Below are 57671 nucleotides of genomic sequence, written 5' to 3' on the forward strand. Positions count from 1 at the left end.
AACTTAACAATAGCGCGCAGACAGAAATTTTGCAACAGGGATTCACGAGCAGCAATAAAGCTCTCGCTTTCCTTGTTTAGAATACTACTGGGCAGAATCACAGCCGCTACCCCTTGGGGCTTTAACAGCTGGGCAATGCGCTCCACAAAAAGCGTTTCTATCTCCGAACCATTGTTGCTTATCTTGGCCAGAATGGTAAAATCATTGTCCTTCAATTTCAAATGCGGCTTAAAAGCCGCCACCGAATAGGGTGGATTGGCCACTAAAATATCGAAACTATGCGGACGGATATTTTTATCCACGTAATTTTCCAAACCATCGCCAAATACAATGTTGCCAGCGCCAGCCCCATGCATAAAGAGGGAGATTTTGGACACTCTAGCCAAACGGTAATCTTTCTCTACACCATACAATTTTTCGCTCACCCAAGCATGTTCATCTTTTTGCACTAGGGCATTTACCGCCTCATACCCCTGGGTAAGAAAGTGCCCAGCTCCACAGGCATAATCAATGATTTTGGGATATTCCTGCTCTTTTTTCCGCAATATCTCGCTTAAAGGCAAACTGTCCCATACAAAACGAGTAATTGGCATAGGTGTAAAAAACTGCCCCTCATTTTGCTTGAAACCCTTGCTCAAAAGTTGCTCAAAAAGATCCCCCAGTGTCTGCAGGTCACGAGAACCTATAATACGATATTCTTCAAAGAGTTGTACCACTTCCACCAGTATTTTACCGTTCTGATAAAACAGCTCTTCATTATGCACATCTTTGAAGGCAAAATCATTGTTGGTATAAAATTTCAAACTACGCAAAGTCTTCTTCAGTTCCGCTATCAGCTTGTTTCTTTTCTGCCCCGTATATTGCTGGATTAAATTTTCAGCATAGTCATCTGCTACATAGAAAATCTGTTCCCGCATGAATTTCTCCATGCCGTCACGATGCAAGCGCTGTAACCTGTCCTGGAGATTTTCATAGGTGTCCGTACCTACCTTGTACTGAAATTCCACCTCATCATCTTCATCTTTTTGAATTTCATCCACCAGCTTGCAGATAAAGAGGGCAATCAGACGATTAAAAGCATTTTCCTTATCCGACACATTGTTGTGACGCAAGATTTCCTCAAAGCGGTTTACAATTTTGTCATTTTCGCTGAAATCCCGCAAATCTTTCTTCCGCAAGGGTTTGGCCCCAATCTCATAGGCCACAGTATCATCACGGAAGACCACATCGCCAAACAAGCGTTTCTCATAAGTTTCATCCCAAACAGCAAAAAGCTCCTCCACAGTATGTGCATCGTCATAAAGTTTTATGGAACTGTCCTGTTTTTGCGCAATCCGCATATTACTATCGTCATTACAAGAGATGCTGTCTGTTCGATAGGTAATCCGATTATCTTCCCAATCAGAAGCATACAGCAAAAGCCATTGACAGGCATCTTCCTGCTTCCAGTATGAGATAAGCTGACCTCCATCAATCTGTGTTTGGCGCAGTTCGTTATCATACTCCCGGCCCGCTGTCTTGCACTCAATGATAAAGAGCATCTTTCCGTCAGCTCCGGTCACACATATATCAGCTCGGCCGCTTTTAGCGTCATGCCCTAAGTGCCATTCCTTTTCCAGCTCGATGTGCTCTGGGCGATACCCCTTATCCAACAAACGATTCACACACTCGAAGACCACCATATTTTCCTTATGGGCCTCATCAAAATAAGCGTTACGTTCCCGCCCCTTTATCTTCTCCGGGTAAATCAGCTTTCTATTTTCCCAATCCACTTTCAGATAATCGTCATACTCCGGGAAATATTTTGCATACCCGCCATCGCTTTCTATAAATTGCATATATTTTAATGCCGCCACAAAATTTTTAACAGTTATCATTGATCCTCCAATGCCTTTTTGCAAAAATGTCCCTTTAATTATACCGCAAACAGGAAAATTAACCAAACAAAACAGACTGACCAATCAAAAAGTGACTGGTCAGCCCTAGATATCGTTAAAACCGGAAATCCCGTTTATCTGAATGTTTGATAGCCTCGATATGTTCAGCGGCAATCTCTCTTACTTTTTCTTTCGGTATTTTCTTCAGCTCTTCATCTATGAGCTTATAGCCCAATGCTTTCGTTTCCTCACTGGCATAATCCGTGAGATATTCCGTCAGCGTCATCAGAGCGTTAGGCGTGCAGCAGTTGACGATCTGGCCGCTCTTGCAAAGGCTCATGAACCGGTCACCGGTACGTCCCTCCCGATAGCAGGCTGTGCAGAAGGAAGGGATATGCCCCGTTTCCATCAGCCATTTGATGACCTCATCCAAGGTTCTCTGGTCCGATACATTGAACTGTTCTGTATCGGTGGGGCGTTCTTCTTCCGTATAACCGCCCACACTGGTACGGCTGGCACCGCTGACCTGGCTGATGCCCACCTGCAGCATCTTCTCCCGCACCTGTTCAGACTCTCTGGTCGAGATGATCATGCCGGTATAAGGCACCGCCAGACGGATGCAGGCCGCAATCTTGGTGAATATCTCATCACTGATGGAATTATCAAAGGCCTCGGGATCGATATCATCCGCCTTTTTCACCCGCGGCACGGAAATCGTATGCGGGCCGACACCATGCACAGCTTCGAGATGTTCGGCGTGCATCAGCATGCCTGCGAATTCATATTTATAACCATCAAGGCCAAAGAGCACACCAATGCCCACATCATCAATGCCGCCTTCCATGGCGCGGTCCATCGCTTCGGTATGATAGGCGTAATCATGCTTCGGCCCCGTAGGATGCAGGCGGCCATAGCTTTCCTTGTTATAGGTTTCCTGAAAGAGGATATAGGTGCCGATACCCGCTTCCTTGAGCTTGCGGTAGTTCTCCACCGTGGTCGCAGCGATATTGACATTGACGCGGCGGATGGCGCCGTTCTTATGCTTGATGCTGTAGATGGTATGAATACAATCCAGGATATACTCGATGGGATTGTTGACGGGATCCTCCCCGGCCTCAATCGCCAAGCGCTTATGCCCCATATCCTGCAGGGCGATAACCTCAGCCTTCACTTCCTCCTGCGTGAGCTTCTTGCGCGGGATATGCTTGTTCTGCCCATGATAAGGACAGTAGACACAGCCATTCACGCAGTAATTGGACAGATAAAGCGGTGCAAACAGTACAATGCGATTACCATAGAAGGCCTGTTTGATTTCCTCGGCAATCTCATACATCCGGGCAACCTTCTCCGGATTCTCACAGGCCAGCAGTACCGAAGCCTCCCTGTGACTGAGGCCACGGCACACATAGCCGTTGCCCTTCTTCACTGGGCGGGCCTTCTCCATGATCTCATCAATCAGTTCATAATTTTCTTTATTCGCCTCTGCGTAAGCCAGTGTCTCCTGGATCTCCGCATCATTGATAAACTCTTCTGCACGTAAAGAACGGGGATTGTATTCATACATAGTGGTCATCTTCCTTTCAGAATAGCTCTCCACTTATTATTATAGCACAATCTCCGCCCATTTATAATTATTTATTTTTTTTGTTTATTAATTATATCGTCTGCCAAAATACCTGATCAATACACACGCACCGTAAGTGTATTATAACTGATTTCCACCAATTCCAGGTTAGCATCCGTAGCTCGCTGCATCTCATTCCAAAGCGTTTGCGGACTGCCACTATACATCACATTGAATATAGCCTTGCCACCGCTGTAACTGGCCAGATTCAGATTCCTTACGCCGTGCACCCCCTCCACAGCCGTCTGCACCTGATTTATCTTGCTGAAATCAGCACCATATGCCACAACTTTCAGGTCCTGCCGATTCGTATACAATCCCGTGATCTGCCCGACAAAATATTCACCAATCTGTTTGCCAGCCTTGGCCAATGCCTTTTTGGCCGCTATGTTTTCCAAATTATCCACACCGGAACCATATTTCCCATCAGCAGCTATGATCTGCCCGGTTTTCGCAATGAACATCTTGGCCTCCACACGGGCACGGCAAGCCTGCAAACGGGAGCTTTTATTCCCTGGCAGCAACTGCGCCGGATCACCCGCCGATTCGCTGAAAGCCTCGCCCACGATCATGATATCCACGCCAAATTCCTGCGCAGCCTGACGCAAAGCCACCGCTGACATATTGTACGGATTGCCATTGGGAATATCCACAGCTACTACATTGGAAAATCCAGATTCCACCAACGCCTTCACCACTGCCGTTTCCCCTGCAGGGTCAGGTATATTATGACTGATATGCGTTTCCGGAATGCACACAGCAATACGTGGATTGCGTAACGTTACATCAATGATGCCCAAGCGGGCCAATTCCGTCATCAAAGCCGAATTGGGCTGATCATCCACTACGGCATCAATGGTCACCTGCCAGCCGCTCACCGTCTGTGCACGCTGCCTGACTGTATAATCCCGGACAAAGCCACGCGCCTGGGTATAGATATTATCCCGGATAACGGTACTTTTATCTACCAGGGTCTGTGAATCCACCAAAACTCCCAGAGATTTTTCCACCGCCATGCGCAAAGCTTCGTTCTCCGCCTGCGAAGCCGTTACTCCGATGCCGGTGACGGTAACACTTTTGGCTGCTGCCGGCAGGCTCATCATCAACAGCAAAAGTCCCATGATCAGTATGATTCGTTTCATTTATTTTCCCCTCTTGACAATATCACCCTTTTGAATGGAACCGCCGCCTTCTGTTATCCGGCAAATGGCATAATCAGCCAACACCTCGGTCACTCTGGCTTTGCCCAGATTGATCTGCGTCATCCCAATGATCTTGCCATTGGCTTCCAAAGGCGTATCCTCCCGGGCAATCAGTAAGACATCCCCCTTGTGCAAGCCACTGCTCTGTCCCTGATCAATATAGATCTCACTGCCTTTTACTTCAATGATCCTGCCCGTAAAGGGATGCTGCGCCTGAATATCACGCATGAAATGCTCTGCTACTTCCTTGCAGGCATTATACAGCGAATCATTCGCATCCTTGCCGCCACGGTCTGCCTCTACTGTCTTTGCCAGGACGACCTCACTGGTCTGGCAGTCAACCATGCGCAATTCCACAGCGATACTGGTACGGTACGCTGCATCAAACTTGGCCGTAATGCGTTTCATGAAATTGGATTTATCCGCGGCCCTGGTCTTGACCATCGTTATTTTTCCTACCAGAATATACTGCCCGCCAAATATTTTCCCCATCTCTGCTACATATTCCGGATCGGCATATAAATTCTGAAAGCCCTGCTCCTGCATCGCCTTATCGAATTGTGTACGCTCCACCACCGTATAATTACCGCTTTCCTGCACAGCTACCACCAGCTGATCAGACATGACATTCGCCACCGTCTCTTCACTTTCTGCAGAATCGGATAACACGAAGGTCTTTTCCAGCGGCATGATCGCCACTCGCTTCTTAGCCGCTTCTGTGGTCATCATCCCCGCCCCCCATACGGCTGCAGCCAGGATTGCTATCCCTAAACATCTAAACAACGATCTCCACATAATACACTCCTGTCATTTCACCAAACGCTTCACCACATCATTTACCTTGATGTCCTCTGTACGAGACAATACAACGCATACCGCATATTCTGACAAAACTTCCACCACTTTGGCTTTGCCAATCTTCAATTCCTTCTTGCCTACCACTTTGCCGTTGATTGTCACATCCCCGCTGATGCGGAAGACCTCGAGTACCTCACCGACCTTGAGTCCGCTGGCACTGCCTTGATCAATATACAGGTTATCGCCGCCAATATCTCCTATAATCCCCCGGAAATTTCCTTTGGATTCCGCAGCCACCGGCTGTTGTGCCTCTTCCGGAGTTTCTGACTTTGGCGTATCGGATGGTGCTTCCTCCGGAACTGCTGCCGTTTCCATAGCCTGCAGGATATTTTTGGCCATGTTCTGGCAAACATTGTATACAGCCTTCTCGCTGCTTGTCCCCACCTTGTCACTGGTAAAATTTTTCGTCAGGACGTTATGATTCGCAGATGCATCAAATAACCGGGCCTCTACAACCAGTTTCACCCCATTGGTACTCGCAGAAATATCCTTCAACTCTTGTTTGGCTGCTTCCCGTTCTTCCGGAGGAACCGGTGTTCCATCGGGATTGTTCTCATGTCCCAGCCCCTTCCGGATCAGCGCTGTCACCTTCTCCCGATTGCTCTTGGGATCGTACAGGGCCACATCCGTAATGGTACAGCTCAGTTTATACGCCGGCTTGCTGCTATCATCTTTCTCAACCGGGGTATAGATGCTGCTTTCCCGCAAAGCTGCAATCAGCTGTTCCTGCAGTTCCTTGACGGCTGCCGTTGCCTGTTCCCCCGCCACATTTTTTATGGGCTCCACTTCCGTGCTCTTCTTCGCCGCATAGCAGGGCAACGTGAGACACATAAGCAGCAAACATAAACAGAATACGATCTTCTTCAATTTACATCCCCCCATTTTCTCAATCGATTCTAATCTTTCTTTAATTTCGCTCTTATGTGCCGGTTCTCCTTCAAAAAAATGCTGTTTCCATCAGGAAACAGCATTCTCAGCATCTTATTTCATTAATAATACTATGATAACCCCTGGCACTCCCAGGACACCAGCAATCAACGCTTTGAGAAAGGTGATTTGCACACCTGCCCCAAAAAGGTTGACAATCCACAACAGCACCGCACCGACTATACTGTTGGTGATCATCTTCCACAAAAGCTTCATCGGCAAGGCAACAATCTTACCGATCAGGCACAGGGCAATCAAGCCCACCGCAAAGGCGGCGATAATTTCCATTAGATTTCCCTCCGGTTTTCCATCGCCTTGGAAAGTGTCACTTCATCCGCATATTCCAAATCACCGCCAATGGGCAGACCATGAGCAATGCGGGTGACCTTGACCCCCATAGGCTTCAACAATTTGGCTAAGTACATAGCCGTGGCCTCCCCTTCCACATTGGGATTGGTGGCCATAATGACTTCCTTCACTTCATCATCCGTGAGTCTGGTTAAGAGTTCCTTGATGCGGATCTGATCGGGGCCAACCCCTTCCAGCGGTGACAGTGCACCATGAAGCACATGATAGACACCGCGATAGTCACGCATACGTTCCATAGCAGCTACGTCCTGAGGCTGCTCTACCACACAGATAACCGAATGATCACGTTCTTCCGCCGCACAGATGGCACAGGGATTCTGATCGCTGAGATTGAAGCAGGTATTGCAATAGCCGATTTTCTCCTTGGCCTCGATAATGGCTGTTGCCAGCTTCTTCGCCTGCTCGGCGTCCATATCCAGCACATGATAAGCAAGACGCACTGCCGTTTTGTTACCTATCCCCGGCAGTGCGCGAAAATGCTCTATTAACTTTGCCAGCGGGGCAATGTATTGCATGCCTGTCCCTTAGAACAATCCCGGCGGCAGGCCAAGACCGCTCGTGAGCTTGCCCATTTCCGAGGCCATCATATCATCCACTTTCTTCGTGGCATTATTGAACGCAGAGGTGATGAGGTCCTGCAGCATTTCCACATCTTCCGGATCCACAGCTGCCGGATCGATCGTGAGGCTCTGCACCTGCTTCTCACCATTCATGACGATTTTCACAGCGCCGCCGCCCGTCGTCACATCAACAGTCTTACGCTTGAGCTCATCCTGCATCTTCTTCATGTCATTCTGCATTTTCTGGACTTTTTTCATCATACCGGCCATATTGCCCATATTGCCCATTCCACCAAACATATCGTTAACTCCTCTCAAAGGTAATTCTTACATTTCAACACCTCTTAGACTACCAAAATATAATAGTTCCGTCAAGGAAAAAAGGCTCTGTACCGATATAATGCCTACGTTGCCTTTATAGCCAATCATAACGAAAGCAAAAAGTATGCTGAACGAGTAAATATATGGATCTCATGACCGTCACAAAATGACGGGACAGCCATGAAGGCCCCTTGCAAAAAGACCTGCGAATATCATCGCAGGTCTTTTCACAAGGGTTATTTGGTTATAGAAGGGAATTCCCGGGTTAGCTTGAGATCTTTAGCCGTGACGTTCACAGGCTTGGCGAACCATGCCAGAGCATAAGCTGCCGTACCGGTGTAGTCAATGGCGTATTCATTGGTGGACCAGGAGCTCAGCACATCGATGTAGGACTTGGCCACAGGGACCTTGTTCTCTTCAAGGTACTTGGTCTGGTCAGGGTCGCCGCCCTTTACATGGTTCGGGCCGCCCACGAGGAGACCGGGCACATAAGCACCGGTGCTTTCATGGATACGGTTATGCGGATGTTCCGGCGGGTTGGAGCCCATGCCGGTCAGGAAGCTCCGATCCAGAGAGTTGCGACCGAGCATATAGTGGATCTGCGCCAGAGCGCCTTCTTCATACTCTGCCTTGGGCTGGAGCTGGTACGCCATCAGCAGCATATCGCCCTGCGTCATGGCATTCTTCGTGGAAGCCCATGTGTATTCTTCCTTGGACAGCGCACAACCAAAGCCATCATTCTTGATCTTACCGGCGATCATATCCGCATAATCGAGGTAAACCTTCTTGACTTCAGCCTGGAAGCCGGCATCAGCCTTGGGTGCGATAGCATAGGCAAACTGGGCCAGAGCCAGCGTGTTGTCCCAAGTGAAGAAGCCCGGTGCTTTCAGCAGTTCAGCCTTGTTGTCTTTGAGATAAGCCTCATATTTCTTGTCGCCGGTGGTGCGGAACATTTCCGCTGCCATCCAGAGGCGTTCCTGGATATCGTTCGTGTCGTTGTAGGGGCCGGAACCGCTTTCCTGTCCTTCGTCCACCCGATAGATGGATTCCTTCGTCTTGGACAGATAGTCCCAGACCTTGTCGGCATCCTTCTGCAAGGACTTGGCATAAGAAGCGTCGAGCCCCTTATAGACGCGAGCACCGATGGCGAGGCTCGCACCATACATGGCCGTGCTGGCGGTGCAGGTGCTGTAGAGGAAACGATCCTGCGTGTCAGTATCCGGGCTCTTGTCAAAGCCAGGCCACTGGGCACCGGACACCTTATGGAATGTGCTGCCATCCTTGCGCATCATCTTTTTGAGGAAGTCGAACTCATACTTCACTTCGCTGAGTGCATCAGGAAGATTCTTGTCACTGGAAACACCTGCCGGGAAGAGCAGCTGTCCCTTCGTGAAATGATCCGGATGGGCTTCATAGGCCAGCAGCAGTTCAGCGGCGGCAATCGCACCCGTCGTGGTGTACTTGCCATAGTCACCGGCATCATACCAGCCGCCGGAAACATCCACCTTATCGCCTTTTTGGTTGAGCGCATCGGTGAAATAAACCTGTGCTTCTTTGTCCTGCGGATGGCCCATCTTGACCTTGAGCCCGGTCACGTCCTTATCGTCAATGGGCGTGCTGCAGCGGGACAAGGTGAAGGAACGCCAGGTCTGCACACTGGGAACCGCATAGACATTGTCCCCGATGGCAAATTCATAGGACTCGCGCTTGCCCACTTTCAGCTTATAAGTACCAGGCGTGTTGAAACTGGTGAAATCAGCCGTACGCAGATTCTCTTCCGACATGGCATCGGCTTTGGCTGCCGATAGTTTGCCGGTATATACCACTTTATTGGTCTTGGCATCTACGAGACTGAAATCCGTTTCATTCGAGTCCGTTACCATCGCCGTCTTATCACGGCCAGTGAGATAACCAACCTGATCCACATGCATGCCTGCATCTGCGGCTTCTACCAAAGTAGCTGCACCGCAGGTACCAAGCATGGCAATTCCAGCCAGTACGATCTTGCAAAGCTTATTATTCTGACGCATTATATCATCTCCTATATACTGATGGGATAACTCTTCACCAGTCAGTTCAAACTAACCAGTAAAAAGCTCCCCCTTCGAGTCCTGCGGACTCATTTCCCCCTGAAGGGGGCAGCTTTTGTGCTTTGCTTATTCTGTGAACGGAGTGTATTTGATGGATTTGTATTCAGCTGTTACGGGCAACTGGGAATCATCGAATGGTTTGAGCCATTCGTCAACGCCCTTGCCGTTCCAGGCATTCATCATGATTTTCTGCTTGGTCACCGGCAGGTCCTCATTTTCGCGGCGGAAAACTTCCTTGCCATCGACAAACCAGATGATGGAGTTCTTGTGCCATTCAAAGGCATAGGTATGGAAATCTTCGGAAGCATCGAAGCCCAGGTCAATCATCTTTTCATGGCCGCCCTTGCCGTTGCGGAAGTAGTTGAGCTGTACCTTCGTGGTGTCTTTGCCTAGCACCTCGAAGTCGATCTCATCCCAGGGATCGCCCTCGGACGGACCCGTGTAGGTGAAGAAGGAGGAAACAACGCCGTCATTCTTGATGGCCTTCATCACGACTTCATAACGGCCATAGCCATAGGTGGCCTTGCTGCGGTATTCGCCGCCGGAGTACGGAACCTTATCGGCAGCCGGATTCGGGGATTCATCCACCGTCAGCTGCAGCGTGCCATCTTCAAAGGTGACATTTTCCTTGTGCCAGAAGCAGTTGAACGGCATGCCATTCGTCCAGCCATTGGACGCTTCAAACAGGCTGTTCTCACCCTTGGTCAGATCTACTTCAAAAGCATCGCTGGCCTTGGTCTCTGTAGCGGGTGCTGCAGAAACCACCGCCGGCGTAAAGAGGTCCATGGAAACAGATACAGGTGCAGACAGAGCCATCAGGACGGCTGCGGCCACTGCTTTTTTGCGGATATCCATCATTTTTATTTCCTCCTCATCAATAGCTTAAATCTTCGCCATTGCTTTCAATAACCTTCTGATACCAGTAGAAGGATTTCTTCGGGCTGCGTTTCAAAGTTCCCTCGCCCTTGTTGTTCTTGTCCACATAGATGAAAACGTAACGCTTTTCCATTTCGCCGGTACTTGCGGAAACAAGGTCGATGGGGCCCCAGGGGCAATAGCCCATCAGGGTTACGCCATCTTCTTCGATGGCTTTCTTCATCTGAGCGATATGCTCAGCAAAATACTTGATGCGTTCATCATCCTGCACGACGCCGGATGCATCCGGTTCCTCGTGGAGGCCGATGCCGTTTTCCACAATCATCATGGGCAATTCATAACGTTCAGCCAGCACGTTGAGCATATAGCGCAGACCAACCGGATCGATCTGCCAGCCCCAGTCGGAGGCCTTGACATACTGATTGGGGATTTCCTTGGACAGGTGACGGCTTGTTTCATCATACTCGCTGACAAAACTCATGTAGTAGGACAGAGCAAAATAGTCCACCTTACCTTCTTCCAGAGCGGCCAGATCACCGTCTTCCATCTTGATATCATAACCATGAAGTTCCCATTCCTTCAGCATGTACTGCGGATAGTGACCGCGGCACTGCACATCACTGTAGTAGAAGGTACGATCCATTTCCTTCAACGCTGCTATCTGATCGAGGGGTTTGCAGGTTGCCGGATAAGAGGGAGACATGGCCAGCATGCAGCCGATCTGGAAATCCGGGTTGATCTTGTGCCCTTCGATAACGGCCTTGGCTGAAGCCACCAGTTCATGATGAGCTACCTGATAAAGAACGGCGTAACGATCTTCACCTTCCTTGTAGATGACACCGGAATTCGTGAAGGGAGCAAAGGTCTCCTTGACATTGCGCTGGTTGTTGATTTCGTTGAAGGTCATCCAGTATTTGACCTTGTTCTTGTAACGCTCGAAGCAAACAGTCGCAAAGCGGACGAAGAAATCCACGAGCTTGCGGTTGCGCCAGCCGCCGTATTCCGTTACCAGATGATAGGGCATCTCGAAGTGAGACAAGGTGATGACCGGTTCCATGCCGTATTTGTGCATTTCATCAAAAAGGTCATCATAGAACTTCAAGCCCTCTTCATTGGGTTCCAGCTCGTCCCCTTTCGGGAAAATACGCGTCCAGGCAATGCTGGTGCGGAAGCATTTGAACCCCAACTTGGCTAAGAGTGCGATATCCTCTTTGTAGTGGGAATAGAACTCAATAGCCTCATGGTTCGGGTAAATCTTGCCCGGCAGCACGCCGTCGGTGATTTCCCGGGGCTTGCCCGGGCCACCGACGGTCATGACATCAGCTACGCTGATTCCCTTGCCGCCTTCTTTCCAGCCGCCTTCCAGCTGATGGGCGGCAACTGCGCCGCCCCAAAGGAAACCTTTTGGGAAACTCATGCTCAGGCCTCCTTCTTCTCTGCGTCAAAGCGTTTATACACATCAATGAATTCCAAAGCGATGGTCTTGAAACCCTCGGCACTCATGAGCTGATCTTCCGCATGGAGAATCAGCAGGCCGATATGCTCGCCTTCCCCGGCGGCTTCCTTCTGCAGGAGTCCGGAGTGCGCATCGTGACCTTCCACGAAAGCCTCGTCCCCATCTTTGATTAACTGTTCTGCCGCTTCATAGTTGCCTTTCTTGGCTTCCTGAATGGCTTCTATATAGCAGCTGCGAGCCGTGCCCACAGCAGAAATGATCTGAAATGCAGTAAGTTCTAAACCTTCCATAACCTTATAACCTCAATCGTTCATCAATTTACGAGCAAATTCCAAAGCAGCCTTGCCGTCCATACGGCCATACATGCGCATATCGATAGCATCTACAGGCACACCGGGCACCTGTTCTGCAATCTTGTTCTTCTGGAAACGAATCTGGGGACCAAGCAGGATGCAGTCCGCATCATTGGCCTTAGTAGCTGCATCCGTTGCGGAGAAGGCATCGATGGAGCATTCATAATCTGCAGCAGCAGCAGCTTCCTGCATCTTCTTGACCAGCATACTGGTGGACATGCCAGAGGCACAGAGCAAAACAATCTTTTTCATGATCATACTTCCTTTTCAATACGTTATTTTCATCATGGTTTAAGCCTATCAGAAGAACAAGTCAACCTGTGCACGATAGAGGTTTCGATGTCCTTTCGACATATACCAGCTCTCATACTGGTTGCGCAGGGAGGCACGGCTATAAAGCAATTCAACCTGGACATTCTTCACAGGTACATAACTGCAGCCCACGGTCCAACCCTTCGTATTCTTCAACAGGGAACCCCAGTTATCATCATTCCAGATGGTACTGTTGCGCTGGATGTCATGATAGCGCGTGAAAGCACTGAAGGAATGGGGAACATCCGGATTCGTCCACTTGTAGTCGAGACGTACCATATATGCCTTATTGGCATTGCTCTTATCCACATAGGAAACGGTCTGTCCCGGTTCTCCCCAATTTGTCTCAATAAACTTGTGGTTGGACTGCACATAGTCACCAGTCAAGCGCAAGTTACGGACAACATTCGTAGCCGCACTGACGACAAAGGCGCGATTGCCATACGGATTGGGAATCTTGGTATTGCCATCATAAGGTTTGTTCACTAAAGCATCCTTATTTTTATTAATAGCAGCATACGCCAGGAATACATCGAAATTATGGCCGACAGGACCTTTGACCATCGGTCCCCAGAAAGCGAAATCTGCATTATCATATTCGGCCATACCATAGTAGAAGCCGCCGACACGCAGACCACGTTTGGTTACGGGGACTGTTGCATCAATACCGTCCGTTGTGCAGCCAATCAGGGACATCTGCTGCCCTAACATATTCCACTTACGGCCAACGTTTATCTCTACGCCATTCTTGAGATTGCCCGTAGCCCAGATTCTCTGGATCTGGCCATCTTCACGTTTGCGATACGTGCCATCCCCCTGATAGGAATAACGCTGATTCGTCTCGCTCTGGAAATGTCCCGTCCAATGATTTGTCAGCTTATAATCAGCCATCAAATTCAGATAGAAACGATTGTTTGTTTGTTCTTCGCTCGTATCCCAGGCATGACCACTCATCTTGGCGCGGTCAGAATCTTTCTGATAGGATGCACGCAGGAAACCGTAGAGTTTGAAGCGATCCTGAGCATCTTTAAGACCCTTGATAGCGTTTTTATTGCTTTCCGCCACCTTGCTGGTACGCTTCAGCTTGGCATTTTCTTTTTTCAACGCCTCCAGCTGCTGGGTGAGCTGCTGCTGCTGTGCTTCGATAGCCGCAATGCGGGCAGCCAGATCCTGGTCAGCAACAGCGGCGGCACCATCAGCAGCCGGAGCAGCAAATACGCTGCCGGACATGCCCAAGGTCAGCCCCATCAGGACAGCGGCGGTTTTCTTCTTGTACGTCATTACGAATCCCCTTTTCTCTACCACATTCACTGATTCACATAAAGCTCTTTTCTCTTAATGATTTGCAGCCGGTTTTACTTCAGCCTTCACTGCATTGTCTTCCTTTTCTTCTTCCATTTCGCCCATTTCCTCTTTCAGGAATGCCTTATCCTGTGCTTTGAGGAAGGGGAAGTAGATGACCGTGGCAATGGCCAGGTTCACGATCTGCACCACTGCCCCCTGCCAGCCGTTGAGCAGGAAGCCAGCGATAACCGGCGGCGTCGTCCAGGGAACCTGCACAGCACTGAACGGAGCCATGAATCCCGTCGTGATAGCGAAGTAAGTGACGAACATGGCAATCAACGGTACAATGAAGAACGGCACCAGCAAATACGGGTTGAACACGATTGGCAGACCGAAGATGATCGGCTCATTGATATTGAACAGGCCAGGAACGAAAGCCATCTTCATCAGGGATTTGAGCTGCTGGGAACGAGCCGTGAAGATACCTGCCAACAGAAGTCCGAGAGTCAGGCCGCAGCCGCCGCTCTTGACGAATACATCGTTGATCTGGCAGGTGAAGATCTTTGCTTCGGGGTTATTGATGAGGCTCATGCCAGCATCAATCAGGTGCTGATTGTCCAAGGAGTTGGCAATCAGCAGCGGGCTTACTACGCCGCCCACAACGTTCGGGCCATGGATACCAGCCCAGAAGAGGATGCTCTGAAGACCTACGATAATGGAACCACCAGCCAGAGAATCAGACAGCCCCTGCAATGGAGTCTGAATCACTTTGAACACCAGTTCCGGCAGCGTCGTTGCGCCGATGTAATGGCAAAGGCCATAGAGTACAGAAGCAGAAGTGAAGAAAATCATACCCGGCACCAGTGCTGTAAAGGCTTTTGCCACACCGGAAGGTACGGAATCCGGCATCTTGATGCCGATGTGGTTCTTTTCGCAGTAGCAGAACACATAAGAGACAAAGAATGCAATCAGGATTGCGGTGATAACACCGTTACTGCCTACCCATGCCTTCGGGATAATGTCACCAATGGTCTCCCCACCTTTGCTGACAATCTGCGGCGGCATCAGGATCAGGAATGTGGACAAGGACAAGATTGAAGCCATGATGGCATCGCAGCCTTCATTTTCCACAAATTTATAAGTGATGGCCAGTACGACAATCAGTGCCAGAACACTGAACGTACCACCAGCAACCGCATTGAGCGGAGCCGTCCAATCACTCCCAAATATCGAAGCCATGAATTCCGGATAACCTGGCAGCGGCAGGTTTGCCAGCAGCAGGAATACCGAACCGCAAATGGTGAATGGGGTGGTCATGATGAAACCATCACGCAGAGCCGCAACAGCTTTTATCTGAGCGAACTCACCCATGAATTCGATAAATCTATCGAACATCTCTTGTCTACTCATTTTCTTTTCCTCTCTCCAAAAGTTGTATTATTGCATGGGGTTATGCGCTTAACCCCCGTTCCCCTTAAGGTGATTTTAATATAACATAGCGCCAATCACGAAACAACGAATCTGAACCAATACGAAACACTGATACAGGGATAACGGCAATATCTGTATCAGCATGTAGCACTGTTACAGCAAAACGATATATTCTGAAGGTTCCATCTTTTTTTGTCATACTTGCTTGTACCTTCGGGATCAAGCCCCTTCCGTCAGCCTCCGCCTGCCACTGCCTCCATAGGGAAGGATTTTAAAATTTCAGCAAGTTCTCTTTAACGACAAAAATCCCCGGATGGGAATGACTTTCCGCAGCATTTGATGTTTTTCATCAAAGCGAAAGAAAGTCATTCCCCTCCGGGGCGTCTTATCACATCAATGTAAACCAATACTCAATAGTAGAAATGCTTGCTCAGCCACTGTTCCTTCTGCTTAGCACTATGGAAGTCCACACGCGTCATCAACACGGCAAACAATATATCCATCACATACTTAGCTCCCAGCAGGAACACCCGTGGCCCCAATTCTTCCATGGAATTCACCGTGGCCACCGGGAACACCACATCCGCCAGACAGGCGAGGCTGGATTTAGTCGATGCCGTCAGCACGATGATCGGATTCCCACGCAGTTTCAGCAGATGCGCAATATCCATAAGCATCCGGTTTTCTCCGGTGCGGCTGATAAAGAAGGCTACATGCTCCTTGGGCGCGCCCGTAGCCTGCAAATATTGCATGGTCAGCGCCGGATGGACCGTAGAACACTTGTTGGACATGATAAAGCCAGTAGCAGCCATATTCGCAATATCCAAATTATTATCCGTAGCATAGAAGTCAACATGGTCGCTCTTATTGATGATTGTGAGCGCCCGGACAAAATCCGCCGGCTCCAGCATAGCACGTGTTTCCTTTAACGAATCGATTTCAATACTGGTTACTTTGTCCAGGATGCTATGCACTGAATCCCGATCCGTCATCGCCAATTCTTCGCCATGCGGGCGGTCGGTATAACGCATCATATCCGCCAGGAACTTCACCCTGAACTCCGTATAACCGCCGAAGCCCAGCTTCTGGCTGAAACGCACGATAGCGGCCGAACTCGTGAAGGTCTCTTTGGCCAGCTGCCGGGTGGACATTCCCGGCAGATTGCGGAAATGTGCCAGCAGGTAACTGGCTATCATCCGCTCCGACTCCGAAAAACCTTCCTGCTCCTGTAACTGCTTGATAAGCCCCTTCATTTAGTTATTGTCCTCCTCGATTTTTACCACATGGTCCCCAAAAATCTCAAAGGCCTTCTCCAAGGGCGCACGCTCCTCGGGAGGCATTGAATCCAAATCAACATGTATGCCCGGTTCCTCCGGTGGAGGCGGCGGCAAAGGCTTTTTTTTCGGCACCGGACGCGGCGGCGGTGCAGCTGGCGTATTCTCTCCGCTGCAATGCAGGCGCAACGGCCGTCCAGTAATTTCCTGCAATATCTCTTCCAACAAAGTGCGGTAATTGCGCATGGCCAGATCCGCCATAAGCACACCCTGGAATTTCACGAAGAACTGCGATTCACTCATGCCCGCAAACTGCCCCTGATTCATGCAGGCAAAGACAGGCATCTTATTGCGTTCCTTCAAGGTCCGCAACAGAGTGTCCCAGACTTCCGCATCACTGGCAGTAATCGGTACAGCTTGGACCTCCGGCACCGAAGCAGCTGCTGGCATAGGACGAACAGCGCTCTTCTGCGGTACTGCCGCTACAGGAGTTTGGCCAGCCGCTGGCGGCATGACAGCAGGTCTTGCTGCCAGCTGTGCTGCCATCTGCGCCAATTTTGCCTCCAGGCTGGCGATGCGTCCACTATCCACTGAAGCAGCAGCTGAAGCCTGTGTCTGCACAGCTCCACTGGCGGACGGATTACAAAGCGCCATCAGAGCCACTTCCACCGTAATGCGGGGCTGCGGCGACCATTTGAGTTCTGCCTGTGCTTCATGAAGCTTTTTGATCATGCCCATGAACTCTTCGCTACTGAAGAATTTTCCTTGCTCCTGCAAGATCTCATCCGGTTCCGCATACAGATCCATCTGTTCGAGCGTCCCCGTCGCCTGATAGATCATCAGGCTGCGCAGATGCAGTGACAGCTCCGTAAGCACCTGCTTCAAATCTTTGCCGTCCCGCAACAAATCTGCCAATATTTCCAGCGCCTTCTGACTTTTGTGGGCATAGATGGCTTCCGTCAATTTATAGATCCACTCATGACCAATCAGTCCCAAAGTCTGCCGCACACGGGCAGCAGTGAGCTCCCCCTCAGCAAGGGCCGAGCACTGGTCCAGCAAAGACAGAGCATCACGCAGGCCACCATCCGCCTGCATGGCAATCATATTCAAAGCCTCCGGCTCAACCTTCAGCCCCATTTCCGTGGTAACAGTTTCCAACCGCCCGCGAATCTCTGACACCGTAATCCGCTTGAAATCATAACGCTGGCAACGGGACTGGATCGTCGGTGGTACCTTATGCGCCTCTGTAGTCGCCAGGATAAACACCACATGCGCCGGCGGCTCTTCCAGTGTCTTCAAGAGTGCATTGAATGCCTCCGTGGTCAGCATATGCACTTCATCAATGATATAGACCTTGTAACGGCCATCCACTGGCGCAAATTTCACCGTTTCCCTGAGGTCACGGATTTCATCGATACCACGGTTGGAAGCTGCATCGATTTCAAACACATCCATGGACGAACCATCATTGATTTTCTGACAGGCCTTGCACTTGCCGCAGGGCTCAGGCGTAGGCCCATGCTCACAGTTGAGTGCCTTGGCCAGTATTTTCGCCGTACTGGTCTTACCCGTCCCCCGGGGACCGGAAAACAGATACGCGTGACCAATCCGCCCGGTATTGATGGCGTTACTAAGCGTGCGGCTGATATGCTCCTGCCCTACCAAATCTTTGAACGTCCCAGGACGCCATTTCCGATAAAGTGCAATATAGGCCATGCTTCTCCTCCACACAAAGTTCTAATCTCTACACCAAAAAGGACAGCCTTACGGCTGCCCAAGATCATCCATTCTTTTTCACGTCGAACTGCAGCTCCCAGGCACCCTCGCGGCACATGGAGCACCCCGCTTATCGCTGCTTCCTTCCGGACCTGACGAGGTTCACAGGACTCCATTGCGCAAGACCCAAGCGCTACAGCCCGACCTGAAAAAGAATATAATGCGGAACATACGGGAATCCGCATAACAACAGATATGATTGTACCATCTTTAAGATTTTACGTCAATAGGGATACATTGACAAAAATGGAAAGAAAAAAGCATGGCCTCTGGCCATGCTTCAAATCTTATTTATTCCGCTGTACCGAATCGCCCGTCTTTATCTCTTCCTGGTTTTTAAAAATGCGGCAAACCGTATAGTCTTTGTTGATTTCCAAAACCTGTGCTTCGCCAATGATCTTCTCATCCCGGACAATAAACAGGATTTCGTCCTCAAAGAAAGAAGCATTGGCACCCTGGTCGATTTTTATGATGTCATTCTTGACTTCCGTAACCAGTCCAGCAGAAGCAGATTTCTTCTGGGCGACATTCCCTGCAGAATCAATCAGCTCATCTACGAAAGAATCCGCCGCAAACGTGCAGGCATTACTGAAAGCCTCATCGGCAGTATGACCGCTGCGCACCACCTTGTAGTTTTTCGTAGCAGCGGCAATGCCCTTGGAACAATTTACCAGCTTCAGTTCCAGGCCGATATGACTCTGATAGTTCCCTTCCATCTTCGCGGTAAGCCGATTCAATACAGAGCCTCTTTTGACTCGTTCTGTGTTCACCTCGGTTATCCTGCCGGTTACCACAAACCGCACCCCCAGGGACTTACCGAGTTCTGCAGCATAGCTGACATCATCAAAAAGCTTCGCCCGATCTTCATCCCTCAGTCTTTTATAATACATGCTTGGCTCCATCACGTCATAGCTGCTGGTGCCCTTAAACGCAACGTCCAATTTCCCCGTCATGAATTTAACCACATCTTCAGCATCCTGCTCATCTTCAAAATCAGACAGGGTAAACGCTTTGTCCAGCGGCATAACCAGCAGGCTCTTGGGCACAGCCCCGCAGCTTCCAGCCAGCAGTGTCGTCATACATATGGCGGTCATTATAAAACTTACACAAATTCGCCAAAATTTCATTAAGATGTCCTCCCCAACTACCAAAAAAATCTTGTTATAACTTAATTTTCGCTTATATCCTATTATTTGTCAAGAAAAAAGCACGATGGCCTGACCGTGAAAGTCAGCCATCGTGCCTGTAAAGCACCTATATGGTAATTATTTGCTCATAGCTTCCTGCACAGCTACAGCCACAGCAACCGTCATACCAACCATCGGGTTGTTACCAGCGCCGATGAGGCCCATCATGTCAACGTGAGCCGGAACGGAGGAAGAACCTGCGAACTGAGCATCACCATGCATACGGCCCATGGTATCAGTCATACCATAGGAAGCCGGGCCAGCAGCCATGTTGTCCGGATGGAGCGTACGGCCCGTGCCGCCGCCGGAAGCAACGGAGAAGTACTTCTTGCCGTTTTCGATGCAGTCTTTCTTGTAGCAGCCTGCAACCGGATGCTGGAAGCGAGTCGGGTTGGTGGAGTTACCCGTGATGGAGATATCAACCTTCTCGAGCTTCATGATAGCAACGCCTTCCTGTACGGATTCAGCGCCGTAGCAGCGAACTTTGGAACGGAGGCCATCGCTGTAAGCGATTTCGTTCACAACGTTGACTTTGTCAGCCTTGAAGTCGTATTCCGTTTCCACGAAAGTGAAACCGTTGATACGGCTGATGATCTGAGCAGCGTCTTTGCCGAGGCCGTTCAGGATAACGCGCAGCGGGTTCTTACGAACTTTGTTAGCCGTCTGAGCGATACCGATAGCACCTTCAGCAGCTGCGAAGGATTCGTGACCAGCCAGGAATGCGAAGCAGCCAGCTTCTTCAGACAGAAGCATAGCGCCGAGGTTACCATGGCCCAGACCTACTTTACGATGGTCAGCAACGGAACCCGGTACGCAGAAAGCCTGGAGGCCTTCGCCGATAGCTTTGGCAGCATCAGCAGCAGCCGTGCAGCCCTTCTTGATAGCGATAGCAGCGCCCAGCGTGTAAGCCCATTTTGCATTCTCGAATGCGATCGGCTGCAGGTCGCCTACGATATCGTAAGCTTTTACGCCCTTCTCATCGCAGATGGTTTTTGCTTCTTCAATGGAAGCAATACCATACTTTTTGCAAACTTCATTAATCTGGTCAATACGGCGTTCGTAGCCTTCGAATAATGACATTCTATTCATTCCTCTCTATACACTTGCATTAACTTCGGAAAGAGTATTTCTTACTCTTCGCGCGGATCGATCGTCTTGACAGCGTCAGCGAAACGGCCCTTCGTGCTGGTGTTGGCTTTGATAGCTTCGTTAGCATCTTTGCCGGCGCGGACAGCTTCCATGACTTTGCCCAGCTGGACAACTTCATAGCCGATTACGCGGTTTTCTTTGTCGAGACCGAGTTTCGTAACATAGCCTTCTGCAAGTTCGAGGTAACGGGGGCCCTTCTTCAGCGTGCTGTAGAGCGTACCCGTCTGGCTGCGCAGACCTTTGCCCAGGTCATCGAGACCTGCGCCGATGGGCAGACCATCGTCGGAGAATGCCGTCTGGCTGCGGCCATAGGCAATCTGCAGGAAGAGTTCGCGCATAGCGGTGTTGATGGCATCGCATACGAGGTCAGTGTTCAGAGCTTCGAGAACCGTCAGGCCCGGCAGGATTTCTGCTGCCATAGCTGCGGAATGAGTCATACCGGAGCAGCCGATGGTTTCAACGAGAGCTTCCTGGATGATGCCTTCCTTAACGTTCAGCGTCAGCTTGCAGGCACCCTGCTGAGGTGCGCACCAGCCGATACCGTGAGTCAGGCCGCTGATGTCCTGTACGTTTTTGGATTTTACCCATTTGCCTTCTTCAGGAATGGGAGCAGCACCATGGTGTACTTCCTGGGCTACGCATGCCATGTCTTCCACTTTTTGTGAATAAGCAATCATTGTTCGTTTCCTCTCTTTTTCTAAAATATAACACTAGAGGACTGTGACCTTGGGCAAGGGGCTAGCATTAAGATAAGGTCACTGCGTGACTTTATCTTATCCTTGCTCAAGGGATACTGCCTCTGTCCTGCTAATTAAAGTTCAACCAGGTTCTTGCCCGTCATCTCAGCCGGAATCTCTACGCCTGCCAGCGTCAGGAGAGTCGGTGCGATATCGCAGAGAGCGCCATCCTTGACGGACTTGACGCGGTCGGATACCACGATGAACGGTACCGGGTTGGTGGTATGCTTGGTGAAGGGCTGGTCGTTGTCGTAATCCATCATCTTGTCAGCATTGCCGTGGTCAGCCGTGATGCAGACCTCGCCACCGACTTCGCGGATGGCATCCACGAAACGGCCTACGCAGGTATCTACCGTTTCCACAGCCTTGATGACAGCCGGGAATACGCCGGTATGGCCTACCATGTCGCAGTTTGCATAGTTGAGGATGATGAAGTCGTATTTGCCGGATTTGATGGCTTCCACGACTTTATCCGTAACTTCCACAGCGCTCATTTCCGGCTGGAGGTCGTAAGTAGCAACCTTCGGGGACGGAACGAGGATGCGGTCTTCACCCTTGTAGGGTTCTTCTACGCCGCCGTTGAAGAAGAAGGTAACATGTGCGTACTTCTCCGTCTCAGCGATGCGCAGCTGCGTCATGCCCTTGTTCTGGATGATCTCGCCCAGCGTGTTGTTGATGGATTCCGGCGGGAAAGCTACGAGAGCGTTCATGCCGTCTTCATACTGGGAGAACGTAGCGAAGGGAACCTTGAGGTTCTCGTCGCGTTCAAAGCCGTCAAAAGTCTCATCCACGAAGGAATGCGTCAGCTGACGGGCACGGTCCGGACGGAAGTTGAAGAAGATAGCGCCGTCGCCGTTCTTCATACCTTCGTAACCTTTGACCACGAAAGGAACAACGAATTCATCGTTGACTTCGTTGTCATAGCTTGCCTTGAGGCCTGCTACAGCATCGTCAGCGCTGACACCTTCTGCATGAGCAATGGCTTCATATGCCTTGACCACGCGTTCCCAACGGTTGTCGCGGTCCATAGCATAGTAACGGCCACTGACGGTTGCAATGCAGCCTACGCCAATCTCTTTGCATTTTGCTTCGAGTTCTTCGAGGTAAGGCTGAGCACTCTGGGGCGGCACGTCACGGCCATCGAGGAATGCATGCACATACACTTCCTTGATGCCCTCTTTCTTAGCCATTTCCAGCAGAGCATAGAGGTGATCCTGATGGCTGTGTACGCCACCCGGAGAAACAAGGCCCATGAGATGGAGGGCGCCGTTCTGCTCTTTCACGCCGTTCACGATGGACATCAGTGCTTCATTCTTGAAGAAGTCGCCGTTCTTGATGTCGCGGGTGATGCGCGTCAGCTGCTGATAGATGATGCGGCCAGCACCGATGTTGGTATGACCAACTTCGGAGTTGCCCATCTGACCGTCAGGCAGGCCGACAAATTCGCCGGAAGCCTGCAGCTGGCTGGTCTTATAGTTTGCAAGAAGTCCGTCGAGTACCGGCGTGTTAGCGACCTGTACAGCGTTGTTCTTGTCGGTTTTGTCACCGAGGCCGCAGCCATCCATGATGATGAGGGCCACTGGTGCATTTTTAAGAGTTGCCATTTTTGATTTTTGCTCCTTCTAAAAAACACAAAGGAAACGGATTAGAAGTTAACGATTGCGCTGAAATCTTCAGCCTTCAGGGAAGCACCGCCTACGAGAGCGCCGTCAACGTTCGGCTGCTGCATGAGGTCTTTGATCGTAGCGGGTTTCACGCTGCCGCCGTACTGGATGCGGATAGCGTCTGCTGCCGTCTGGTCGAATTTCTTGGCAACAGCTTCACGGATAGCCTTGCAGACTTCTTCAGCCTGATCGAAGGTAGCCGTCTTGCCCGTGCCGATAGCCCAGATTGGTTCATAAGCGATAACGAGTTTTGCAACTTCGGAAGCTTCGAAACCTTCGAGAGCAGCATTGATCTGAGCCACAACGTGGTCGATGTAAGTGCCAGCTTCACGGATTTCGAGGGATTCACCGCAGCAGATGATCGGCGTGATGCCAGCAGCAAAAGCAGCACGAGCGCGCTTGTTCACGCCTTCGTCCGTTTCACCGAAGTAGTCACGGCGTTCGCTGTGGCCAAGTACAACGTAATCTACGCCGATTTCGTTGAGCATGCCCGTGGAGATTTCGCCCGTGAAAGCACCTTTTGCTTCCCAATGAACGTTCTGTGCGCCAACATGGATGTTGGTGCCTTTAACAGCTTCGCAAACAGAAGAAAGAGCCGTAGCCGTCGGGCAAACCACAACGTCTACCGTAGCATCCTTAACGAGAGGAGCCAGAGCCTTAACCAGCTCAACGCCTTCCTTGATCGTGTTGTTCATCTTCCAGTTGCCTGCAATAATCGGAGTTCTAGCCATTATAATAGCCTCCCAATTTCATATTTTTTATTGACAAGATAGCATACATCGCCACCTCATCCGCCCCTTTGGGGCACCTTCCCCTCAAGGGGAAGGCTTTTACATTTATTTCGAAAAGATAATGCGTACCCGTTGCTCGGCGCCCAAGGAAGGGCGCCGGTGGACGTAAATCCCGTGAGGGGATTTCAGTCCACGTTTTCTTTTGGTACTTTTCTTTGCGCCAAAGAAAAGTACTAGTAGGCATTATTTATCAGCGATAGCTGCTACGCCCGGCATCTCTTTGCCTTCGAGGAATTCGAGGGTTGCGCCGCCGCCCGTGGAAACGTGGGAAATCTTGTCCGTGAGGCCAGTCTTCTTCAGAGCTGCTACGGAGTCGCCACCGCCAACGATGGAGATAGCGCCTTCATCCGTTGCCTTAGCAACAGCTTCAGCCACAGCCAGGGTGCCTTTTGCGAAAGCGTCGAATTCGAACACGCCCATAGGACCGTTCCAAACAACCGTCTTAGCACCTTTGAGAGCTTCCACGTATTTTTCGGAAGTCTTCACGCCGGAGTCAAGAGCCTGCCAGCCATCGGGAACTTTGTCCACATCAACAGTCTGGGTGTTGGCATCAGCAGCGAATTTGTCAGCGATAACGAGATCAACCGGCAGGATTACTTCTACGCCCTTTTCTTCTGCTTTCTTCAGCAGTTCACGAGCCAGTTCGTACTTGTCCGGTTCGCAGAGGGATGCACCGATGGGCAGGCCTTTAGCTGCATCGAAAGTATGAGCCATGCCGCCGCCGATGATGATCTTGTCGACTTTTTCGATCATGTTGCTGATCACGCCGATCTTATCGGAAACCTTAGCGCCGCCGATGATGGCAACGAACGGATGCTGCGGAGCTTCCAGCGTCTTGCCGATGTAGTTGATTTCTTTTTCCATGAGGAAACCAGCAACAACTTCCACGTACTGAGCGATACCAGCGTTGGAAGCATGGCCACGGTGGGAAACACCAAATGCATCGTCAACAGCTACGTCAGCAAGGCTTGCCAGCTGTTTAGCGAATTCAGGGTCATTTTTCTTTTCAGCTTTGTGATAACGGAGGTTTTCGAGCAGCAGAACTTCGCCAGCCTTGAGGTCAGCAGCAGCCTTCTCAGCTTCTTCACCAACGCAGTCAGCAGCCCATTTCACTTCTTTGCCGAGGAGTTCGGACAGATGAGCAACGAGGTGCTTCGTGGAGAACTGGGGCTCACGAGCTTCCGTCGGACGGCCGATATGGCAAGCCAGGATTACAGCAGCGCCGTTATCCAGCAGGTAGTTGATGGTCGGCAGCGTGCGAACCATACGAGTGTCATTGGTGATGTTCTGATTTTCATCGAACGGTACATTATAGTCAACGCGGACAAATACTTTTTTGCCTTTGACGTCAATATCTTTCAGGGTTTTCTTATCCATTTGTAAACCTCCACAATAATAAATTGAGGCCCGGCCCAAGTTTGCCAGGCCGGACCTCAATAGATCTTCGTAGTATGAAGTTATGCTACAGTCAAATAATTAGCCGAGTTCAGCGAAGTATTTGATCGTACGAACCATCTGGCTCGTGTAGCTGTTTTCGTTGTCGTACCAGGATACAACCTGTACCTGCGTGCCACCTTCAACGGGGTTAACCATCGTCTGCGTAGCATCGAACAGAGAACCGAAACGCATGCCAACGATATCGCTGGATACGATTTCTTCTTCGTTGTAACCGAAGGATTCCGTAGCTTCCTTCTTCATCTGAGCGTTGATCTGTTCAACCGTAACGTCGCCCTTGACAACAGCGTTCAGGATCGTCGTGGAACCAGTCGGGGTCGGAACGCGCTGTGCAGCACCAATCAGTTTGCCCTTCAGTTCAGGAATTACGAGGCCGATAGCTTTAGCAGCACCCGTGGAGTTCGGAACGATGTTGCAAGCAGCAGCACGGCTGCGACGGAGGTCACCCTTACGCTGCGGGCCATCCAGAGTCATCTGGTCGCCAGTGTAAGCGTGGATCGTGCACATGATACCGGACTGGATCGGAGCCAGGTCATTCAGAGCCTTAGCCATCGGAGCCAGGCAGTTCGTCGTGCAGGAAGCAGCAGAGATAACCTTGTCTTCCTTCGTCAGGGTTTCATGGTTAACGTTGTATACGATAGTCGGGAGGTCGTTACCAGCCGGAGCGGAGATAACAACTTTCTTAGCGCCTGCAGCCAGATGTGCAGAAGCCTTTTCTTTGGAAGTGTAGAAACCAGTGCATTCGAGAACTACGTCTACATCATGCTTGCCCCAAGGAATGTCTTTTGCATCCTTTTCAGCGTAGATTTTGATTTCCTTGCCGTTAACGGTGATGCTGTCTTCGCCAGCCTCTACCTTGTCAGCGTATTTGTACTTACCCTGCGTGGAATCATACTTCAGCAGGTGTGCGAGCATTTTCGGGCTCGTGAGGTCGTTGATTGCAACTACTTCATAACCCTCTGCATCGAACATCTGACGGAAAGCGAGACGGCCAATACGGCCAAAACCATTGATAGCAACTTTTACTGCCATTTGAAAAATACCCCCTAAATTTTTTAGAAGTTTCAGTTCTTACAGAGACTATAATACAATAACTCCCCCGCAAATGTCAATCTTTTTATCATAAATTACAGCAATTATTCTATGAACGCATTACATTTTTTTCAAAAAATTCACAACAACGATATAACAAGAGTTTTTAAGGGTAAAGTTCGTTATAAATGCTGAAAAACAATAGTAAGGGTAGTATGCAAAAAGAAAAGGACAATGCCTGAGCATTGTCCTTCTCTTTGTTGTGATATAAATATCATTTATGCTTTACGCCAGTTCGTCTTCTTTTTCCAGCTTCTCGAGTTCCAGCATAGCCTGCACATAGATGGCGCATTCCAGACGTTTCTTCTGGATTTCGCAGCCGATCTCGTACGGCTTGCGGATATCGCCATGGAACAGGTCAGCGTTGGCATGACAGCCGCCTGAGCAGAAGAATCGCGACCAGCAGTCACGGCATTTTTCCTTGTTGAGCACGTGGCTTTCGCGGAAGTACTGCGGCAGCTGCGTATCGGTCACACCTTCATCGAGGCTGCCCAGTTTATACCCTTCGCGGCCCACGAACTGATGGCAGGGATAGAGATCACCGTTTTCAGCCACGGCGAAATACTCATGACCGGCACCGCAGCCGGACAGGCGCTTAGCTACGCAAGGGCCGTTGGACAGGTCCATATTGAAATGGAAGAAGAAGAAGTGGCGGCCTTCACGATGACGCTTCATATAAGCTTCCGTGAGCTTGTCATATTCTGCATAGATACGGGGCAGGTCTTCCTCTGTGAAGCCCAGCGGGCTGTCCTTGAGGACTACCGGTTCCATGGACAGGATATCAAAGCCTTCATCATTCATGGAAAGCACGTCCTTGGTGAAATCCATGTTGTTCTTGGTATAGGTACCGCGCAAGTAGGTATAGACACCGCGGTAATCCCAGTCCCCACCCTTGCGGGAATCGAGGCATTTATGGAAATTCTTGACAGCACGGTCATAGGAACCATTGCCGCCCACATCCGGACGCATGGCATCATGGACTTCCTTACGGCCGTCCAGGGACAGCACCAGCGAAAAGTCATTGTCATTGAGCCATTTGATATTCTCATCATTGAGCAGCAGACCGTTCGTGGTCAGGGTCAGCTTGAATTTCTTGCCCGTTTCCTGTTCACGCTGCCGCGCATATTCCGTCACGGCCTTGACCGTCTTCATATTGATGAGCGGTTCGCCGCCGAAGAAGTCCATCTCCAGATGCTTGCGAGGGCCGCTGCTCTTTATCAGGAAGTCAACAGCCTTCTTGCCGGTCTCCGGGCTCATGATGGCGCGTTCCTGACCATAGCTTCCGCCGTCGCCGAAACAGTATTTGCAGCGCAGGTTGCAGTCCTGAGCAATCATCAGGCAGAGGGACTTCACGAGCCCCTTCTGCTTGAACGTCGGCGGCACATCAATATCCGGAGCAAAGAGTTCACCGGCATCCATCAGCGCATGGAGTTCATCCAGGGCTTCTGCCAGATCTGCCTTCTTATAGGTATCCTTCAAGGCAGTGATGACCGCATCATCATTTTCTCCGTCAAAGGTATCCATGATGTCATAGATCATTTTATCGATAACGTGCACAGCGCCGCTGTTGATATCCAACAATATATAGGTACCATTCTGCACGAATTTATGAATCTTGGCTTTCATTGTAACTCCTAACTATAAAAACAAAAAGTAAAAAGCCCTCCCCTAGGGGAAGGCCCATAATATAAGCAATTGCTTACTTTTCGCAAACCTGATTGCCTACCGTGCAGGAAGTCTTGCACGCGGACTGGCAGGAAGCCTGGCATTCGCCGCAACCGCCAGTTTTCAGGGTCTTCTGCATGGATGGTTTGTTGACCGTCTTGATGTGTTTCATCATCTAGCCCTCCTATCAAAAAATAGAATCTTCTATACAGTATAACGCGAAATACACGATAACACAAGGGAATTATAAGAAAATTCGCCGAAAATTATTTCAGGAATCCATTGACAATCTGTTCCTCGGCCTCTTTTTCCGTCAGTCCCAAGGTCATCAGCTTGATGAGCTGATCACCGGCAATCTTGCCGATAGCAGCCTCGTGCACCAGCATGGCATCCACGTTATTGGCTTCCAGAGACGGCACTGCTAAGATACGTCCTTCATCCATGATGATGGAATCGCATTCCGTATGGCCGTGACAGGCCGCATTGCCCACAATGCGCAAATCCAGCTTCTGATAGGACTTGTCCTTGGCCACACCACGGGACACCACATCGGCGCTGGCGTTTTCGCCATCCAGGCAAACCTCGTATTCACTGTAGGCATACTGCGTGCCATGCGTCATCAGGCGTTCCCGCACAATCAGGCTGGCATCGGCTTTGAGATTCGCCTTCGTCGTACGGCTCGTGGAATCCACGCCCTTGATCTGCACCATTTCCATCTCCATGGAGCTGCCTGCTTCCATGGTCACTTCCGTGACCGGATTCAGGATGCGCTGGCCATCGCCCTGGCCAGAACCATAATGCTTCTCCACATATTTGACCTTGGCATTCTCGCCCACGAAGAAGCGGTGCACGCCGTCATGTTCCGAATCCTGATGACCGCAGTTGTCGATACCGCAGCCAGCTACAATCACCACATCCGCGCCTTCGCCGATATAGAAATCATTATAGACCGTTTCCTTCAGGCCGCTTTCGCTCATGACCACCGGAATATGCACGCTTTCATTCTTGGTGCCGGGCTTGATGCGGATATCGATACCGCTGCCATCCTCCTTGGAGGTGATCTCGATATTGGCGCTGTTGCTGCGGCCTATCGATTTGCCATTGGCCCGCAGGTTATAAGCCCCCTGCGGCACATCATGGAGATCTGCCACTTCCAGCAATAATCTTCTCTGAATTTCATCCATCTTTACCATCAAGTGTTTCCCCCTTACTGAAACTTCCGGCACATGGGCATGCTGACCTCGGTATCCATGATCTTGGGCAGGATCACGTTGCCCGGACCCTGCTCCTGCACCTTGCCATCAGCCAAAACGATGATTTCATCGGCAATCTGCAAAATGCGTTCCTGATGGGAAATGATGATAATCGAGCTTTCCTGAATTTCCTGACGCATTTTCTCAAAGATGCGGATAAGGTTCTGGAAGCTCCAAAGGTCAATGCCGGCTTCCGGTTCATCGAAGATGGACAAGTTCGTCTTGCGAGCCAGGATCGTAGCGATCTCAATTCGCTTGAGCTCACCACCAGACAGAGAACTGTTCACCTCGCGGTTCAGGTAGTCATTAGCGCAAAGCCCCACTTCCGAAAGATAGTCGCAGGCCTTGATATGGGAAATCTTCTTCCCGGCAGCCAGCCGCAGCAGGTCGATGACCTGCAGTCCCCGGAAGCGCACCGGTTGCTGGAAGGCAAAACTGATACCCATCTGCGCCCTCTCGGTGATACTTTTATCGGTAATATCCTGCCCGTCCAAATAAATCCGGCCAGATGTGGGCTGCTCAATGCCCGCAATGATCTTGGCCAGGGTGGACTTGCCACTGCCGTTAGGCCCCGTGATAACCACGAATTTCCGATTGTCCACAGTCAGGCTCAGGTCCTGGATGATATCCACCTGACTGTCGCCTTCAGTTACATGGAAGGAAATATTCTTCAATTCCAGCATATTTCAGCTCTCCCTTTTGATATACGAAATTTATTTCATTAACTTTCATATATATTATACCTCTATGACGCGGGTTTTGTCATGAAAAAAATCACTTCATACAAACGCCTCCCTGCACGGTTTCTCCACCATACAGAGAGGCGTTCCCATAACATACCTTAAAAAAAATCCTCCGTAGCCATAACCACTTGGAAAGAACCTACGGAACTGTGCACCTTCAGGCGCAACAGATCACTCCCTTTGACTATTACATTCTCCCCAAAGCGAGGCAATTCCAAATCCGTCTCAATCTTCTGTTCCCCGAGTTCTACGCTGAACATGCCATTGAGTACATTGATGTATTCTTCCATGCTGTCCCGGGCCATTTCATCCATTTCCGGCAGTTCTTCTTCACTGTAGCGTTCCGCCAGTTTCAGATATACCGGCTCACTGGCAATAATCCCCGCAGCAATGGTGATATCTCCACTGATACGCTGTGCTGTCGCATAGCTGGGTACATCCTCCTCCTCTTTGCAAGGAACTGACTCCACCACCGCTTCCGTGTGCAACATCTTTTTCAACGAATTGAGAAAAAGCTCCACATAAGCAGCATAATGATCACTGACAGAAGCCAGCTCATCCCCCGTGGCTTTCAGCACCGCTGTGCGTATGGGACTGATATCCACGGCATCGTCAGCAAGCAATTGCGCAGCAGAAGATTCATCTAATTCAGCGTCTGCTAGTATCGTCCGCATTTCCTCAGGGCTGTACTTTCCTTGATTGAAAATACACTGGACTATACTGAAATTACTGATCATTAGCCGCGACCTTCCTTCGCACGGTCTCAACTGCCTTCCGTATCTGCTCACTGGTATAAGGTTTCTGGATAAAATCCATCGCGCCCATCTTGAGCGTGGTCATAAGCTTCTGCGGCGTACCTGCTGAAGACAGCATGACCACTGGCAGATCAGGATTCACTTCCTTGATTGCCTGCAGCGCTTCAATCCCCCCTACTTCCGGCATCACGATATCCAGAAATACACAGTCAATTTGTTCTTCCAGATTCAGCATCACGGCTTCTTTGCCGTTTTGAGCTTCCAATACTTCACATTCCAGAGTTTCCAATTCCTGACGTAATTTCTTACGCAAAAGTTTTGAATCATCCGTAATAAGTACCCGCAGTTTTCTATCCAAGGTGTCCGCCTCCTAAGCGAAATAGTAATTTATCCGTAGCTATATTATTCGCCAAGTGATTTTTATTTTCCTCCATGATTTCTTGACAAAACAATTGCAAAAGTGATATTATGCACTTGTATGAAAACCGTTGACGCGGAGATAACACCAGTCATGCTTTTCCAGAGAGTCCGGGGTGCTGCAAGCCGGATAAAACACAAGCTGGCAAATGGACCGCTGAGGGCGCACTGAAAGATTTTTCCCATAGGATTTAGTAGGCTGCGACGGAGGACACCCGTTAGTTGTCGGAGGTATGCTAGTACCTCGCTAAGTGCATGGCTCAGCCATGAAACAGGGTGGCACCGCGAGAATTTCGTCCCTGACAGAAATATTTTCTGTCGGGGATTTTTTAGTTCCCCGGCAAACAAAGGAGCTAAAACATCATGGAAAACGCAAATGAGAAAAAAATCATCCTCTCCGGCATCCAGCCCACGGGTGTCTTCACGCTGGGCAACTATCTGGGAGCCGTCAAGAACTGGCAGAAAATGCAAGAAGAATACAATTGCTACTACTTCATCGCTGATCTGCACTCCCTGACCATCCATATCGATCCCACCAAACGCAAACAGCAGACCCTGCAGGCTTTCGCCCTGCTGCTGGCCTGCGGCCTTGACCCGGAAAAGAGCCTGATTTTCGTCCAGAGCCATGTCAAGAGTCATGCCGAGATGGGCTGGATCATGAGCTGCTGCTCCCAGTTCGGTGAACTTTCCCGCATGACGCAGTTCAAGGACAAGTCCAGCAAGCATCCGGAAAACATCAACGCCGGCCTCTTCACCTACCCGGCACTTATGGCTGGTGATATTTTACTTTATCAGGCTGACTACGTACCCGTTGGCGCTGACCAGACACAGCACCTCGAATTCACGCGCGATATCGCCACCCGCTTCAACCATAACTACGGCGAGATATTCAAGCTGCCCGAAGGCTACTTCCCGAAAGCCGGTGCCCGCGTCATGAGCCTGCAGGAGCCCACGAGCAAGATGAGCAAGTCCGACACCAACCCAAAGGCAACCATTTCTATATTAGATGAAGAAAATGTCATCCTGAAGAAATTCAAGAGTGCCGTCACCGACAGCGAAGCCAAGGTCTGCTACCGCGAAGACAAACCCGGCGTCAGCAACCTCATGACGATTTACTCCGCCATCACCAGCAAGACCATGGCAGAAATCGAAGCCGAATTTGAGGGCAAAGGCTATGGCGACTTCAAGGCTGTGGTCGGCCAGGCTGTTGCCGACGAGCTCAAACCCGTACGCGAAAAATACAAAGAGCTCATGCAGGACCGCAAACACCTCGAAGCCCTGATGAAACAGGGGGCCGAGCGTGCTGAATACATCGCCCGCAAGACGCTGACCAAAGCCAAGAAAAAAGTCGGCCTGCTGCCGGAAATCCGTTAATCGGCCCAAATACAACGAATTCAAAAACGTAACACAAATCCCGAGGGGGATGTTCCTGCGCGTTTTACACGCGAAACGCGCAGGAACATCCCCCTCGGGATTTAGCATATGCATTCCTTCAACGTTATTATACCTTGAACTTCTGCACTTCCCGCTGCAGATCCATCGCCATCTTGGCCAGTTCGTTGCTGGCATGGGCGATTTCCTGTACGGAAGCGCTCTGTTCTTCGGTCGCTGCCGATACAGTTTCTGCCTCTTCAGCAGCACTGCGACTGGCTTCACCAATAGTACGGACGTGACCGACAATCTCCTGTCCACTTTCAGCCATCCCCGTAATCGCCGTAGAAATCTCCTGTACCTGACGGGATACATTTTCGACAATCTCGATGATTTTGCGGAAGGACTCACCCATGGACATGATATTTTCTGTGCCCACGCGAACCTCCTCACTGCCCGCCTGCATGCCGGCTACAGCGTTGTCCGTATCGCGGCGGGTTTCTTCAATCAGGGTGGCAATACGATGGGCTGCTTCCTGCGAAGACTCAGCCAGCTTACGCACTTCATCCGCTACCACCGCAAAGCCGCGGCCATGTTCCCCGGCCCGGGCTGCCTCGATAGCAGCGTTGAGCGCCAGCAGATTGGTCTGTTCGGAAATGCTGGAAATCGTATCCACAATCTGCCCGATTTCACTGGATCGCTCCCCCAATGCCGTGACCACCTTGGTGGATTCCCGGGTAGATTCTTCAATCCGCTTGATCTGACCAATTGCCTCGTTAAGTGTCCTGCCGCCATCCCGGGCTACTTCAGATGCCTCCCGGCTTTGTGTAGCCGCTTCATCAGCCTTGCCAGCAATACCCTGAATTGTATCGTTGAGACTTTCAATGGCCTCAGAAGTAGAACTTACGGCATCCAACTGTTCACTAGTCCCCTGTGCCACCCGCACAATACTGTCTGCCACCTGATTAGAAGCCTGTGCAGATTGGTCACTGGTGGCATTGAGTTCCTCCGAAGCTGCCGACAGGCTTTCAGCAGAAGTGCTGACATTGAAGAGCACCTTCTGCACGCCCTGCCGCATAGAGCGCACGGCTTCAGCCAGACGCCCCAGTTCATTATTCACGGTAATCCGCGCCGGACGATCACGGAAATCTCCATCCGCCAGAAGATGCATTTCATCCATCATCGTCGCGAGCGGCTTCATCGAACGATTGACCGTGAGCAGCACGCCCAAGGAAATCAGGACAATCAGCAGCAACGAGATTCCCGTCATGATCTTCAGCACATTAGCCACCGGCGCAAATAACTCATCCTCATAAGCGATTGTTGCCATGCCCCAGCCTGTTGCCTTGATGGGATTATAGAAGGCAATCATATCTTCCCCATCAGCACGGGTGAATTTATAGACACCAGCCTCGCCGGAGAGCATCTTTTCCCCCAGCGTACGCACGGCCGGATCATCGTCCTCAGAAATCTTCTTCTTCATGATAGACGCTTCATCGGGATTGACAATATAGGTACCCTCTTTGGAAACCAGCAGGCTATAGCCTTTTTCCCCCAGCTTGAAGTTACTAACCTTCTCCATCACGGCATCCACATAGATAGCCGCCAGTACCATGCCGACATTGGCACCGCTGCTGTCCTTGGCCAGCGCGATGGAGTTGACGATGATCTTACCCGTAGCCTGGGATATGACCGGCGAGGCCATAAAGCTGTCCTTAGCCCCCGTCATGGTTTCCTTATACCATGCCTTATCCGCATTGTGCATTTCCTTGAAACCGGATTTGGTCTGCCCATAGAGCACTCCCGAACCATCAAACGGCCCCCAGCTCACACTGTCGTAAACGCCGGGATAGATCTTTTCCATCAGCTTGAGCCGATAGACGTTATTCTCATTCATCAACTCCGGCGCATTCTGCAGATTCTTGGCCGCTGGCTGGGAAGCTGCCGTCTGCGTCTCCAGCATCCGCGCATCCAGCCACGACGATACCCCGCTGGCCACTTCCTGCGCATTCTGCAGGGAACTGGTCGTCAATTGCTCCTCAAATGTAGAACCCACATAACGGAAAATAATCCCCGCCATCAACATAAGCCCGATAACCACGATTGGAATCACAAAAAGTAAGATCTCCGCCTTAACCGTCCGTCCCCGTTCCGGAATAACCTGCTCAGCCATAAAGATTCACCTCTCTAAAAAATCCCATATCCGAACTCCCGTCCCCCTGGCGCCCAAGGATGGGCGCCTGCGGACGTAAATCCCCGGAAGGGATTTCAGTCCGCGTTTTCGCCTGTGCCCGCAAGGGTATTTGGTGACTTTTCTTTGCGCCAAAGAAAAGTCACACCTCGCATTACCTTATATATTCCAGTGAATCATCGCCCGCATCGCCATCTCGGCATCGCCGTCATCAAACGCCTCCATTTCCGGCAGCCAGTCTTCGGCGAACAGTGGCAGATCCTCCACCAGTTTCTTGATGAACTTGCTCACGGTCTGCATGGCCGCTTCATCCTGCGGCGAATTGAGGAACTGGCCCAGTATCCTGCCAACCGCCTCCATTTCCTCTGCCTGCAGGAAACGGGTGGCACTGTCCAGGCTGGACAGACGCAGAATCGGATAGCTGATATTATCATCGGAAGTCATCAGCGTCTCTGCCTTGACCAGCAGGCCAGCTTCTTTCAGCTTATCGGCCACCTCTTCTCCATTCGAACCATCCGGCAGCTGTACCAACACCAGATGATTTTCCGTAGGACTGCACAAGAGCTTGCAGCCGGCACCCAAAAGCCCATTTTCCAATCCTCGGGCATTATCGAGAACCTGCTGGGCATAATCCTGATACTCCATGCAATCTGCTTCTTTGAAGACCAGCGCCAAAGATGCCAGCACATTCTTCTTCAGGGAGCTATGTCCCGTCTCAATCACGGTCCTGTCCAAAAGCTCCGCTATCTTGTCCTTGCAAAGGATAATACCATTCTGCGGGCCATGCAGGGCATCGCTGGCCGCAAAGGTCGCCACATCTGCATAAGGAACCGGCGAAGCAATCTTGCCTGCGGCCACCAGCCCGGAATTCTGTCCCATATCAATCCAGAGATACGCCCCCACCTCATCAGCAATCCTGCGCAGCTGGGCATAATCAATATTGCGCGGATAGTTGACCGGCGAATAGATGATCATATCCGGACGATGCTTATGCGCCAGCGCCTGCACCTTCGCAAAATTCAGCTCCAGCGTATCCGGCTCCACGCCAAATTTCACGAAATCATACTGCAGATCGCCGGTGCAATGCTCCGACTTGCGCAGGTTGAACGAGAGCACCTTATCGCCTTTTTTCAACAGCGCCAGCATCACGACACGGGAAGCAATGGCCAGGCTGCCAGTACGCACGATTGCATGCTCTGCCCCATAAAGCTCCTTGGCCCGCGCCACCGCCAGCCGCTCCAGCGAACTGCGATGATGCGTCTTATGGTGATCAATGATCTCATCCCCCAGCGTACTGCCCTTCAGGAACGCAGCAAACGGCGAAGCCGCATTCGTGGTCGGTATCAACGACAAGGTGATACGCTGCTGCTTCAGAGCCCGCTTCAACTGCCCGCAGAGTTCAGGATCAAAGGATTCTAATTTCGTCAGGATTTTCTCATTGGTCATATGTACTGTCCTTTCTAATCTGAGATTATTTTTACATAAAAGACATCTATTCTTATCGAAAATAAAGTTCGACAAATAGATTACTGATTCCTGCTTTTTTTGACATCTTGCCATTTCCCCCAACAGGCTGGCTATGAGTGCGGCAGGGGATGACTGACGGGAGCGTAGGGCCTTGGGCGTGAAGAAAAACTTTTTCCTCAACCACAAAAAGAGTCATTAAAAGTCAGCTGTTTGAGCGCAGCGAGTTTTGACTTTTAATGACTCATCCAAGAGGAAAAAGTTTTTTAGCCCAAGGCACCAGCGGACGGCAGGCATCCCCTGCCGCACGCCTTGTGCCAAAAACTTAGGGGTAATCTTACTTATTCATGTCTTCCCACTTTTCTTCGAGTTCTTCCACGATGCGGGCATGTTCTTCTTCGGTCAGGGTAACCTTACCGCGATAAACAAAGGCTGCCAGCACGAGCAGGACGACCGGGATTGCGAACATGATGAGCTGGAATTTCAGCAGGCCGCCAGCCGTGATATCTGCAGCCGTTGCCCCGCCGGTCATGCCAACCCATACAGCCGTCAGACCGACGATGCCGCCGGTAACTGCACCGGAGAGCTTATCCACCAGCGGACGCACGCAGAGGCAGACCGCTTCATCACGATGGCCAAGCTTGAGCTGACCATATTCTACCGAGTCCGTAATCGTCATCAAAACCACGAGGAAAATCAGCGGCTGCGGCAAAGCAAAGAGACCAGCGGCCGTCAGGGCCATCCAGACATTCGTGCCGGACATCGCATAGAGAACCAGAGCCACCGTCATGATAGCCAGAGAGCTGAAGAACAGCTTGCGGCGGCTGAACTTCGTCGTCAGCACAGGGAACAGAGCCACAGCCATGAGGCCGATGACCACGTTGATGATACCCAGGATGGAGAATTTCGTTGCATCACCAATTACGTAGATGAAATAGTAAAGATTGAAGTTATTGACAATATTCTGACCTAAACCCAAAATCAAATAAGCACAGGCTATCCACAGCAGCTGGTCATTCTTGGCCAGGACCTTGAATACATCTTTGAAAGAAGTATCAACCTTGTTCTCACGCAGAGCCGAATCCTGTTCCTTCGTACCAATACCTAGGATGATTGCACCCAGAGTCGCAATACCACCACCGATGCAGGCAAAGGCAAACCAGCCCTGCGGGTCACCGGCACCACCATTCTGATTGACGGAGAAGTAAAGGACAATCGGCATAACCATGATGGTAACGAGCTGGCCACCGAAAACGGAACCAATACGTGCAACCGTTGCCGTGATCTCACGCTCATGAGAATCAAAGGACAGGGCCGGAATCATGGACCAGATAGCTACGTCCTTAGCAGAATAGAACACATCCATGACAAAGTAAACGATAGCGAACAAAATCAGATAAAGCGTTGGATTGGAAACCGTCAGGCCGCCGAAATCCGTGAACAGCGCTGCCAGCGTGATAGCAGCTACGAATGCACCCACGATAACCCAAGGCTTGAACCGGCCCCAACGGGTCTTCGTCTTGTCGATGATGTTGCCCATGAACGGGTCGATGAACAGCTCTGCCACACGCAGAACCATGATGATGGTCGTAACCACACCAATCATATAAGCGTCCCGGCTGGGATTGTCGGACGAGAACAGATTACTCGTCACGAAAATCATGAAATACGTTGCCAACATGGCGTAAAATACGTCATGACCAAAAGTGCCGCAAGCATAAGCGATACGCGGCCACATGCTGCCCTTCTTCTCTGCCACTGCTACTGCCTCCATAACTAAAGCCTCCTCAATCAGCCTTTGATCTCACGCATATAGGCAATCAGCCCATCTGCGATTTTTTCCAAGTCCCCGGAGCTGGTATTCACGACCAAATCGTAATTCTCCCCAGCGCCCCAGGTACGGCCCGTATAGTAATTGTAATAGCGGGCACGCTTCTCATCTTCCTTGTCCAATTCTTTCAGGCTCTTGCCATCATAAACGTCCTGACCACGCTTCTCCCGGAAATCATCATCGGCACAGACAAAGATAGAGAAAACGTTATCTAATTTGCGCAGAGCATAATCCGCGCTGCGGCCCAGGAAAATGCACGGGCCATCTTTGGCAATCTTGCGGATAGCTGCCGACTCGCTCATGAACATCTCCTGGCTGGAGCTGCCCATATGTGTGCCAAAGGAGTGGAACGGAATGAAGCTCAGGGACAACGGCTTGACCTGATTTTCCATCTCCAGCAGCTCTTCTTCGCTCAAATCATCAATGCCCATCTTGGCTGCGGCGATATGGACAATCTGGCGGTCATAGAGCTTGATGCCCAGCTTCTTGGCCATGATTTCCGCCAACTCCCGGCCGCCGGCGCCATACTGGCGGCTGATGGTTATAACAGTATTTTCCATTCTGAATCCCCCTCATTGTGTTTGGAAAATAAATGTAAACGTTTTCTTTAGGTTTAAAAAATAAACATCGCATTACTATTGAAATCATTCTCACCTGAATCAATAGTAAACGATTTCCTCATCTATTATTATAGCGTGTTTTAGAGATAATGCAATATGTTTAATAAAAATAGTAATTTTCAGACTTCGTTATAAAAACTTATCCCCCACACATATAAATTGCAGTTTGCTGATGAATTCGTGCTGAAGGTATCCCGTTCATACGCCGTCAGGGTTCACGGGGGAGTACTTTTTCTGTTTCCGCTAAACGACCCTCCCTGTAAGGTTAGAGTTGTTTAGCTGGATTGCGCCGGGCAGGCCAGCGGCGCGTTTTTCAGCGTGCTCTTTAGCTGCTGCCTGCGTCGGGCCGGTCTTCGCTGCGCTCAGACGATCGCTCCCACAGAAAAAGCACTCCCCCGTTCGCCCCCAGGCACGATTTCGGCAATTGGCACGAACCGGTTCTCACGTAACAAGCACATCGATGTGCTTGCACCTTACAGCAAAGGCGTAGTGGTCTTTACGTGCGTATCTTTGGGTGGCGGTGGGGATGCTTTTCCGCCGACGGAACGACTGCCTGAACGAAGTGAAGGCTGGCCCGCAAACAGCATTTGCTGGAAGCTTCGTTGATTGGAGCGCCGTTGGCCTGCCCGGCGCAGGTAACTGGAAGATACGTACTTCTGCTGGCGGGTCATTTAGTGGAGCGGCGAAAAAGTATTCCCACCGCCGCCCCGCTGAGCTGTAACAAATTGCGTTCAAGCTCACACAAACAAACTGCAATTTACAAAAAGCCCGCTGACACATTTGTGTCAACGAGCTTTCAGCTTTTGGGGAAAATTTCGCAGTCCCCTATTATTTTTTCTCAAACACCCACATATATCCGGCAAAGTCCGTGTCGATCTTTTCCACGCCCAGACCGTTATACATGAGTTCATCGCCATAGAAGACCTGTCCTACCGGATTGAGGGACTTTTCCCCGCCAAAGTCCATGCTTGTGCGCTGGGCCGGCAGATAATCGGTCAATTCGTATTCCGCATCCGCAGCAAGAGCGGTCAGCTGCAACTTGCGGATAGGAGTAGCCGGCTCTGCCAGCGTCTTGAAGTAGAGCACGATGACTTCTTTGCCATCTTCGCTGACAAACTGCCAGGCCGTCTCATTCTTCGTGCCAGCAAAGGGCGTCAGCAAGCGATAGAACTTCCCTAACTGCAAAGTAGGACGAAGCTTCTTATACAGGGCCACATGCTTTCTTACCTGCTCCTTTTCCGCCTCGCTCATGCGGGTGATATCCAGCTCATAGCCAAAATCCCCGCCAAAGGCACAGAGCGTACGCGTCTGCAGGCTCGTCACACGGCCCACCTGATGGTTCGGCGTCACGGATACATGCGCGCCCATCGTCAGCGGCGGGAACACCAGACTGGTGCCGCTCTGGATGGAAAGACGGCAGACGGCATCCGTATTATCACTGGTCCAGGTCTGGGGCATATAGTAGAGCATGCCCGCATCAAAGCGGCCGCCGCCACCTGAGCAACTCTCCCAAAGGATATGGGGGAATTTTGCCGTCAGGCGTTCCAATACATCATAGAGCCCCAGCACGAAGCGCGTCTTGGTTTCTCCCTGATGCTCGCTGGACAGCGCTCCGGAAAAGGCTTCCGTCAGATGGCGGTTGAAATCCCATTTCACATAGTCAATTTCCGCCGACTCCAGCACATCCCCCACAGCCTTGACGATATAATCACAGACTTCTGCCCGCGACAGATCCAGCACCAGCTGATGGCGCCCAAAGCTGTTTTCATAATCCGGCACATGCAGGATCCAGTCCGGATGGGCACGGAAAAGCTCCGAATCCTCGGAAATCATCTCCGGCTCGAACCACAGGCCGAATTTCAGCCCACGTTTATGGGCAGAAGCGGCCACGCCCTTGAGGCCCTGCTTGAGCTTATCCGTATTGACGAACCAATCGCCCAGACTGCTGTTATCGTCATTGCGCTTGCCGAACCAACCATCGTCGAGTACCAGCAGTTCCAATCCTAAATCCGCCGCCGATTGCGCGAGGCTGTCAATCTTTTCCTCATCAAAGTCAAAATAGGTTGCTTCCCAGTTATTGACCAGAATCGGACGCAATTCGTGCTGGTATTTCCCCCGCACAATATGCTCCCGCACGGTCTGATGGAAGACCTGGCTCATGCCATTTAGGCCCTTGTCCGAGTAAACCAGCATGGCTTCCGGCGTCTGGAAGCTCTCTCGTGGTGCCAAATGCCATTTGAATTCAAAGGGATTGATGCCGCCGATTACCCGGGTGGTACCGAACTGCTCCACCTCCGTCACAAAAGAAGCCTCGCCGCTCCAAATCAGGCTGAAGCCATAGACTTCCCCATTCGTTTCCCCGGTATCCTTGCGGGCCAATGCCAAAAACGGAGACTGCTGATGGGAGCTGGCACCACGGCGGCTGCCTGTTTCCTGCACGCCCCGCATCAGCGGTACGCGCTCTAAGCTACGTTCTGCCGCATGGCCGCCATAGAGGCTCAGGCGGTCAAAATCATGATCGGCAAAATCCAGCGCAAAGCTGGCGGCATTAGTGAGATCCAAGGCCTCACTGCCACAGTTGGTGAACTGCGCACTGCGGGTAATCAGCGCCGAATCGGCCATCAGGGTATAGAGCAGTTCTACGGCCAGTTTTCCCTGACTGTCCAGCAGATAGATATGCAGCGTCTCAGCTTCCTTTTCCTCCGCATAGACGGCTGGCAAACCCGTAAGCTTCGGCTTGCCGGAAGTGATTTTATAGCCATCGTAGAACAGTTCCGTCACCGTAGTGCCATTGCCCAGCCGCACCTCATAGGCGGGCAGGCGGTAATCCCCATGCCCATAGGCAGGATATTCCTGCGGCAGGACATCCAGCGAGAAGGTGCGTTCATTGGGGTAAGCCGCCGGCTGGGGCGAAAAGGCCCGGTCGATGGACTGCATGGGGGCACTGTCCCGGAAGCTCTTCAAGGGACGACCCCAATAACGATGCAGGAGATAACGGTCACGCACCACTTGCAGCACATAGCTCACATGTTCATTATGCAGATGAAAAATCCCGGTTGACTGGTCAAAATCAATCATGAGTTGGCCTCCTTAGATACCTTTAAAGAAAAATTCCAGATGTTTCGTTTCATTCTTCAGGCGATATTCTTCCAATACAGGTGCGCCCCAGGTGTCATCGCCACCGACACCACACTGGCCAGCCGATGCCCGCAGATAGGTGTGATGTACCTGCGGCAGGTCATAACGGTGGCGGGCATTTTCCAGCTCATGGGCACTATAAGGAAGTGCCGAAGCAGACAAGGGGATATCGGCGCTGATACGCACACCTCTGCCCCGCTTGTCCGTGACTTCCAGCCAGCGCACGCCATTGTGATTGCCGCATTCCTGTGGCAGGAGATAATCTTCCATCTCCCCTGTTACCGTGGAAGTGAAGATGCCCAGTTTTGCCCCTTCCTGACGGTCAATATAATTGGCCGCCGGGCCATAGCCATAATAGCGCAGTTCGCTGTAATCCGCCGGCAGGGTAAAGAGCATGGCAAAGTCGGGAATCTCTGGAAGACCTGCCACCGTCTCATAATCCAGCTCCGTCTTCAAGCTGCCATCGGCGCAGACCGTATAGGTAATCTGGCAGGAAGACAGCGGCTGAGTGGCCAGTTCATAAGTGAAACGCATTTTGACATTATGGGCATTGTATTCCTTGATGCCCAGCTGGCCGAGCCAGTTGAACTCCTGCCAAGCGCCATCTACCAGCAATTCCTTCTTCACACAGCGGCGGTAAAGGCTGGCCAGTTTCCACTGGGCCACTTCAAAGTCGCGGCGGCAGCCGTAATCGTTATCGACAGGGGCGCGCCAGAAAGATGGTTTCGGCATCTCTTCCAGCAGTTCCACGCCATTATATCTATAGGAAACAAGACTGCCCTGAGCGCTAGAGAACAGGATTTCCCCGCCAGCGAACTGCACGCCTAAATTGATATCGCCCTGTACCACATGCAAGGGCTCCTCGCCACGTTCCGTCATAGGCAGATGGGCCGTATAATGAGCAGGCTCGCTGACCGCATGATCCGCCACAGCTTCGGCAGGACTTGCGACTTCCACTTCTTCCACCTGCCATACGCCCTGGCCGAAAGCCACTTCATGGCCCTTCTTTGCCCAGGCCGTATCTTCCTTCAGAACCAGCGCGACTGTCAGGCATTCTTCCCCGGCATCGGTCACCGGCAGGTCTGCAAGTTCCAAGCGCAGGCTTTCCCCGGGCTTGACACTCGGTGCCGGCACGGTCTTTTCCCAGACTTTTTTGCCATCCAACAGCAGTTCGTAATGCAGGTCATATTCTGCCGCATCGGTAAACAGGCTGATATTCTCAAGGGTCACGCCATCGGCTTCCACCACCAGATGGAAATTCTGATAGTTGAACTTCACATCCTGCAATTTGGCCGTAAGCTTGCGGTCAGCATAGAGAATGCCATCCCCACTGAAATTATAGTCACTGGAACGGTCGCCGAAATCGCCGCCATAGGCCAGGAATTCTTTGCCATATCTATCCTTTTTCGCCAGCGCCTGATCCACGAAATCCCAGATAAAGCCGCCCTGATACAGGGGCTCCCGCTCCGTCAGTTCCGTATACTTGTGCATGCCACCATTGCTGTTGCCCATGCTATGGGTATACTCACAGCAGATGAAGGGCTTGTCCTGGTGCTCAGCCAGGAACTTTTCGATATCCGCCACCTTCGTATACATCTGACTTTCCATATCGCTGGTCGCATTATAGCGTCTGTCCCAGAAAATGCTTTCATAATGCACGAGGCGCGTGGGGTCTGTCTTGCGGAAATACTCGCTCATGGCAAAGATATCCTTGCCGCCGCAGGACTCATTGCCGCACGACCAGATGATGATGGACGCATGGTTCTTGTCCCGTTCCAGCATGGACTTGGCCCGGTCGAGGATGATTGCCTGCCACTCGTCATGGTCATTGGGCAGGGTGTACTCATCCCGCGCCAAAACACCGTTTTTCTGCCAGGTGCCATGGGTTTCGAGGTTCGTCTCGTCAATCACATATAAGCCATAGCGGTCGCAGAGCTCATAGATATAGCTGCTGTTGGGATAATGGGAACAGCGCAGGGCGTTGATATTGTGCTGCTTCATCGTGATGATATCCTGCTCGAAAGCCGCCGGATCCATGGCACGTCCACGATAGCAGTCGAACTCATGACGGTTCACGCCCTTGAACACGATGCGCTGGCCATTGATTTTCATGATATTGCCATCGAGCTTAAACTCCCGGAACCCCACGTCATAAGGAATGACTTCCTGCAGATTGTCCGCTTCATCATAGACAGCCAGCAGCATTTTATAGAGATAAGGATGCTCTGCACTCCAAAGCTTCGCACCTTTCACCGACAGGATAAACTCATCCTGACCTTCGGCTCCGGTGATATCTTCCTCCGCCAACAGGACCCCGTCAGCAGCCAGCAGACTGACCTTGACCTTCTTCATGCCAGCATTTGACCAGCGGATCTGCCCGGTCAGTTCCCCATCTTGGTAATCGTTTACTGGCAGAGCTGTGATTTTCAGATCTTCCACATGGTTTTCTGGTTTTGTATAGATGCTCACCTCACGGAAAATCCCACCGAACCGCCAGAAATCCTGATCCTCAATCCAGCTGCCCGAAGAGAAACGATAGACGCGCAGCGCCAGCTTGTTCTCCCCCTCCGTGAGATACGGCGTCAGGTCAAAATCTGCCGGCGTGAAGCTATCTTCGCTATAGCCCACATAATGGCCATTCATATAGACAGCCACCGCTGATTCCACGCCAGCCAGGGACAGATACAGATTCTGCCAGCCAGCGGGCAGGCGGAAATACTTCACATAGGAGCCCGTGGGATTGAAATGCTCCGGCACCTGACCGGGCAGAACTGCCTCATGTCCATCCCAGGGATAAGTCTGATTCGTATACTGCGGTACACCATAACCCTCAAGCTGGAAATGGGCGGGAACTCTTATAGTATCCCAATCACGGCAGTCAAAATCCGGCTGCTCAAAGCCCTGCGGGGCCAGGCGCGGATTCCTGGCATAGTGGAAATGCCACAGCCCGTCCAGACTGCGTACAAAGGACGACTCACCGCGATTCAGCTCTGCCATATCGGCATAAAAATGATGGTCGCTATGGGCCGGCAGGCGGTTCTCCTGAAAAAACTCCGGATCAGCCAATTTGGCCAGGGAAAATCTGGATTCAGACATAATATTTCCTCCCTAAACGGTTATAGTAAACGATTTCTTTTTCTTTCTACGCTCATTATACACGCAAAAACAAGAAAAAACAAGCGATATTTCGCTTGTTTTTTCAAGGTATACTATGGCTTACAAAATTGGCTTTTGATTTTTTGCTTACAAAGATTTGACGAAGTTCTCTCCCAGCTGGCGGCAATCGGCAAGTTCCGCATCCCCAGGAGCATTTTCTACGATAAGGCCGTCAGAGAAGAGTTTTGCACCATCTCCGCGGGTACGTTCAGCCCAGGATTCCATCCAGGCACCACCGCCCCAGCCATAGGAGCCAAAAAGCGCCACCGGCTTGCCGGACAGGCTCTTCTCGGCATCGGTGAAGAGCGGCTCGAAAGAACCTTCTTCCAATACCTCATCCCCCATGGCGGGGCAGCCAAAGATCAGCCCGTCATAATCCGGCACGCTGGAAGCCTTGAAGGATTCTACTTCAAAGAGGCTCACATCCCCGCCAGCCCCCTTGGCACCTTCTTCAATAGCTTTGGCCATAGCTTCGGTATTGCCCGTACCAGACCAATAAACAATCGCGACTTTACTCATAGATAAACCTCCTCTATACGGCCTTGACTAAATCCGGGAGACTGGCGCCTCCCTCCAGCCGCAAACAAAAATCCTGGGTACAATCGGCATACAAATCAAAGAGCGCTCGGGTTTCCCGCTCATTGGCATAAACCTTCCAGTAGCCGCTATAGGCAAAATCCTGCCCCTTGTGTTCGATGAAACCGGCTACATCCTCGGGCGGATAGCCCAAAAACAAACCTACTTCATGGGGAAAGGATTTTCTGAGCTGCATCCGCATTTTCAGATACTCCAGCATCCCCATCAGCGTATCATCATTACGATACCCCAGCTGTCTCAGTATCTTTTTCGCTGCCGGCCGGGCCAAATCCTTCAATAGGGACTTTTTCCGGTAAAAGAGCAGGAGCACATATTCTTCCCCTTCTGACAGACGGAAGACCGATATTCCCTTGCAATTGAAACACGGCAGATACCCCGCCAGCATCGCTTCAAAATCATCGAACCGGCTCTTCTGGAATGAGAGCAGACTGGCGGTTTTCAATCCCAGCAGCATCGGTGCTGCATGGAAGCCCAGCAACTGTTCAAACCCTGCTTTCCCCAATTTCACATCACCTCACAAATGATAAATCTTATCGTTTGCATCATAAAGCCATTATAATGCAATTGATAATTATTTGCAAGTAAAATTTACGGAAAGCTAAAAAACTTTCTTGCCACCAGCTACTGGGTATTGTATTATAGTTATGTATTATTATATTTTATTTTTTTATAAATTATAGTAATACAATATTTCATCCGGGAAAAACGAAGCTGCAATTGTAAATGTAATATTGTAAATATCCCGGAAAACTTTGGAGGTTATATTATGTTAGGTCTTCTCATTGCCACCATCGTGGTAATCTGGGTTGCCCGCTTCGTACTCAAGAAGTATCCGGCGCAGCCTGTGCTCTTTACCGCCGGCATCGTGATGATGGTGCTGACACTGGTCTTTGGCCTCGGCGAGATCCTGCCGGCCAAACAATCCACCGGTTCTCCCTGGCTGGATATCATCCAGTCCATAAGTCTGGCTTTCAGCAGCCGCGCAGCCAAGCTCGGCATGATCATCATGCTGATTGGCGGTTTTTCCAAATATATGGACTGCATCGGTGCCAGCACCTCACTGGTACGCATCGCCATCAAACCACTGAAGAAACTCGGCCATCCCTATATGGTACTGGCCCTGACTTCTGTGCTGGGTAACTTTCTGGCCATGTTCATCAGCTCCGCTTCGGGCTTTGGCCTGTTGTTGATGGTAACGATGTATCCAGTGCTGGTCCGTCTGGGCGTGAGCCGGATTGCGGCCTGCGCCGTGATTGCCACCACTTCGGCACCAGGCTGGGGCCCTGCGGGTGCCGACAATATCTTTGCCGCGGAACTCATCGGCATGGAGATCGTTCCTTATTTCATGCAGTATCAGGTTCCCGTTGGTCTTTGTACCATAGCGGCACTCGCCATCTCTCATTTCTTTGTCCAGCGTCATCTCGATGCCAAAAATCCGGATGAAATGGCAGGCAAAGATGTATCCGCATCCGTGACCGAAGAGCAGGCCAAAGCGCAGGAAACACCGGCTGTGCCCGCTTTCTATGCGTTGCTGCCCACCCTGCCACTGCTGCTGGTACTCTTCTTCGGCCTGAATGAAGGCACGGGGATCAACATGGACATCAGCATGGCCACGTTGATCAGTATCTTCCTGACCATGCTGATCGAATTCATCCGCCATCGTGACGGCCTCAAAGCCTGCCAGGACATCAGCGCCTTCTGGAACGGCATGGGCCTGCAGATGGCCACCGTCGTCACACTGGTTGTCGCTGCCGAAACGTTCTCCAAGGGCCTTATCTCTCTGGGCGCTATCGACACCTTGATCGAAAGTGCCCAGAATGCCGGCCTTGGCGGTATCGGCATGATGTTCGTATTCGTCAGCATCATCATCGCCGCAACGCTGATTACCGGCAGCGGCAACGCCACCTTCTTCGCCTTCGTGCCGCTGGCTCCGAAAGTGGCCGCACTTTCCGGTATTGCCCCGGTGCTCTTGGTACTGCCCATGAACTTCGTATCCAATCTGGCCCGTTCCCTTTCGCCAATCGCCGCTGTCATGATTGTCGTGGCCGGCGCCGCAGGCCTCTCCCCCATGGATCTGGCCAAACGCACCTTTATCCCGGTTGCCGTGGCTACTGTGATCAATATCGCCGTGACACTGCTTCTCTTTTTCTGATTTGACAAAGGCAATATAACGAATTAAACTAAAGACATGATCATACACGGGAGCTCGCAAACGGGCTGAGAGGAAGTTATGCACTTCGACCGTTCACCTGATTTGGATAATGCCAACGTAGGGAAGCAGGAATAACGTAAATTAGGGACTATCCAAAATCTGGATAGTCCCTTTTCGTTCCCCATTCCCCTCAATCAAAGGAGGAATCATCTTGTCATTGTTTGAAACCTGGGAAAATATCCGCCAGCAGGCCCCACTCATTCACCATATCACGAATTACGTGACGGTCAATGATGTGGCCAATATCACATTAGCCTGCGGAGCCAGCCCCGTGATGGCAGACGATATTGATGAAGCAGCAGAGATCACCACACTGGCGTCAGGACTGTGTCTCAATATCGGTACCCTTAGTCAGCGCACCATTCCGGCCATGATTTCCGCCGCCCGCCAAGCCAGCAAGCTTCATCACCCCATAGTCCTTGACCCCGTGGGCGCAGGTGCTTCATACCTGCGCACGCAGACCGCCCAAAAACTACTCACCACAGCTCCCATCACCTGCATCCGGGGCAATATCTCCGAAATCAAGACCTTGGTCAACGGTGCAGGAATCACCAAGGGGGTCGATGCCGCCGCGGTGGACTGTGTGACAGCGGAAAACCTTGCCGAATCCTGCACCTTGGCCAAACAGGCCGCAAATTCCCTGAAAACCATCGTGGCCATTACCGGAGCTATCGATCTGGTAGCCGACGAAAAGAGTTGCTACGTCATCCGCAATGGGCGCCCGGAAATGAGCCGCATCACAGGCACAGGCTGCCAATGTTCTGCCATCGTTGCCGCCTGTATTGCCGCCAATCCGGCCCAGCCCCTTTCTGCAGCCGCTACGGCCGTGACAGCTATGGGGCTGGCCGGTGAAATCGCCTACAGCTATATGCAGCCAGAAGATGGCAATGCCACGTATCGCAACCGCATCATTGACACGATCTGCCGCCTGACGGCCAGCGATCTGAAAAAGGGGGCTCAATATGAAATCCACTAACATCACAGCCCAGGCTTTGCAGCTCTATGCCGTTACCGACAGCCGCTGGCTGGCGGGGGATACTCTCGCCCACGCAGTCGAACAGGCACTGCAGGGAGGCGTCACCTGCGTACAATTGCGGGAAAAAGATTTACCTTATGACGAATTTCTCACCACGGCCAAGCAGTTGAAGGGACTCTGCCACCAGTATCATGTTCCCTTTATCGTGGATGATAATCCGGACATTGCCCTGGCTTGCGATGCAGACGGCCTCCATATCGGCCAAAAGGATATGCCCGCTGCCCAAGCCCGTAAACTTTTGGGGCCAGATAAGATTCTCGGCATATCCGCCCAGAACGTGGAACAAGCCGTCATGGCCTATGAAGCAGGTGCCGATTATCTGGGTGTAGGTGCCGTTTTCCCCACGGACACCAAAGATGATGCTGTCGAAGTGACACGTGAGACACTGACTGCCATCACAACCGCCGTACCGATTCCAGTAGTAGCTATCGGGGGCATAACGGCAGCGAATATTGCTCGATTGAAAGGCACAGGCATTGCTGGAGCAGCTGTTGTCTCAGCCATCTTTGCACAAAACGATATAAAAAAGGCTGCTGCAGTGCTAAGGCAGCTTATCCCCCAAGCAGACAGCAGCTTCGGCGATCATTCACTCCCCACCGTCCTGACCATTGCCGGCAGTGATTCCAGCGGCGGTGCCGGCATCCAGGCTGACCTCAAGACCATGCTGGCCAATGGCGTCTATGGCATGAGTGCCATCACAGCCCTGACAGCCCAGAATACACAGGGCGTAACAGCCGTTGCCAAAACCGCCCCGGATTTCCTTGCCGCTCAATTGGATAGCGTATTCACCGATATTTTCCCAGCTGCCATCAAGACCGGCATGGTCTTTGACAGCGACCTGATTGACGTAATTGCTGCCAAACTACGACAATATCAGGCCCAAAACATCGTTGTGGATCCCGTAATGGTAGCCACCAGCGGGGCACGGCTCCTGAACGAAAGTGCGATTTCTTCTTTGAAGAAAAAATTATTGCCACTGGCTACGGTAATCACACCTAACCTTATGGAAGCCGAGGTCCTGGCAGATATGAAAATCGCCAGCCATGAAGACATGGTAACTGCCGCGCATAAGCTTTTTGAGCAATACGGCTGCAATGTCCTCTGCAAAGGCGGGCACCGCCTGCAAGATGCTGATGATCTTCTCTACACCGCCGATGGTACACAGTGGCTGAAAGGCGAACATGTCGACAATCCCAACACCCACGGTACCGGCTGTACTCTTTCTTCAGCCATTGCCAGCAATCTGGCCAAGGGCCTTCCCCTGTTCCCTGCCGTACAGCAAGCAAAAGCCTATATAACAGGTGCCCTGAAGGAAAATCTGGATTTGGGCCATGGCTCAGGCCCGCTTCACCACGGCTGGAACCTATCCACACACATCCCGCTCCATTGACCCATATTTACGATTTTCTCTCAGGGTATCCATGCTAAATATCCGAAAAAGGAACTGCTTTTCACAAGCAGTTCCTTTTTATATCATATCAATTGAAGTTTTCTACCTCTTCCACCGTCGGAATCGAGGTCTGTGCCCCCTGCCGGGTTACGGCGATAGCGGATGCTTTGGCACCGAAGTCAATCGCTTCCGCAAAGTTGCTGCCCGTAAACCGGCTCATAAAGGAGGCCAGGAAGCAGTCGCCGGCGGCAGTGGTATCCACAGCCTTTACCTTGTAGGCGGGGAATTTTTCTACCTGTTCAGCCGTTACCAGCAAAGTGCCGTCGCCGCCCAGCGTCACCAGCACATTTTTCACGCCTTTGGCAATCAGGGCTTGCGCGGCGGTCACCACTTCTTCCTCGGTGCCCGTGGGCAGGCCGGTCAGCAGGGCCAGTTCCGTTTCATTAGGTTTGGTGATATCTACCTGCGCCCAGAGTTCGTCAGGCAGGTCAGCTCTGGCCGGGGCCGGGTCCAGCACCACGACCTTGCCATGCTTTTTGGCCAATCTGGCGGCGGCAATCACAGACGGCACAGGGATTTCCAGCTGCATGACCACAGCATCGGCCTGCGCGAACAGTTCTTCCTGTTCCAGCACAAGCTCTTCATCGACGGCGGCATTGGCGCCAGCAATCACACTGATGCTGTTCTGCCCGCTGACCTCAATCTCGATAAAGGCCTTGCCGGTTTCCACGCCGGCAATCTGTTTGATGCCTGCCGTATCCACAGACACATACTCCAGATTGTCCAGCATCTGCTGGCCGAAGGTATCGTCGCCTACAGCGCCGATCATAGCGGTTTTAGCGCCCAGCTTACCCAGAGCATAGGCCTGATTGGCCCCCTTGCCACCAGGAACCAGCTTCATTCCCTGAGCCATGACCGTTTCACCAGCCTGAGGCCTTCTTTCCATATAAACCGCAAAATCCATATTCAAACTGCCAACAACCAATACCTTTTCCATGAAAATCCCTCACTGTTTCTACATTGAATCTGCATCCATTAATTCTGATGGGCCAGTTCCAGCTCCTCGCCTTCTTCCAGCTGGGCTTCCTTATGGAAGTACCAGGCGATGAAGGCAAAGCATACGACGTTGATGATAAAGGACAGCTGCATGGAGCCGGTCACGTCAGATACATAGCCCTGAATAGCCGGCACGAAAGCACCGCCGATAATGGACATGACGATGATGGCACCAGCCGTTTCCGTGTACTTCTTTTCCACGGCATCCAGCGTGCGGGCATAAATCGTTGCCCAGCAGGGGCCAAAGAGGAAGCTGGCGAAGATGGCACCGTAGATAGCAGCCATGCCCGGAGCCAAAGCCACCACGAAGATATCGAGCACGCCGATAGCGGCATAGAGGGCCAGCACCTTGTTGGCAGAGAACTTGGTCATCAGGAAGTTGGCAATGAATTTGCCCACAAAGAAGAAAATAAAGCTTACCACCATGTAATTGGCAGCGGCACGTTCATTGATGGTCGGGTCGAGATGCAGGGCCAGACGGATGGTAAAAGACCAGACAGCCACCTGCATGCCCACATAGAGGAACTGCGCCACGATGCCACGCTTGAAACGGCCATTGCCAGCCAGATAGGAAAGCGTCTTGCCGATGCTGGGCACACCTTCAGTCGTGGCACTCTTGACCTTGCATTTCGGATAAGCCGTTACCGCAAACAGTGCAAAGATACCAAGCAGGATATAGATCATGATATGGTAGGGTTCCAAGGTATGCTGGAGCATTTCCATCTTGAAAGCAGCGGCCTGCACGGCATCCATGCTGGCCAGCTGGGTTGCCATGGATTCACCCTCCTGGAAAATCAGGTATTTGCCCAGGAGGATACCGGCGATAGACCCCAGCGGCTGGAAGGTCTGACTGATGTTCAGGCGCAGGGTTGCCGTTTCCTGTGGGCCAAGCATGGTACTATACGTGTTGACCGACGTTTCCAGAAAGCCCAGACCGATAGCAATGGCAAAGATGGCCACGAGGAACATGGTATACGTTGCCATATGGGAAGCCGGGAAGAACAGGCTGCAGCCGGCAATATAGAAGCCGAGGCCGCAGAGGATAGCCGTCTTATAGGTCGTATTGCGGATGACCATGGAGGCCGGAATGGAAATCAAGAAATAACCGCTGTAAAATGCGCTCTGCACCAAGGCAGACGCAAAGTCACTCAGCGCGAACACGCTCTTGAACTGCGTGATCAACACGTCATTGAGGCTGGCTGCTGCCGCCCACAGGGGCACCAGACAGGACAGCAAAATAAACTGGAACACCGGAATCTTACTGATATAACCATTGTCATATTGTTCAATATCGTTACGCTTACCAAACAGCATTTGGTATACCTCCTAAAATCTCGTTCATTTCACGGCAGGTGGTGCCGTACTGCCACGGACGACAAACTCCGTGTACATCTGGGTTTTCGTATGGATGCTGCGGGGATTTTTCGCCAGCTGCAGGAGTTTCTGCACCGCCAGCTCCCCCAATTCCTTCGTATGCACCCGGATGGTCGTAAGCCCCGGAGCACATACCCGGCTGAATTCGATATCATCAAAGCCAATCACCGACACATCCTCAGGCACGCGAAGCTGATGTTTCTGCAAAGCCTGCATCACACCTAAGGCCACCATATCATTGTAGGCCACAAAAGCCGTGGGCAGCTCCGCCCCTTTTTCCAGCAGCTGGTCAAAATACTCATAAGCCCCAGTAATGGATACCGGCAGGCTGAATACGTATTTCTTATCCAACGCCAGATTGTGCTTCATCAGCCCCTGCACATAGCCCTGATAGCGCTCGCCGCCATTAGGCGACACTACATCGCCCTGCAAATAACCGATACGCTTATGCCCCAAAGACACCAGATAGGAAACCGCCCGCTCCACCGACTTGCTGTTTTCCATCAGCACACTGTGGAATGGCAGGTCGTCAAAATTGCAATCCAACAGCACCAAGGGGATACCCGTCTGCGCAAAGGCCTGCGCGTCACCCTCGTTAAGCTCCGTCCCCACCAGCAGCAAGGCCGCCGATGGATCTTCAAGCAAGAGTTCCACCTGCTGAGCATAGTCTGCATCATGGCGATAGAGGTTCACAAGCTTGGCCTCCATGCCGTTTTCCCGGCAGGCATTCGTGACACTTTCCAGAAGATTGTTGAAAAACGGGGCATCGGAAAGGATTTTCCCCGAATCGTGATAAATCACCAGCTTGATGCTCTTGATCTTGTTTTCCGTGATATAGCCGCATTCCTTAGCAATGGCCAGAATCTGCATGGCCGTATCATGGTTGACGCCCTTCTTGTTATTGAGGGCATTGGACACCGTTGCCGGCGAAAAACCGGATAATTCACTGATCTTCTTGATATTGACCTTCACGCGCATTCACTCCTGTTAAAAGACAACCCCCGCCCGCAGGATGACATTCGGATACGGCGTGAACTCACCGGTACGGATGGCGAACCGGACCTTCCTCGATAGTTCCTTCAAATCATCATGGGGCATATACTCATATTCTACATTCCCCAGTTTCTCCTTGATATAAGCGTGCAGCGCGGGATTGTGCTCATGGATTTCCTCCGCCAGATAGCAGCCTTCCACGGCAGCTTCTGTAAGCAGTGCATCCATCACCTGCTGGAACGTGGGTACCCCCTTCGTCACAGCTAAATCAATCACCGTGACTCCCGGCGGAATCGGCATTCCCGCGTCCCCGACCATAAACAGATCCTTATGACCAAGAGCGGCCACACAGGCCGATAACTGGGCATGTAATATTCCTGACTTTTTCATTATCGTTTACCTCCCCTGTTGATGTCAAATTAGGTATATAAATATTTGGCCATTTATTTATATATTTTTCAGATTTATGTGTATCATTATAATCTTATACCTAAAACAAGTCAATAGTTTTTCGTACGTTTTTTTATTATTTGCCTATAAATGTCAAAAAATAAAGGTCATATGTCCATTTTTATCTTAACATATACAAAAAACCATGTAAATATTTTTATAAATATTTACATGGTTTTTTAGCGATAAATTTATATTCAGCCCATAAATGTCTTAAGCAAATCATTGAGGGATCGCTGGTCTTCCCCATGCATGACTTCCCTTGCCGAGTGCATGGCCAGCATGGGCACGCCGATATCCATGGTGCGCATAGGAACGAGGGCAGACGCAATGGAACCTAAGGTCGAACCGCCACGGCTGTCGCTGCGGTTGACAAAATGCTGCCATTTTATATCATGGGCTTCGCAGAGCCCGCGCACGATAGCCACGGCTTCCGTATCGCCGGCATAGGACTGGCTGGCGGCCTGTTTGAGCACCACGCCGCCGCCCATCACGGGCTTATGGGAGGGATCGCATTTATCCGCAAAGTTCGGATGCAAGGCATGGGCCACATCCACCGAGAGCATAAAGCCACCGGCAATATCAGCCAGCATATCTTCCCTCGCCTTGCCCAAAGCCAGATAAATCCGTTCGATGGCCTGCAGGAGCACCAGCGAGCCGGCCCCCTGCTTGGTACGACTGCCCACTTCCTCGTTATCGAAAAGTGCCGCCATGCGCAGGCCGGCACAAGAGCTCTCCGCTGTCATGATGCCTTCCAGGCAGGCCACTACGGAAGTCAGATTGTCCAAACGCGGCGAGGAAACGAATTCTTCCTGCAAGCCGCAGACAGAGCCTTCCTCATAAGGATAGACCGAAAGTTCATAAGAAAGAATTGTTGACGATTCAACGCCCATTTCCCCGGCCAGCCATTCCAGGAAAAATTCTGCCTTCAGCTCTTCGCCGCCCATGGAAGCCAAAGGCAGCATATCCTTCTGGGCATTGAGCTTGCCGTTTTCATTGACCTCCCGATCCATATGAATGGCAAGGCTCGGAATGGTCAACAAGGGCCGGTTGAAATCCACCAGCCGCACTTCCGGCTGAAAGGGATCTGCCCCGCGCAGGGCCACTTTTCCCGCCAGGGCCAAAGGCCTGTCCAGCCAAGTACGCAGCATCATGCCGCCGTATTTCTCCACATTGAGGACGCCATAGCCCTCTTTGACCATGCCCGCCTGGGGCTTCAGCCGAAAACAGGGAAAATCCGTATGGGCTGCCGCCAGACGCAAGGGCCCAGTTTCCTGTCCTACGACAAAAGCCAGCAAGGTGGAATCAAAGACCTTGACAAAATACCGCCCGCCAGACTGCAGCTGCCATTTCTCCGTCAACGACAACTCCGCAAAACCGGCCCCGGCCAACTTCTCTGCCGCCGCCTGCACCGTATGATAAGGCGTGGGCGCCGCCTTGATAAAATCCAATAAGTCCTGTACGTCTTTATTCATATCCATCACAGCTTTCTTCAAGAATATACCTTCATTTTAACAAATCAGAACACATAAAAAAAGCAACTGCGAACAAATTGCAGTTTATCAATGCGAGCCTGAATAAAATTTGTTACAGCTCAGTGGGGCGGCGGTGGGAATACTTTTTCGCCGCTCCACTAAATGACCCGCCAGCAGAAGTACGCATCTTCCAGCTGCCCGGCGCAATCCAGCTAAACGGCTCTAAAATTACAGGGAGGGTCGTTTAGCGGAAACAGAAAAAGCACTCCCCCGTGAACCCCTGACGCGTATGAACGGGTTGCCTTTGGCACGAACGCACCAACAAACTGCAATTTACAAAAAACGTCCGTCGACATTTTGTCAACGGACGTTTCGGGCTATTAAGGAATTTTTCCTAAATTTCTTATTCAGCAGTCAGCGCTTCATTTTCCTTGGCGCCCCGCACTTCGGCAATCAACCAGCCAAGAGCGGCGGCCAGCAGAGCCGGTACGAACCAGCCCATGCCGATATCATAGAACGGCACATACTGGCTCAGCACAGCGGTCAACGCCGGGAACTTGATGCCGGCAGCGGCGAGGCCGTCCAGCACGGCAAAGACCAGCGTCACATTGATTGCCATGCGGTAAACGCTGTAACGCCAAGCGATGATGCCATCAAACAGGGACAGTACCACGAACACGATAACCAGCGGATAGATGGCTACAAGGAACGGCACGGACAGGGAGATGATCTGCGTCAGGCCAACATTGGAGGCCACGAAGCTGAACAGGGTGCTGACCTGCACGAGGCGGGCATAGGAAATGCGGCCATTGGTCAGCTTGTTGAAGTACCAGGCCATGCCAGAAATCATGCCACAGGAAGTGGTCAGGCAGGCCAAAGCGATGATGATAGCTACCAGCAGGTTGCCAGCAGGGCCGAAGAAGATGGATACGGCACCGGCCAGCAGCTGGCCGCCGTTTTCTACATGGCCCAGCACGCCGGCGCTGGTTGCACCGATATAGGCAAGAGAACCATAAACCATCGTCATCAGGACTACCGTGATGACACCGGAAGCAATGCAGATCTTGCTGACAGTCTTGTTATCTGTCGTGCCCCGCATGCGGATGGCATTGACCACGATGGTACCGATGGACAGGGATGCCAAAAGATCCATGGTCTGATAGCCGTCCTGGAAGCCCTGGGAGAACGGTGCCGTGATATAGGCGCCCGTAGCGTCCAGCACCTCCCCCAGCGGGGTGATGAAGGACTTGGCAAAGAGGATGACCAGGAACACCAGCAGCGCCGGCGTCAACATCTTGCCAACACGGTCAATGAGCTTGTTCGGCGTCATGGCCAGATAATAGGTGGCGCCGAAGAAGAACAGCGTGTAGATGAACTGGCCCATGGTCAGGTCATCTGCCGACAGGAACGGACGAATGCCAATCTCAAAGGAAACCGCACCGGTACGGGGTACGGCGAACACCGGCCCGATGGTCAGATAGAGGATGACCAGCAGTGCCGTGGCCAGCCACGGATAGGTTTTGCGGTTCATAAACTCCACATATTTACCGCCCTGCATGGCAATGGCCGTAATCCCCAACAGCGGCAGGCCAACACCTGTAACCAAAAATCCCAGCATGGCAATAATGCTCTGGGAGCCTGCCGCCTGCCCCAGGGCAGGCGGAAAAATCAGATTGCCGGCACCAAAGAAGATGGAAAACATCATCAGACCGACAGTCAGCACTTCGCCTTTGCTCATACTTTTCATAACTCTTTCACTCTCTTTTCTTATTATTCATGCCGAATGTGCGTACATGGTGTACACGCATAGACATAAAGA

General features: G+C 51.4%; 49 protein-coding genes, 1 other RNA gene, 1 riboswitch and 1 other annotated feature (1 of these 52 only partly in view). Of the genes, 5 read left to right on the forward strand and 45 right to left on the reverse strand.

Annotation, left to right across the window (positions count from 1 at the left end; translation table 11 throughout):
* The 31 genes from BUB68_RS04555 to BUB68_RS04710 all read right to left on the reverse strand — a co-directional run.
* Window positions 1-1877, reverse strand: the 5' portion of a protein-coding gene (locus tag BUB68_RS04555; protein WP_073088600.1) for an N-6 DNA methylase. Its footprint begins 1849 nt before the window's first position; only the first 1877 of its 3726 coding nucleotides appear in the window; its start codon is at window positions 1875-1877; its stop codon lies off the left edge, out of view.
* A 115-nt stretch (window positions 1878-1992) separates the two neighbouring features.
* A complete protein-coding gene (gene hydG, locus BUB68_RS04560; RefSeq protein ID WP_073088601.1) occupies window positions 1993-3441 on the reverse strand; it encodes a [FeFe] hydrogenase H-cluster radical SAM maturase HydG in 1449 nt (482 codons plus the stop codon).
* Window positions 3442-3557: 116 nt separating this feature from the next.
* Window positions 3558-4643: a hypothetical protein gene (locus tag BUB68_RS04565; protein WP_073088602.1), complete on the reverse strand. Its 1086-nt coding sequence runs from the start codon at window positions 4641-4643 to the stop codon at window positions 3558-3560.
* Entirely contained in the window at window positions 4644-5432 is a 789-nt protein-coding gene (locus tag BUB68_RS04570) for a CsgG/HfaB family protein (RefSeq protein ID WP_178139463.1), read from the reverse strand. It abuts the gene before it with no gap.
* A gap of 78 nt (window positions 5433-5510) precedes the next feature.
* Window positions 5511-6428, reverse strand: a complete 918-nt coding sequence (locus tag BUB68_RS04575; RefSeq protein WP_073088604.1) for a hypothetical protein — start codon at window positions 6426-6428, stop codon at window positions 5511-5513.
* 114 nt (window positions 6429-6542) lie between these two features.
* Entirely contained in the window at window positions 6543-6776 is a 234-nt protein-coding gene (locus BUB68_RS04580) for a pro-sigmaK processing inhibitor BofA family protein (protein ID WP_073088605.1), read from the reverse strand.
* Entirely contained in the window at window positions 6776-7372 is a 597-nt protein-coding gene (gene recR, locus BUB68_RS04585) for a recombination mediator RecR (protein WP_073088606.1), read from the reverse strand. Before recR ends, BUB68_RS04580 begins: the two co-directional genes overlap by 1 nt.
* 9 nt (window positions 7373-7381) lie before the next feature.
* Entirely contained in the window at window positions 7382-7717 is a 336-nt protein-coding gene (locus BUB68_RS04590; protein ID WP_073088607.1) for a YbaB/EbfC family nucleoid-associated protein, read from the reverse strand.
* A gap of 257 nt (window positions 7718-7974) precedes the next feature.
* Window positions 7975-9768 carry a glycoside hydrolase family 9 protein gene (locus BUB68_RS04595; protein ID WP_073088608.1) on the reverse strand — a complete coding sequence of 598 codons (1794 nt, stop codon included), beginning with the start codon at window positions 9766-9768 and terminating at the stop codon, window positions 7975-7977.
* Window positions 9769-9894: 126 nt separating this feature from the next.
* On the reverse strand, window positions 9895-10686 hold the full coding sequence (gene bglS / locus BUB68_RS04600; RefSeq protein WP_256625779.1) for a beta-glucanase: 792 nt from the start codon (window positions 10684-10686) through the stop codon (window positions 9895-9897).
* Window positions 10687-10702: 16 nt separating this feature from the next.
* Window positions 10703-12121: a 6-phospho-beta-glucosidase gene (locus BUB68_RS04605; protein WP_073088609.1), complete on the reverse strand. Its 1419-nt coding sequence runs from the start codon at window positions 12119-12121 to the stop codon at window positions 10703-10705.
* Between the two features lie 2 nt (window positions 12122-12123).
* Window positions 12124-12450, reverse strand: coding sequence for a PTS sugar transporter subunit IIA (locus BUB68_RS04610; protein ID WP_073088610.1), 327 nt, complete (start codon window positions 12448-12450; stop codon window positions 12124-12126).
* Window positions 12451-12462: 12 nt separating this feature from the next.
* Entirely contained in the window at window positions 12463-12765 is a 303-nt protein-coding gene (locus tag BUB68_RS04615) for a PTS sugar transporter subunit IIB (protein ID WP_073088611.1), read from the reverse strand.
* A 48-nt stretch (window positions 12766-12813) separates the two neighbouring features.
* A complete protein-coding gene (locus BUB68_RS04620) occupies window positions 12814-14106 on the reverse strand; it encodes a hypothetical protein (RefSeq protein ID WP_073088612.1) in 1293 nt (430 codons plus the stop codon).
* A gap of 54 nt (window positions 14107-14160) precedes the next feature.
* Window positions 14161-15519: a PTS sugar transporter subunit IIC gene (locus BUB68_RS04625; RefSeq protein ID WP_073088613.1), complete on the reverse strand. Its 1359-nt coding sequence runs from the start codon at window positions 15517-15519 to the stop codon at window positions 14161-14163.
* 431 nt (window positions 15520-15950) lie between these two features.
* Window positions 15951-16793 carry a MurR/RpiR family transcriptional regulator gene (locus tag BUB68_RS04630; RefSeq protein WP_073088614.1) on the reverse strand — a complete coding sequence of 281 codons (843 nt, stop codon included), beginning with the start codon at window positions 16791-16793 and terminating at the stop codon, window positions 15951-15953.
* Entirely contained in the window at window positions 16794-18530 is a 1737-nt protein-coding gene (dnaX, locus tag BUB68_RS04635) for a DNA polymerase III subunit gamma/tau (protein ID WP_073088615.1), read from the reverse strand. It lies immediately after the preceding gene.
* 92 nt (window positions 18531-18622) lie between these two features.
* Window positions 18623-18722: signal recognition particle sRNA small type (gene ffs, locus BUB68_RS04640), an RNA gene on the reverse strand.
* 155 nt (window positions 18723-18877) lie between these two features.
* Entirely contained in the window at window positions 18878-19717 is an 840-nt protein-coding gene (locus BUB68_RS04645; protein ID WP_073088616.1) for a hypothetical protein, read from the reverse strand.
* 138 nt (window positions 19718-19855) lie between these two features.
* Entirely contained in the window at window positions 19856-20857 is a 1002-nt protein-coding gene (locus tag BUB68_RS04650) for a GGGtGRT protein (RefSeq protein WP_014425544.1), read from the reverse strand.
* Between the two features lie 50 nt (window positions 20858-20907).
* Window positions 20908-21603: an iron-sulfur cluster assembly scaffold protein gene (locus BUB68_RS04655; RefSeq protein ID WP_014425545.1), complete on the reverse strand. Its 696-nt coding sequence runs from the start codon at window positions 21601-21603 to the stop codon at window positions 20908-20910.
* Window positions 21604-21737: 134 nt separating this feature from the next.
* The gene (gpmI, locus tag BUB68_RS04660) at window positions 21738-23267 is read right to left on the reverse strand and encodes a 2,3-bisphosphoglycerate-independent phosphoglycerate mutase (RefSeq protein ID WP_073088617.1); all 1530 of its coding nucleotides are present in this window, start codon (window positions 23265-23267) and stop codon (window positions 21738-21740) included.
* 41 nt (window positions 23268-23308) lie between these two features.
* The gene (gene tpiA / locus BUB68_RS04665; RefSeq protein WP_073088618.1) at window positions 23309-24058 is read right to left on the reverse strand and encodes a triose-phosphate isomerase; all 750 of its coding nucleotides are present in this window, start codon (window positions 24056-24058) and stop codon (window positions 23309-23311) included.
* Between the two features lie 243 nt (window positions 24059-24301).
* Window positions 24302-25495: a phosphoglycerate kinase gene (locus tag BUB68_RS04675; RefSeq protein ID WP_073088620.1), complete on the reverse strand. Its 1194-nt coding sequence runs from the start codon at window positions 25493-25495 to the stop codon at window positions 24302-24304.
* A gap of 99 nt (window positions 25496-25594) precedes the next feature.
* Window positions 25595-26605, reverse strand: a complete 1011-nt coding sequence (gene gap, locus BUB68_RS04680) for a type I glyceraldehyde-3-phosphate dehydrogenase (RefSeq protein ID WP_014425549.1) — start codon at window positions 26603-26605, stop codon at window positions 25595-25597.
* A 285-nt stretch (window positions 26606-26890) separates the two neighbouring features.
* Window positions 26891-28291 (reverse strand): thioether cross-link-forming SCIFF peptide maturase, encoded by a 1401-nt coding sequence (gene scfB / locus BUB68_RS04685; protein WP_073088621.1) that lies wholly within the window; start codon window positions 28289-28291, stop codon window positions 26891-26893.
* A 73-nt stretch (window positions 28292-28364) separates the two neighbouring features.
* Window positions 28365-28502 (reverse strand): six-cysteine ranthipeptide SCIFF, encoded by a 138-nt coding sequence (scfA, locus tag BUB68_RS04690; protein WP_065813989.1) that lies wholly within the window; start codon window positions 28500-28502, stop codon window positions 28365-28367.
* A gap of 94 nt (window positions 28503-28596) precedes the next feature.
* Complete coding sequence (locus tag BUB68_RS04695; protein WP_073088622.1) at window positions 28597-29523, reverse strand: SufB/SufD family protein; 927 nt, start codon at window positions 29521-29523, stop codon at window positions 28597-28599.
* Window positions 29524-29537: 14 nt separating this feature from the next.
* Window positions 29538-30266 carry an ABC transporter ATP-binding protein gene (locus tag BUB68_RS04700; protein WP_073088623.1) on the reverse strand — a complete coding sequence of 243 codons (729 nt, stop codon included), beginning with the start codon at window positions 30264-30266 and terminating at the stop codon, window positions 29538-29540.
* A 158-nt stretch (window positions 30267-30424) separates the two neighbouring features.
* A complete protein-coding gene (locus tag BUB68_RS04705; RefSeq protein ID WP_073088624.1) occupies window positions 30425-31063 on the reverse strand; it encodes a chemotaxis protein CheX in 639 nt (212 codons plus the stop codon).
* A complete protein-coding gene (locus tag BUB68_RS04710; RefSeq protein WP_073088625.1) occupies window positions 31053-31439 on the reverse strand; it encodes a response regulator in 387 nt (128 codons plus the stop codon). The genes BUB68_RS04705 and BUB68_RS04710 overlap by 11 nt, the downstream gene beginning before the upstream one ends.
* Window positions 31440-31560: 121 nt before the next feature.
* Window positions 31561-31802: a binding site (T-box leader), on the forward strand.
* Window positions 31803-31861: 59 nt separating this feature from the next.
* Between BUB68_RS04710 and trpS the strand changes: the two genes are divergently transcribed.
* The gene (gene trpS, locus BUB68_RS04715; RefSeq protein WP_073088626.1) at window positions 31862-32872 is read left to right on the forward strand and encodes a tryptophan--tRNA ligase; all 1011 of its coding nucleotides are present in this window, start codon (window positions 31862-31864) and stop codon (window positions 32870-32872) included.
* 127 nt (window positions 32873-32999) lie between these two features.
* Here the strand turns inward: trpS and BUB68_RS04720 are convergent, their stop codons facing one another.
* The 4 genes from BUB68_RS04720 to BUB68_RS04735 form a co-directional block, all read right to left on the reverse strand.
* Window positions 33000-35042, reverse strand: coding sequence for a methyl-accepting chemotaxis protein (locus BUB68_RS04720; protein WP_073088627.1), 2043 nt, complete (start codon window positions 35040-35042; stop codon window positions 33000-33002).
* A gap of 177 nt (window positions 35043-35219) precedes the next feature.
* The gene (locus tag BUB68_RS04725; RefSeq protein ID WP_073088628.1) at window positions 35220-36506 is read right to left on the reverse strand and encodes a PLP-dependent aminotransferase family protein; all 1287 of its coding nucleotides are present in this window, start codon (window positions 36504-36506) and stop codon (window positions 35220-35222) included.
* Window positions 36507-36861: 355 nt separating this feature from the next.
* A complete protein-coding gene (locus BUB68_RS04730; RefSeq protein ID WP_178139464.1) occupies window positions 36862-38298 on the reverse strand; it encodes a glycoside-pentoside-hexuronide (GPH):cation symporter in 1437 nt (478 codons plus the stop codon).
* Window positions 38299-38315: 17 nt separating this feature from the next.
* Window positions 38316-38915 carry a cytidylate kinase-like family protein gene (locus BUB68_RS04735; protein ID WP_073088629.1) on the reverse strand — a complete coding sequence of 200 codons (600 nt, stop codon included), beginning with the start codon at window positions 38913-38915 and terminating at the stop codon, window positions 38316-38318.
* 586 nt (window positions 38916-39501) lie between these two features.
* Between BUB68_RS04735 and BUB68_RS15405 the strand changes: the two genes are divergently transcribed.
* Window positions 39502-39696: a hypothetical protein gene (locus tag BUB68_RS15405; RefSeq protein WP_073088630.1), complete on the forward strand. Its 195-nt coding sequence runs from the start codon at window positions 39502-39504 to the stop codon at window positions 39694-39696.
* 107 nt (window positions 39697-39803) lie between these two features.
* On the opposite strand, the gene BUB68_RS04745 is transcribed toward BUB68_RS15405, so the two are convergent.
* The 4 genes from BUB68_RS04745 to BUB68_RS04760 form a co-directional block, all read right to left on the reverse strand.
* The gene (locus BUB68_RS04745; protein ID WP_073088631.1) at window positions 39804-42053 is read right to left on the reverse strand and encodes an alpha-galactosidase; all 2250 of its coding nucleotides are present in this window, start codon (window positions 42051-42053) and stop codon (window positions 39804-39806) included.
* A 12-nt stretch (window positions 42054-42065) separates the two neighbouring features.
* Window positions 42066-45209 carry a beta-galactosidase, LacZ type gene (locus BUB68_RS04750; RefSeq protein ID WP_073088632.1) on the reverse strand — a complete coding sequence of 1048 codons (3144 nt, stop codon included), beginning with the start codon at window positions 45207-45209 and terminating at the stop codon, window positions 42066-42068.
* Window positions 45210-45356: 147 nt separating this feature from the next.
* Complete coding sequence (locus tag BUB68_RS04755) at window positions 45357-45788, reverse strand: flavodoxin (protein WP_073088633.1); 432 nt, start codon at window positions 45786-45788, stop codon at window positions 45357-45359.
* A gap of 13 nt (window positions 45789-45801) precedes the next feature.
* Entirely contained in the window at window positions 45802-46320 is a 519-nt protein-coding gene (locus BUB68_RS04760; RefSeq protein WP_073088653.1) for a DUF3793 family protein, read from the reverse strand.
* A gap of 312 nt (window positions 46321-46632) precedes the next feature.
* Here BUB68_RS04760 and dcuC point away from each other — a divergent pair, with 312 nt between their 5' ends.
* The 3 genes from dcuC to thiD all read left to right on the forward strand — a co-directional run bounded on the left by dcuC (window position 46633) and on the right by thiD (window position 50504).
* Window positions 46633-48018, forward strand: coding sequence for a C4-dicarboxylate transporter DcuC (gene dcuC, locus BUB68_RS04765; RefSeq protein ID WP_073088634.1), 1386 nt, complete (start codon window positions 46633-46635; stop codon window positions 48016-48018).
* A 36-nt stretch (window positions 48019-48054) separates the two neighbouring features.
* A riboswitch (TPP riboswitch) is annotated at window positions 48055-48160 on the forward strand.
* A 69-nt stretch (window positions 48161-48229) separates the two neighbouring features.
* Entirely contained in the window at window positions 48230-49054 is an 825-nt protein-coding gene (gene thiM, locus BUB68_RS04770; protein ID WP_256625780.1) for a hydroxyethylthiazole kinase, read from the forward strand.
* Window positions 49041-50504: a bifunctional hydroxymethylpyrimidine kinase/phosphomethylpyrimidine kinase gene (gene thiD, locus BUB68_RS15770; RefSeq protein WP_073088635.1), complete on the forward strand. Its 1464-nt coding sequence runs from the start codon at window positions 49041-49043 to the stop codon at window positions 50502-50504. The genes thiM and thiD overlap by 14 nt, the downstream gene beginning before the upstream one ends.
* Before the next feature lie 88 nt (window positions 50505-50592).
* Here the strand turns inward: thiD and rbsK are convergent, their stop codons facing one another.
* The 6 genes from rbsK to brnQ all read right to left on the reverse strand — a co-directional run bounded on the left by rbsK (window position 50593) and on the right by brnQ (window position 57599).
* Window positions 50593-51501, reverse strand: a complete 909-nt coding sequence (gene rbsK, locus BUB68_RS04780; RefSeq protein WP_073088636.1) for a ribokinase — start codon at window positions 51499-51501, stop codon at window positions 50593-50595.
* Window positions 51502-51539: 38 nt separating this feature from the next.
* On the reverse strand, window positions 51540-52874 hold the full coding sequence (fucP, locus tag BUB68_RS04785) for an L-fucose:H+ symporter permease (protein WP_073088637.1): 1335 nt from the start codon (window positions 52872-52874) through the stop codon (window positions 51540-51542).
* Between the two features lie 24 nt (window positions 52875-52898).
* On the reverse strand, window positions 52899-53906 hold the full coding sequence (locus BUB68_RS04790) for a LacI family DNA-binding transcriptional regulator (RefSeq protein WP_073088655.1): 1008 nt from the start codon (window positions 53904-53906) through the stop codon (window positions 52899-52901).
* Window positions 53907-53921: 15 nt separating this feature from the next.
* Complete coding sequence (rbsD, locus tag BUB68_RS04795; RefSeq protein WP_073088638.1) at window positions 53922-54317, reverse strand: D-ribose pyranase; 396 nt, start codon at window positions 54315-54317, stop codon at window positions 53922-53924.
* Between the two features lie 257 nt (window positions 54318-54574).
* Window positions 54575-55852 (reverse strand): M18 family aminopeptidase, encoded by a 1278-nt coding sequence (locus tag BUB68_RS04800; RefSeq protein ID WP_073088656.1) that lies wholly within the window; start codon window positions 55850-55852, stop codon window positions 54575-54577.
* A 403-nt stretch (window positions 55853-56255) separates the two neighbouring features.
* A complete protein-coding gene (gene brnQ / locus BUB68_RS04805) occupies window positions 56256-57599 on the reverse strand; it encodes a branched-chain amino acid transport system II carrier protein (RefSeq protein WP_073088639.1) in 1344 nt (447 codons plus the stop codon).
* Between the last annotated feature and the right edge of the window lie 72 nt (window positions 57600-57671).

Source organism: Pseudoselenomonas ruminantium (assembly GCF_900142515.1).
GTDB lineage: Bacteria > Bacillota > Negativicutes > Selenomonadales > Selenomonadaceae > Selenomonas_A > Selenomonas_A ruminantium_D.

Bases quoted from the DNA above. Each gene is read 5' to 3' on its own strand.
- scfB (WP_073088621.1), bottom strand. From the start codon at position 28,291: ATGAAAGCCAAGATTCATAAATTCGTGCAGAATGGTACCTATATATTG.
- BUB68_RS04705 (WP_073088624.1), bottom strand. From the start codon at position 31,063: ATGATCAGTAATTTCAGTATAGTCCAGTGTATTTTCAATCAAGGAAAG.
- thiD (WP_073088635.1), top strand. From the start codon at position 49,041: ATGAAATCCACTAACATCACAGCCCAGGCTTTGCAGCTCTATGCCGTT.
- recR (WP_073088606.1), bottom strand. From the start codon at position 7,372: ATGCAATACATTGCCCCGCTGGCAAAGTTAATAGAGCATTTTCGCGCA.
- BUB68_RS04730 (WP_178139464.1), bottom strand. From the start codon at position 38,298: ATGGAGGCAGTAGCAGTGGCAGAGAAGAAGGGCAGCATGTGGCCGCGT.
- brnQ (WP_073088639.1), bottom strand. From the start codon at position 57,599: ATGAAAAGTATGAGCAAAGGCGAAGTGCTGACTGTCGGTCTGATGATG.
- BUB68_RS04675 (WP_073088620.1), bottom strand. From the start codon at position 25,495: ATGGATAAGAAAACCCTGAAAGATATTGACGTCAAAGGCAAAAAAGTA.
- BUB68_RS04735 (WP_073088629.1), bottom strand. From the start codon at position 38,915: ATGGAAAATACTGTTATAACCATCAGCCGCCAGTATGGCGCCGGCGGC.
- BUB68_RS04565 (WP_073088602.1), bottom strand. From the start codon at position 4,643: ATGAAACGAATCATACTGATCATGGGACTTTTGCTGTTGATGATGAGC.
- BUB68_RS04620 (WP_073088612.1), bottom strand. From the start codon at position 14,106: ATGACGTACAAGAAGAAAACCGCCGCTGTCCTGATGGGGCTGACCTTG.
- rbsK (WP_073088636.1), bottom strand. From the start codon at position 51,501: ATGGAAAAGGTATTGGTTGTTGGCAGTTTGAATATGGATTTTGCGGTT.
- rbsD (WP_073088638.1), bottom strand. From the start codon at position 54,317: ATGAAAAAGTCAGGAATATTACATGCCCAGTTATCGGCCTGTGTGGCC.
- BUB68_RS04800 (WP_073088656.1), bottom strand. From the start codon at position 55,852: ATGAATAAAGACGTACAGGACTTATTGGATTTTATCAAGGCGGCGCCC.
- BUB68_RS04595 (WP_073088608.1), bottom strand. From the start codon at position 9,768: ATGCGTCAGAATAATAAGCTTTGCAAGATCGTACTGGCTGGAATTGCC.
- BUB68_RS04645 (WP_073088616.1), bottom strand. From the start codon at position 19,717: ATGAAATTTTGGCGAATTTGTGTAAGTTTTATAATGACCGCCATATGT.
- dnaX (WP_073088615.1), bottom strand. From the start codon at position 18,530: ATGGCCTATATTGCACTTTATCGGAAATGGCGTCCTGGGACGTTCAAA.
- BUB68_RS04625 (WP_073088613.1), bottom strand. From the start codon at position 15,519: ATGAGTAGACAAGAGATGTTCGATAGATTTATCGAATTCATGGGTGAG.
- BUB68_RS04720 (WP_073088627.1), bottom strand. From the start codon at position 35,042: ATGGCTGAGCAGGTTATTCCGGAACGGGGACGGACGGTTAAGGCGGAG.
- BUB68_RS04605 (WP_073088609.1), bottom strand. From the start codon at position 12,121: ATGAGTTTCCCAAAAGGTTTCCTTTGGGGCGGCGCAGTTGCCGCCCAT.
- BUB68_RS04570 (WP_178139463.1), bottom strand. From the start codon at position 5,432: ATGATGACCACAGAAGCGGCTAAGAAGCGAGTGGCGATCATGCCGCTG.
- hydG (WP_073088601.1), bottom strand. From the start codon at position 3,441: ATGTATGAATACAATCCCCGTTCTTTACGTGCAGAAGAGTTTATCAAT.
- BUB68_RS04630 (WP_073088614.1), bottom strand. From the start codon at position 16,793: ATGAAGGGGCTTATCAAGCAGTTACAGGAGCAGGAAGGTTTTTCGGAG.
- BUB68_RS04760 (WP_073088653.1), bottom strand. From the start codon at position 46,320: ATGCTGCTGGGATTGAAAACCGCCAGTCTGCTCTCATTCCAGAAGAGC.
- BUB68_RS15405 (WP_073088630.1), top strand. From the start codon at position 39,502: ATGCTTTTCCGCCGACGGAACGACTGCCTGAACGAAGTGAAGGCTGGC.
- BUB68_RS04580 (WP_073088605.1), bottom strand. From the start codon at position 6,776: ATGGAAATTATCGCCGCCTTTGCGGTGGGCTTGATTGCCCTGTGCCTG.
- dcuC (WP_073088634.1), top strand. From the start codon at position 46,633: ATGTTAGGTCTTCTCATTGCCACCATCGTGGTAATCTGGGTTGCCCGC.
- BUB68_RS04725 (WP_073088628.1), bottom strand. From the start codon at position 36,506: ATGACCAATGAGAAAATCCTGACGAAATTAGAATCCTTTGATCCTGAA.
- gpmI (WP_073088617.1), bottom strand. From the start codon at position 23,267: ATGGCAACTCTTAAAAATGCACCAGTGGCCCTCATCATCATGGATGGC.
- BUB68_RS04655 (WP_014425545.1), bottom strand. From the start codon at position 21,603: ATGATTGCTTATTCACAAAAAGTGGAAGACATGGCATGCGTAGCCCAG.
- gap (WP_014425549.1), bottom strand. From the start codon at position 26,605: ATGGCAGTAAAAGTTGCTATCAATGGTTTTGGCCGTATTGGCCGTCTC.
- BUB68_RS04700 (WP_073088623.1), bottom strand. From the start codon at position 30,266: ATGCTGGAATTGAAGAATATTTCCTTCCATGTAACTGAAGGCGACAGT.
- BUB68_RS04695 (WP_073088622.1), bottom strand. From the start codon at position 29,523: ATGGTAAAGATGGATGAAATTCAGAGAAGATTATTGCTGGAAGTGGCA.
- BUB68_RS04755 (WP_073088633.1), bottom strand. From the start codon at position 45,788: ATGAGTAAAGTCGCGATTGTTTATTGGTCTGGTACGGGCAATACCGAA.
- BUB68_RS04590 (WP_073088607.1), bottom strand. From the start codon at position 7,717: ATGTTTGGTGGAATGGGCAATATGGGCAATATGGCCGGTATGATGAAA.
- BUB68_RS04610 (WP_073088610.1), bottom strand. From the start codon at position 12,450: ATGGAAGGTTTAGAACTTACTGCATTTCAGATCATTTCTGCTGTGGGC.
- BUB68_RS04750 (WP_073088632.1), bottom strand. From the start codon at position 45,209: ATGTCTGAATCCAGATTTTCCCTGGCCAAATTGGCTGATCCGGAGTTT.
- BUB68_RS04615 (WP_073088611.1), bottom strand. From the start codon at position 12,765: ATGAAAAAGATTGTTTTGCTCTGTGCCTCTGGCATGTCCACCAGTATG.
- BUB68_RS04650 (WP_014425544.1), bottom strand. From the start codon at position 20,857: ATGTCATTATTCGAAGGCTACGAACGCCGTATTGACCAGATTAATGAA.
- tpiA (WP_073088618.1), bottom strand. From the start codon at position 24,058: ATGGCTAGAACTCCGATTATTGCAGGCAACTGGAAGATGAACAACACG.
- scfA (WP_065813989.1), bottom strand. From the start codon at position 28,502: ATGAAACACATCAAGACGGTCAACAAACCATCCATGCAGAAGACCCTG.
- BUB68_RS04745 (WP_073088631.1), bottom strand. From the start codon at position 42,053: ATGATTGATTTTGACCAGTCAACCGGGATTTTTCATCTGCATAATGAA.
- bglS (WP_256625779.1), bottom strand. From the start codon at position 10,686: ATGATGGATATCCGCAAAAAAGCAGTGGCCGCAGCCGTCCTGATGGCT.
- fucP (WP_073088637.1), bottom strand. From the start codon at position 52,874: ATGCTGTTTGGTAAGCGTAACGATATTGAACAATATGACAATGGTTAT.
- trpS (WP_073088626.1), top strand. From the start codon at position 31,862: ATGGAAAACGCAAATGAGAAAAAAATCATCCTCTCCGGCATCCAGCCC.